A 56,702-nucleotide genomic window follows, 5' to 3' on the forward strand; every position below is an offset into this window, starting at 1 on the left:
CGAAGACGGTGAGACGGGCCTCTCCCTCGACGAGCAGCTGCAGCATGCGCTGGCCGTCGGCGTCCACGGCGTGGTGCAGGCCGGCGGCGACGTCGACTCGTCGCGGTGGTCGGCCTGGGCGGCGCGCACGCACCCTCGGGTGCTCGCCGCGGTGGCGATCCACCCGAACGAGGCGCCCGCCTACGAACAGGCAGGCGAGCTCGATGCCGCGATCGCGGTGATCGACGAGCTCGCGGCCGAGCCGCGGGTGCGGGCGATCGGCGAGACGGGCCTGGACTTCTTCCGCACCGAGGCCGATGGCATCCCGGCTCAGCTGCGTTCTTTCGAGGCGCACATCGCCCTGGCGAAGAAGCACGGGATCGCGATGCAGATTCACGACCGCGATGCCCACCACGCCGTGCTCGATACCCTCGTGCGTGTCGGCGCGCCGGAGAAGACCGTGTTCCACTGCTTCTCGGGCGACGCCGACATGGCCCGCATCGCGGCGGACCGCGGGTACTACCTGTCGTTCGCCGGCAACGTCACGTTCAAGAACGCGCAGAACCTGCGCGACGCTCTCGCGGTGACGCCCCTCGATCGCATCCTCGTCGAGACCGACGCGCCCTTCCTCACCCCGGTGCCCTACCGCGGTCGGCCGAACGCGCCGTACCTCATTCCGTTGACGTTGCGCTTTCTGGCGGCCGAGCTGGCGATGGATGCCGACGCCCTCGGCGCGCAGGTCGCGGCGAACACGCTCGAGGTGTACGGGGAGTTCTGACCTCGGGGTTCCGCCCGGGTTGCGGGGGCACCGGTGCTGCACTCGCTCAGTGATGTGCGTACGGTCAGCAGGATTCCGGCGACGTCGACGGACTTTGTGTACATCGCCGAGCGGGCGCCGTTCCGTGAGCGTGCGCGAATCGCTGTGCACATTCGCCGCGCGAGGCTCGGCGACGGCGAAGGCCGGCATCCCGCGGGATGCCGGCCTTCGAGGCGTGAGGGGTGCGCTCAGCGCTTTTCGTCGTCGAGACGCGCCTGCTCGGCGCGCTCGAGGCGGTCCTTCTCTTTCTGTGCTGCTTCGCGCTCTTCGCGGATCTCTTCGTGGGACTTCGAGTTGTTGGTCATGACGGCATCCTCTCAGCTTTTCGTCTTCGCTTTGCGGACGAACAGGGTTTCCGTCTGCTCGAGCTCCATGCCCTTGGTCTCGGGGATCTTCCACAGCACGAACACGAACGACAGGGCCGCGAAGAACGCGTACGCGCCATAGGTGATGGTGAGCGACCACTCGGCCAGCTGCGGGAAGGTCCACGACACGAGGAAGTTGGCCAGCCACTGCGCGCCGGCGGCGACGCCGAGGGCCTTGCCGCGGATGCGGCTCGGGAAGATCTCACCGAGCAGCACCCACACCAGCGGGCCCCACGACGCGCCGAAGCCGACGACGAAGAGGTTGGCCGCGACCAGGGCGACCGGACCCCACGCCCCGGGAAGCGAGACATTCTGCCCCGACCCGGTGGCGAACGAGAACGCCAGGGCCATCGCCCCCAGCGACACCGCCATGAGGGCCGAGCCCACCAGCAGCAGGGGCTTTGCGGCCGACGCGGTCGACCAGCCAGATGGCGATGAGGGTCACGAGCACGTTGGTCACCGAGGTGATCACGCCGATGAGCAACGAGTTGCCCTCGTCGAAGCCGACGGCGCGCCACAGGCTCGTGGAGTAGTAGAAGATCACGTTGATGCCGACGAACTGCTGGAACACCGACAGGATGATGCCGATCCAGACGATGGGCTGAAGTCCCAGGGCCTTGCCGGAGAGCGAGGCGCCCTTGTTCTTGCGGTCGGTCTCGATCGCGTTGGTGAGTTCGTTGAGGGTCTTCTCGAGGTCGGCCGGGGGCACGAGACGGGCGAAGATGGCGCGGGCCTCGTCGGCGCGCCCGCGGGCGAGCAGGAATCGCGGCGACTCGGGCATGGTGAAGGCCAGCAGACCGTAGACCGCGGCGGGGACCACACCGATCAGGAACATCCACCGCCAGGCTTCCAAGCCCCACCACAGCTGGTTCTCGGCGGTGCCCCCGGCCACGGCCACGAGCAGGGCGTTGCTGAGGAGTGCGGCGAAGATGCCCAGCGTGATCGCGAGCTGCTGCAGGGAGGCGAGGCTACCGCGGATCTGTCGCGGAGCGACCTCGGCGATGTAGGCCGGAGCGACCACCGAGGCGATGCCGATACCGAGACCACCCACGACGCGCCAGATCGTCAGGTCGAGCACGCTGAAGGTCAGCGCCGACCCGATCGACGACGCCAGGAACAGCACGGCGCCGACCATCATGACCTTGAGTCGGCCGAAGCGGTCGGAGAGCGTGCCGGCGGCGATCGCGCCGAGGGCGCAGCCGATGAGCGCGATGGCGACCACGAACCCGGTCAGGGTGGGGACCTTCGTGTACTCGGACTCGATCGACTGCACGGCACCGTTGATGACCGAGGAATCGAATCCGAAGAGGAACCCGCCGACGGCCGCAGCGATCGAGAGCACCACTGCTCGACGACCGAAGGGACTTCTCAGGGTAAAGGCGTTGACGGGGATGGACTGCGTCTGGCTCACCCGCCTACGATACTCCCCGCTCCGGCCCCCTTACGCCCGGAAGCTGTGGGCGGGCTGACTACAGTGGAGCAATGCCCGTCTCCCTGCTCGGTCCCGCCGAGATCCGCCGGCTCGCCGCCGACCTCGATGTGACCCCGACCAAGAAGCTCGGGCAGAACTTCGTCGTCGATGCCAACACGGTGCGCAAGATCGTGCAGGTCGCCGGTGTATCGGCATCCGACCGAGTGGTCGAGATCGGTCCGGGGCTGGGTTCGTTGACGCTCGCGATCCTCGAAACGGGTGCCTCGGTGGTCGCGGTCGAGATCGACCACCGCCTCGCCGAGCGCCTGCCCGTCACGGCGCGGGCCCATGACGTTCCCGCCGACCGCCTGACGGTGATCGATGCCGATGCCCTGCGCGTCCACACGTTGCCGGGTGAGCCGAGCGTGCTGGTGGCCAACCTCCCGTACAACGTGTCGGTGCCGGTGCTGCTGCACTTCCTCGAGACGTTCCCGTACCTGTGCAGCGGCGTGGTAATGGTGCAGGCCGAGGTGGGGGAGCGCCTCGCGGCCCCGCCCGGATCGAAGGTGTACGGCGCGCCGAGCGTGAAGGCCGCCTGGTACGGGCGGTGGCGCCTGGCCGGGACGGTGTCGCGTCAGGTGTTCTGGCCGGTGCCGAACGTCGACAGTGTGCTGGTGGCCTTCGAACGCGATGCCGAGGCCCGGGGTTCCGAGCAACAGCGACGCCGCACGTTCCAGATCGTGGATGCCGCCTTCCAGCAGCGCCGGAAGATGCTGCGCCAGGCGCTCGCCGGCGTGCTGGGGGGATCGGCCGCGGAGGCCTCGGTGCGCCTCGAACGCGCCGGTGTCGACCCGACGCTGCGCGGAGAGCAGCTGAGTGTCGACGACTACGCCCGTATCGCCGCTTCCTGACCCGCGTCGCGGACTCGCCTCGCCGCCCCGGACCCGCGGGCTGCGCGCCGGAGGGGTGAATTCGGTGAATTCTTGACATGTTCATCGCGCGTTCGCGAAACATGCCTGTAACATTTTGCGCAAGCCGGGAGCATCACGCCGGTCACGAGGTCGTACCCGACGGCCCGAGAGGAACGAGATGCGTTACGCCGAGTACCCGCGCGCCGAGCATGTGCTGCTGCACCTGAGCGACACCCACCTTCGGGCGGGAGGTGCTCCGCTCTACGACAGCGTCGACTCCGAGGCGTACTTGGCCCGAGCGGTCGAGGCCATCGACGCGTCCGGCGTGCGTCCCGACGCCCTGGTCTTCACCGGCGACCTCGCCGACTTCGGCGAAGCCGACGCCTACGACCGCGTGCGCGCGCTCGTCGAGCCGCTTGCCGAGCGCCTCGACGCACGCATCGTCTGGGTCATGGGCAACCACGACGACCGCGCCACCTTCCGCTCGCACCTGCTCCCCGGCGACGCCGCCGCACCGGCGGCACCCGTCGATCGCGTCGACGAGTTCGACGGCCTGCGCATCGTCACCCTCGACACCTCGGGTCCCCGGCGCCCACCACGGCGAGGTGACGCCCGAGCAGCTCGCCTGGCTCGCCGACGTGCTGGCGACGCCCGCGCCCCTGGGTACCGTCCTGGCGATGCACCACCCGCCGGTGCCGAGCGTGCTCGATCTCGCGGCGTCCGTCGAACTGCGCGACCAGCGGAGCCTTGCGGACGTGCTCCGGGGAACCGACGTGCGCACGATCCTCGCCGGACACCTGCACTACTCCACGTTCGCCACCTTCGCCGGTATCCCCGTGTCGGTGGCCTCCGCCACCTGCTACACCCAGGACCTCATGGTCCCCGCGGGCGGGACGCGCCCGCAGGACGCCGCGCAGGGCTTCAACCTGGTGCACGTGTACGACGAGACCATCGTCCACTCCGTGGTGCCGCTCGCCGCGGCCGAGGCGTTGCAGTACGTCGACGCCGCCGAGTCGCAGCGTCGTCTGCGCGAAGCCGGCATCCAGGTGCCGACCTCGCGCGACCTCAGTGGGCGGGTGTCGCCACCGACGACACCGCTGACGATCCTGCGCTGACGGCCTGCTTCTCCCACGGCGCCATGACCGGGAAGTAGCGCTCGAGACATGCCCGCAGAGCGGGAACCCGAACCTCCTCGGGGATCTCGGGCACGCTGCCGTCGTTGAGACAGAACATGTCGGTGTCGCGACGCGAGACGAGACGTTCCATCGTACGGAGCGAGTCGAGCTGCGTCGTCTGCACGTACCGCGTGCGGGGCTGCGTGGTGATGACCGCCCGGCCGGTGGCCAGCGCGTAGTGGTGGTACAGGCTGTTCGTGACCGAGATGTCGGTCGCCGAGCGGAACCGGCTCGCGGCGGTGCGGGCGTAGTCCTCGGCGAACTCGCGCTCGAGCTCGTACGCGACCGACCGTCGCAGCGGCGTCGCGCAGTGCTCGAGGTCGAGGGTGATGACGCGGCCGAAGCGCTCCTTCAACAGCGCGCGGTTGACGCGCAGGCCGTTGTCGTGACCCGAACGCGCGGTGTGCGCGGGTCCCGTTCCGATGCGGATGCCGCTCTCGACGAAACGGCTCACCCCGCCGCTGCTGAAGAACAGCTCGGGGGTGACGGGCCGGCCGAAGAACATGTCGTCGTTGCTGTAGAGGAAGTGCTCGGCCAGGCCCGGGATGCGATGCAGCTGCGCCTCGACGGCGTGCGAGTTGTGCGTGGGCAGCACCGACGGGTCGGCGAAGAACTCCTCGCTGCGAACGATCGTGACCTTGGGGTGGTCGGCGAGCCATCCGGGCGTGGGGGAGTCGGTGGCGATGAAGATGCGGCGCACCCACGGCGCGTACATGTGGACGCTGCGCAGCGCATAGCGCAGCTCGTCGACCTGTCGGTAGCGGGCGGCGTTGTCGTCGCCGTCTCCGACGACGTAGCCCTTCATGCGCGCGGCGCGCTGCCGCTGGAACTCGCTCGACGAGCCGTCGACCCACGAGAAGACCATGTCGACGTCGCCGACGAACTCGTTCGGGTGCGGATCGAACATGCCCGACACCGTCGTCCACCGCCGGCCGTAGCGCTCGACCTCGACGAGGTCGAGATCGGCCGCCGCGAAACGGCGTCGCGTGAGGGCGCTCGGGCGCGGAGCCTCGATCGTCTTGGCACCGAAGCGCCACAGCTCGAGCCGGGGCGCGAGCGATGCGCCGTACCGGTAGGAGCCCTCGGTGGAGGTGCGCGGGCGGAACACGCCGTAGGCCTGGACGGAGTCGGCGGCCGGTGAAACGCTGTGCGCGGGCACCGGGTCTTCGCCGCGGGCCTTCAGGTATACGGGACCGAGTTCGGGGTCGCGCAAGGCCCCGATCGCCGCGGTCGCGTCGGCCGTGTCGACGACGAGCTTCGGACGGCGGTTCGCGTCGCGGACGAGGAGCACCCGCACGCCGGCCGCCTCGATGGCCGAGGCGGCGGTGAGCAGGTCGTCGCGCTCGGCGAGGGCGGGTGTGGCGGTGTCGTCGATGAGGTGCAGGATGCCGTCGTGCATCCGGATATCGGAGCGGGACAGCAGAGCGCGCCACGGATCGGCGTCGATCGAAAGCGGGATCATCGGGCGCATGCTGCCTCCTCGGGGGTCGGGGACGGGTTCCCGACACCGTAGGGTTTCGGGATTACGAAGACGTTTCGGCTGCGGCGCCGAGAGTCCGGGAGCGGAGCGCTACTGTCGAAGAGTGACTCAGATCGCTCGCTGTGGCCCGGACCTCCCCGTATCGCCGTACGAGCGTCGGTGGGAAGCGGGCCGTCCTCACAGTGTCGCACACGGGAGAGGCGTCGGTCGCATGGGTCTGCGAGCCGGTCGATGAGCCCCCTGCCGCCCGCATCGGTCCGCGTGCGCGCACCCGGGAAGATCAATGTCTTCCTCGAGGTCGGAGACGTGCAGGACGACGGATATCACGAGCTCGCCACGGCGTTCCAGGCGGTGTCGCTCTACGAGGAGATCGTGGCGACACCGGCCGACGACATCACGATGGAGGTGAGCGCGCGCGGGCCCGTCGACATCGAGGGCGTACCCACCGACGACCGCAACCTCGCCGTGCGGGCCGCCCGGCTGCTCGCGCAGACGGCCGGCGTCGACAGGGGCGCGCACCTGTCTGTGCGCAAGGCGGTTCCGGTCGCCGGCGGCATGGGGGGCGGTTCCGCCGACGCGGCTGCCGCACTCGTGGCCTGCGACGCCCTCTGGGGCCTGGGGATGCCGACGGGCGAGCTCGCCCACCTGGCCGCCCGTCTCGGCGCCGACGTCCCCTTCGCCCTGCTCGGTGGGACCGCGGTGGGCACCGGCCGCGGCGACGAGCTGAGCCCCGCGCTCGCGCGCGGTCGCTTCGACTGGGTGCTGGTGCCGAACGAGCTGGGCATGTCGACCCCGGTCGTCTATGGCGAGCTCGACGCGCACCGCGAGCGTCACGCCGTCGACATCGGTCCCGCCCCGCGGGTTCCCGCGGTCGACCCCGACGTGCTCCATGCCCTGCGCCAGGGCGACGCGCGCATGCTCGCGGCCACGTTGCGCAACGATCTCCAGGCGCCGGCCCTGCACTTGCGCCCCGAGCTGGCGCGCGTGCTGGAACGCGGTGAGAGCTCCGGCGCGCTCGCCGGGATCGTGTCGGGATCAGGGCCCACCCTGGCATTCCTCGCCGCCGACGAGTCCGCCGCGCTCGATCTGCAGATCACCCTGAGTGCCGCCGGGCTGGTGGCGCTGCACGTCCACGGCCCTGTCGCCGGTGCCCGCGTGATCTGACCGTCGGGCACCATACCCGAGCTCGTCACACGGGGCAATCTTCCGATTGCGCGATCGGTGCCTCGCTAGCCTCGTGCGAGGTGGTCGGACACCGTCGGGTGCCGTGCCCGCGGGCCGCCACGGAGGGGGGTCCCATGAAGGCAACGCTGGATGGCGTCGTGATCGCCGAAGCCGACCGTGACGACCTGGCATCCATCGAGGGCAACTGGTACTTCCCGCCGTCCGCGATCCGTGAGGGTGCGCTGAGTCAGAGCCCCACGCCGTACACGTGTCCCTGGAAGGGGGCGGCGCAGTACTGGAACATCTCCGTCGACGGCGCGGAACTCTCCGACGGCGCGTGGTCGTATCCCGACCTGCGGCCCGGTGCGGTCGACCGCGTGGGCAAGGACTTCGCCGGTTTCGTCGCCTTCGACCGCAAGGTCGTGGTCTCCGACTGAGGTCGGGTCAGCGCATGATCGAGTTCTCGGCCGTTTCCAAGGTCTTCCCCGACGGTACGCGCGCCGTCGACGACTTCCACCTCGTCATCCCCTCACGCAAGACGACCGTGTTCGTCGGGTCGTCGGGCTGCGGCAAGACGACTCTGCTGCGCATGATCAATCGCATGGTCGAACCCTCGTCGGGCACGATCTCGATCGACGGCGACGACATCGGCCGCAAGCCCTCGGTGCAGCTGCGCCGCAGCATCGGCTATGTCATGCAGAACTCCGGCCTGCTGCCGCACTTCACGGTCGCCGACAACATCGCCACCGTGCCCGTCCTGCAGGGACAGAGTCGCAAGACCGCACGCACGCGCGCGCTCGAGCTGATGGAGACCGTCGGTCTGGACACCGCGATGGCCGACCGGTACCCCAGTCAGCTGTCCGGCGGCCAGCAGCAGCGCGTGGGCGTGGCCCGCGGACTCGCGGCCGACCCCAACATCCTGCTCATGGACGAGCCGTTCGGCGCCGTCGACCCGATCGTCCGCGACGAGCTCCAGCAGGAGCTCATCCGCCTGCAGGACGAGATCGGCAAGACGATCGTGTTCGTCACGCACGACATCGACGAGGCGTTCCTCCTCGGCGACCAGGTCGTCATCCTCGAGAAGGGCGCGAAGATCGCGCAGGTCGGCACCCCGAGCGAGATCGTCGAGAACCCGGCATCCGACTTCGTCGCGAGCTTCATCGGTGCCGTGAAGGGAAAGCGCGCGCTGCATCTCAAGCAGACCGCGACGGGAACGGTCGTCGTCGATGCCGAGGGACGCACGCAGGGCGCGCTCGTGGAGGACTCCCGCCCGTGAACTGGGTGGGAAACAACCTCGAGCTGATCGGGGAGCTGACGCTGGTGCACCTGCGCCAGAGCATCATCGCCTTGCTCGTGGGCTTCGTCATCAGCATCCCGCTCGGCTGGTTCGCCTGGCGGTATCGCCTCGTGCGCAGCAGCGTCATCACCATCACCGGCCTGCTCTACACGATCCCCTCGCTCGCGCTCCTGATCCTCTTCCCCGTCGTCACCGGGTGGTACAGCATCGTCAGTGAGACGAACCTCATCGTCGCCCTGGCGATCTACGCGGTGGCGATCCTGGTGCGTGCCGTCGCGGACGGTCTCGATTCGGTGGATGCCGGTGTGCGCCAGGCGTCCACGGCGATCGGCTACGGCTCGTTCCGCCGGTTCTGGGCGGTGGAGTTCCCGCTCGCGGGTCCGGTCGTGCTCGCGGGGCTGCGCGTCACCTCTGCCAGCACCATCGCACTGGCGACGGTCGGCATCCTCGTCGGTATCCAGAATCTCGGCTACCTGTTCACCAACGGTCTGCAGCGCCGCATCATCCCTGAGGTGTTCGCGGGCGTCATCGCCGTGGTCGTGCTCGCCCTCGTCATCGACCTGCTGCTCGTCTTCGCCGGGCGTCTGCTCATGCCGTGGACCCGCGGGACGAAGACGGTCTCGCGTATCTCCAACCGGACGCTGGTGAAGGCATGAACCTCATCGGTGAGGCGTTCGCCTGGATCTTCTCGGGCGATCAGAGTCCCTACGACTCGATCCCGGCGGCTCTCGGGGTGCAGCTCCTCTACACGCTCATCGCCGTCGTCGTCGCGGGCGCGATCGCCATCCCCCTGGGGTGGTTCATCGGGCACACGGGGAAGGGGCGCGAGACCGCCGTCGCCATCTCCGGCGCCGCCCGCGCCATCCCGTCCTTCGGCCTGCTCATCCTGCTCACCCTGCTGCTCGGCGTGCTGCACAAACCCGAGGCGGCCGTCATCTCGTTCGTCATCCTCGCCATCCCCTCGTTGCTCGCCGGCGCGTACACGGGCCTCGAGGCCATCGACCGCCGCGTGATCGACGCGGGCCGATCGATGGGCATGACCGAGATGCAGATCTTCTGGCGCATCGAGGTCCCGCTGGGGTTGCCGCTGCTGGTCGGCGGCATCCGGGCGGCCACCCTTCAGGTGCTGGCGACCGTGACGATCGCGGCGTACATCGGTCTCGGCGGGCTCGGGCAGTACATCATCGCCGCGATCCCGCTGCGGCGCTTGGACATGCTCATCGGCGGCGCCATCCTCGTCGCCGTGCTCGCGCTCGTCGTCGACGGGCTGTTCGCCCTGCTCCAACACCTCGTCGTGCCCCGCGGCATCCGCGTCGCCGCGTCCGCGCAGCCGCAGCGCCGGTCCTCGCGGCAGCGTCGCGCCGAGGCCATCGCCGTCGGCGCGCCCACCGCACCGGCCGCGACCCCCTGACCCATCCGAATCCTGAATCACCAGAAAAGAGAGCACCCATGTTCACAGCACGAACTCGCAAGGGCCTCGGCCTCCTCGCCGGCCTCGCCGTCACCTCCCTCGCCCTCGCCGGTTGCGGCGGCGCATCCAGCGACCCGCTCAGCAACGGCGGCGGTGACGCCTCGGCATCCTCCGACACGATCGTCGTCGGCTCGCAGGCCTATTACTCGAACGAGATCATTGCCGAGATCTACGCTCAGGCACTCGAGAACGCGGGCAAGACGGTGACGCGCCAGTTCCAGATCGGTCAGCGCGACGCCTACATCCCGCTGCTGGAAGACGGGACCGTCTCGGTCTTCCCCGAGTACACCGGCAACCTCCTGCAGTTCTTCGAGAAGGACACGACCGCGCGCACCTCGGAAGAGGTCTACGCGGCGCTGCCGGCCGCTCTCCCTCAGGGCCTGCAGGTGCTCGACCAGTCGCCGGCCACCGACCAGGACTCGTACACCGTCACCAAGGCGTTCGCCGACGCGAACGGTCTGACCTCGATCGCCGACCTGTCCAAGGTCACCTCGGGCCTGACCCTCGGCGGCAACGCCGAGCTCGCCGAGCGTCCCTATGGCCCCTCGGGGCTGAAGTCGACGTACGGCGTCGACGTGCAGTTCTCGGCCACCGGTGAGACCACGGTCGACGACCTCGTCGCCGGCACCATCCAGGTCGCCAACGTCTACACCGCCGACCCGCGCATCCAGACCGACAACCTCGTCACGCTGAGTGACCCGAAGGGACTGTTCCTCGCGTCGAACGTCGTCCCGGTCGTCAACGCGAACGTGGCCTCCGAGGTGTCGGACGTGCTGAACAAGGTCAGCGCCGCGCTGACGCCCGCGGGACTCGTCGAGCTGAACGTGAAGTCGACGGTCGACCAGGAGGCGTCCGCCGAGATCGCGAAGGAATGGCTCGCGGCCAACGGCTTCTGAGTCCCGACTCCTCTGGCGGGGTCGTCCGGTTCGCGGGCGGCCCCGCCGTGGTCTGTGATCGGGTCGTCGTCCGGTTCGCCGGGCGGCGGATCCGGGATGCCGGGAACCCCGCGCTCGCGCCGAGCGTGGCACCGCGTAGCCTGGGACGGATATGGCACATCTGCTCGGGGGCGAAGCCCTGCACCTGGAATACCCGACCAAGGTCGTCTTCGACTCCGTCTCGCTCGGCGTCAACGAGGGTGACCGGATCGGCATCGTCGGCCGCAACGGCGACGGCAAGTCGAGCCTGCTCGGCATGCTCGCCGGCATCCGCGAGCCCGACGGTGGGCGCGTCACCGTGCGCGGCGGCGTCACGGTCGGCGTGCTGGATCAGCAGGACACCCTCGATGACGACGACACCATCGGTCACGCGGTCGTGGGCGACCGCCCCGAGCACGAGTGGGCCGGCGACGCGCGCACGCGCGACGTGATCGCGGGGTTGCTCGGCGACCTGCCCTGGGACGCGCGCCTCGGCGACCTGTCGGGCGGTCAGCGGCGCCGCGTCGCGCTGGCGAAGCTGCTGTCGGGGGACTGGGACGTGCTCTTCCTCGACGAGCCCACCAACCACCTCGACGTCGAGGCGATCACCTGGCTCGCCGGACACCTCAAGAAGCGCTGGGCGCCCAGTGCCGGCGGACTGCTGGTGGTCACGCACGACCGGTGGTTCCTCGACGAGATCTGCACCGTCACGTGGGAGGTGCACGACCGCATCGTCGAGCCCTTCGAGGGCGGGTACGCGGCGTACATCCTGCAGCGGGTCGAGCGCGACCGCCAGGCGGCATCCATCGAACAGCGCCGCCAGAACCTCGCCCGCAAGGAGCTGGCATGGCTGCGCCGCGGGGCGCCCGCCCGCACCTCCAAGCCGAAGTTCCGCATCGACGCGGCCAACGAGCTGATCGCCGACGTGCCCGAGATCCGCGACAAGGTCGCGCTGCAGTCGCTCGCGGTGGCGCGTCTCGGCAAAGACGTGGTCGACCTGCTCGACGCGGGCGTGGCGTTCGGCGAGAAGACCGTGCTGAAAGACGTCGAGTGGCGCATCGCTCCGGGGGAGCGCACCGGCATCCTGGGAGTGAACGGCGCCGGCAAGTCGACGCTGCTGAGCCTGGTCACCGGCTCGCTCGAACCGACGACCGGCCGGGTCAAGCGCGGCAAGACCGTCAAGGTCGCCACCCTCACCCAGCGCCTCGACGAACTCGAGCAGCACCTGAACGATCCCGTTCGCGTCGTGATCTCGGGGCTGCGCACGACGTACTCGTTCGGCGCGGGCTCCAAGGCCCAGGAGCTCACTCCGGGCCAGCTTCTCGAGCGCCTCGGCTTCTCCAGTGCCCAGCTCTCCACGCCCGTGAAAGACCTGTCCGGTGGGCAGAAGCGGCGCCTGCAGCTGCTGCTGATCCTGCTCGACCAGCCGAACGTCCTCATCCTCGACGAGCCGACCAACGACCTCGACACCGACATGCTCGCCGCGATGGAAGACCTGCTCGACTCGTGGTCGGGCACCCTGATCGTCGTCTCGCACGACCGGTACTTCCTCGAGCGGGTTACCGATCAGCAGTACGCCATCCTCGACACGAAGCTCCGCCACCTCCCCGGAGGAGTCGACGAGTATCTGCGTCTTCGGGCGCTTCAGGATGCCGCTCCCTCGAGCCCCGCGGCATCCGGAACCGCCCCCGCGGCCCCGGGTCTCCAAGGTGCCGACCTCCGCGCCGCGCAGAAGGAGGCCTCGGCCACCGAGCGGCGCATCGAGAAGCTTCAGCAGCAGATCGACACCGCCAAAGCGGCGCTGGCCGATCACGACCAGGGCGATTACGTCGGACTCGGCAAGGAGATGGAGCGCATCTCGGGTCTCGAGGCGGAGCGCGACGACCTCGAGATGCGGTGGTTCGAGTTGACCGAGGCGATCGGCTGAGCCCCCTACTCGCGGGTCAGTGCACGAGAACCTCGAGGCCGATGATGAGCACGCCCAGGATGGCGGTGGCGAGCGCGCCGACGAGGCGCACGACGAGGCTCGAGCCGCGACTGCGGTATGCGTTGTAACCGAGCAATGCCAAGACGACGATCGACACGTAAGCGGTCCAGTCCGACGCATCTTCGGCCGTGGCGTCGGTGATCCCGCCGTACACCAGGCAGAGGGCGGCGGGCAGCGACGCATAGAGCATGCCGGCGCCGTGCCGCATGGCATCCCTCGTCGAACGTCGCAGACCGTGCGTGCCGTGGTCGGTGAGGGTGTGCGCGAAGACGTGCGCGATGAAGAACACGATGAGGGGGAAGACGGACTCGCCGAGCAGATCCCAGGACGACTCCGCGTGGTCTTCCGCGATGCTCACGAACGACGCGTAGACGATGAGGCCGTAGATCGCTGCGGGCGAACGGAAGCGGACGTCGAACCACGCGCGCACGCGCGACCACGGCGAGGGGGTCCGTGTGACCTCGCTCATGCGTCGAATCCCAGGCTGAGCTTGCGCAGCAGGCCGGCGAGGCGGTCGCGATCGCTCCGCGACAGCCCGTCGAGCAGCAGTGCCTCGGCGTCGACGAGTCGGGTGATGGCGGCATCCACGCGTACGCGGCCGTCGTCGGTCAGGGTCACGAGGATGCTCCGTCCATCGCCCGGGTCGGCTTCGCGTCGAACGAACCGGCGGGCGACGAGCCGGTCGATGCGATTGGTCATGGTGCCGCTGGACACGAGGGTCTGCTGCAGCAACTGCTTCGGGCTGAGCTGGTAGGGCTCCCCCGCGCGTCGGAGCGCCGAGAGCACGTCCCATTCCCACGACTCGATGTCGCTGCGGCGGAACGCCTCTTTGCGGGCGATGTCGAGGTGACGCGAGAGGCGGGCGACACGCGAGAGCACCTCGAGGGGCGAGAAATCGAGGTCGGGGCGCTGACGCATCCACGCATCGACGATGCGGTCCACCTCGTCACTCTCCCGGCTCACGGTCTCATTATGGCGTTCATCGTCCGGCCCGCCGTCGCGAGGGGGCCGCGTCTGGCAGACTTGTCCGGTGCCCGCGGGCACGGTCCGCCGTGGTGTAACGGCAGCACGACAGCCTTTGGAGCTGTTAGGTCTAGGTTCGAATCCTGGCGGCGGAGCATGACCTCTACGACCGAGCTCGCTGTCGTCGTCCTCGCCGCGGGCCAGGGCACCCGCATGCGCTCGCGCATCCCGAAGGTTCTGCATCCGGTCGGGGGCCGACCCCTCGTCGGGCACGTGCTCGACACCGCCGCCTCCCTCGACCCGGCGCGCATCGTCGTGGTCGTGCGCCACGAACGTGAGCTCGTCGCCGAGACCGTCGCCGAACTGGCCCCGGGCGTCGTCGTCGTCGACCAAGACGAGGTGCCGGGCACGGGACGCGCCGTCGAGGCCGCTCTGGGAGTCCTCGACGGCTTCGACGGCGACGTGCTGGTGCTCAGCGCCGACGTGCCCCTGCTCGAGACCGGGACCCTCACCGAACTGCTCGCGACGCACCGCGCCGGCGGCTCGGCCGTGACCCTGCTGAGCGCCCGCGTCGACCAGCCGTTCGGCTACGGCCGGATCATCCGCGACGACGAGCAGGGAGTGCGCCGCATCGTCGAGCAGAAAGATGCCACGGCCGACGAGGCCGCGGTCACCGAGATCAATGTGGGCGTGTACGTCTTCCGGGCCGAGCCGTTGCGCACGCAGCTCGCGCTCGTGGGCACCGCGAACGCGCAGGGCGAGAAGTACCTCACCGACGTGATCGGCCTGCTTCGCGACGCGGACCTCGGGGTCGCGGCATCCATCACCCCCGATGCGGCGGCCGCCCTCGGCGTCAACGACCGCGTACAGCTGTCCGAGGCGGGGCGAACGCTCAACGCGCGTACCGTGCGGCGGTGGCAGCTCGAGGGCGTCACGGTCGTCGACCCGGCGACCACCTGGATCGACGTCACCGCCACTCTGGCTCCCGACGTCACGATCCTGCCGAACACCCACGTGCGCGGCGCGACCGTCATCGCAAGCGGCGCCACCATCGGCCCCGACACCACGCTCACCGACTGCGAGGTGGGGGAGGACGCCACGATCACCCGCACCGACGGCACTCTCGCCGTCGTCGAGGCGGGCGCCACCGTCGGGCCCTTCGCCTACCTGCGCGCGAACGCCCGCGTGGGCGTGAACGCCAAGGTCGGGACATTCGTCGAGGTGAAGAACTCCTCGATCGGCGAGGGCAGCAAGGTTCCGCACCTGTCGTACATCGGCGACACCGACATCGGACGCGGGGTGAACCTCGGCGCCGGCGCCATCACGGCCAACTACGACGATCTCACCAAGCACCGCACCGTGATCGGTGACGAGGTGCACAGCGGCTCGCACAACGTCTTCGTCGCGCCGGTTACGATTGGAGACGGCGCCAAGACGGGTGCCGGCGCGGTGATCCGCAAGGACGTCCCGGCCGGTGCGCTGGCGCTCAGCGTGTCCCCCCAGCGCAACATCGAGGGGTGGGTCGAGAAGAACCGACCGGGCACCGCGGCGGCCGACGTGGCCGCGCGAGCTCGGGCTGAACAGGAAGCGGCCGATGGCTCGTAAGAAGAATCGTGTAGACCTCGACCGCGACAACGGCATCGCCCCCGGGCTCGTCGCCAAGACCAAGAAGCGGCTCGTCGTCGCCTCGGGTCGCTCGCACCCCGAACTGGCGAAGCAGGTGGCCGAGCACCTCGGCACCGAGCTGGCCCCCACCGAGCACCGCACCTTCGCCTCGGGTGAGATCTACACGCGCTTCGAGGTGTCGATCCGCGGCTGCGACGTGTTCGTCGTGCAGTCGTTCGGCCCGCCGGTCAACGAGTGGCTCATGGAGCTGCTCATCATGCTCGACGCCCTCAAGCGCGCCTCCGCCAAGCGCATCACCGTCGTCGCGCCGTACTACCCGTACTCGCGGCAAGACAAGAAGGGTCGCGGCCGCGAGCCGATCAGCGCCCGCCTCGTCGCCGACCTGCTCAAGACGGCCGGCGCCGACCGCATCATGAGCGTCGACCTGCACGCCGCCCAGATCCAGGGCTTCTTCGACGGCCCCGTCGACCACCTCTTCGCCAAGCCCGTGCTGCTGGAGCACTTCGAGCAGGGCCTCACCGGTGAGGACCGCGAGACCCTCACGGTCGTCTCGCCCGACATGGGCCGCGTGCGCGTGGCCGACACGTGGTCGGACAGCCTCGGCGCGCCCCTGGCCATCATCCACAAGCGTCGCGACCCGAAGGTCGCCAACCAGGTCTCGGTGCACGAGATCGTCGGTGACGTGAAGGGCCGTACCTGCCTGCTCGTCGACGACATGATCGACACCGGGGGCACGATCCAGAAGGCGGCGCAGGCGCTCAAGGCCAACGGCGCGCGCAAGGTCATCGTCGCCGCGACCCACGCGATCTTCAGCGACCCGGCCAGCGAGCGACTCCAAGATGCCGCGATCGACGAGGTCGTCGTCACCGACACGGTGCCGCTTCCGCCCGAGCGCCGATTCCCGGGGCTCACGGTGCTGCCGATCGCGCCGCTGCTGGCCCGCGCGATCCACGAGGTCTTCGAGGACGGTTCGGTGACCAGCATGTTCGGCGGCGACGCGTAGGCGTCTCTTCTCCCAGTCGGCCACCTCCCGCGGGAGGTGGCCGAGTTCGTTCCGGGGCTTTGTGTGCTCCGCGGGGTGGGCGGGGCGTGTCGGGCGGGGCGGTGGGCTGTCGTGCGGCGGTGGCGGCGGCGGCGGGCCGTCGTGCGGAGTCTTTGGGGGACACGCCGGTTGGGGGTGTCGTGGCGTGGCGTGTCGGCGGTGAACTCCGCGGGACGGCTCGGGCGGCGGTGGACCGTCGTGCGGAGTCGGTGGGAGACACACCGGTTGGGGGTGCCGTGGTGCGGCGTGTCGGCGGACAACTCCGCAGGACGGCTCAAACGGCTCAAACGGCTGGGACGACTCGGACGGCTGGGGCGGCGCGGGCGAGACTCCGACGCCGGGCGCCTCGACCGAGGGCGGCGGCGGGGAGTCCGGGCGGCCGGGGCGGCGCCGGGGAGCCGTCCTGCGGAGGGCGGAGGCGACACGCCGACGGGGATGCCGTGGACACGGCGTGTCGGCGTAAAACTCCGCCCGACGGCACGGGCATGGAGCAGACCGAAACGCCGCCCCTCATAGCCGGCACAAAGGAATGAACCGGGCCGCTGTGAAGGTCGTGTCCTTACCGTGGGCACGAACGCGCCACGAGGCACGACCGAAGGAGGACCCTCATGATCCGCACCACCGCCGTACCCCGTCCCGTCCGCGTCGGCACCGCCCTGCTGGGCGTCGCCGGCATCGTCACGCTGGCCGGGTGCTCGGGCGGCACCGCCACGGACGCCCCCGCCGAGAGCGCCGCCGCCCCGGCCGCCTCGTCGGCCCCCACCACGAGCGCGCCGACCTCGAGCACGGCCGGCGGGTCGACGGCGACGGGCGTCTACAAGGACGGCACGTACGAGGCCACCGGCCAGTACGCCACGCCCGAGAGCGTCGAGACGGTCGACGTGACCCTGACGATCGCCGGCGACACCGTCACCGCCGTCACAGTGACGGGCGACCCGCAGGCGGCCGAGTCGCGGCGCTACCAGAGCGAGTTCATCGGCGGTATCGCCGACGAGGTTGTGGGCAAGAAGCTCGACGAGATCTCGGTCAGCAAGGTCGCCGGCTCGTCGCTGACCAGCGGCGGCTTCAACAAGGCCGTCGACACGATCAAGACCGAGGCGCAGGCCTGAGCATCATGACCGCTCCGACCGCGACGGGTTCGACCTGGACCTTCGACGCGATCGGCACGACGTGGGCGATCGACACGGCCATGCCGCTGTCGTCGGTCGCCCGCGACGCCGTGGCATCCGTCATCGACCGCTTCGACGGGGAGTGGTCGCGTTTCCGCGATGACTCCCTGGTCTCGGCGCTCGCGGTGGGCCGCTCGGCATCCGTTCCCGCCCCCGCCGACACGGATGCCATGCTCTCGCTGTACGACGAGCTCGACGCCGCGACGGCCGGGGCCGTGAACCCCCTGGTGGGCGACGCGCTGGCACGCGCGGGCTACGACGCACGGCTCACGCTCGTGCCGTCGGGCGCCCCCGAGCCCGCGCCCCGGTGGCGCGAGCTCGTCACGTGGGAGAACGGGCGGCTGACCGTGACGCGCCCGTCGACGATCGACGTCGGCGCCCTGGGCAAGGGGCGCCTGGTCGATCTCGTGCTCGACGCGGTTCGCCGGCACCTCGACGGCGACGTCGTCGTCGACGCCTCGGGAGACCTCGCCGTTCGGGGCGCCCCGGTCCGCGTCGCCCTCGAGCACCCTCACGATGCCACGCGCGCGATCGGCGTGGTCACGGTGACCGACGGCGCGCTGTGCGCGTCGGCGATCAACCGGCGCGCGTGGGGCGGTGGCTTGCACCACGTGCTCGACGCCCGCACCGGCGTCCCCGTGCGGGCGTACGCCGGGACCTGGGCGCTGGCCGACACCGCGATGCGGGCCGACGCCCTCGCCACGGCCCTGTTCTTCGACGGCGGGCCCGAGCTCGCGGCATCCTGGAACGCGGAGTGGGTACGCATGCACACCGACGGCCGCGTCGAGTGGTCGCGCGGATTCGCCGGCGAGATCTTCTCGTGACCCCCTCACGCCCTCGAAAGGGAACCTCATGAGCACCACGCTCACCGCGGGCTCGACCCGCATGCTCGGCCTGATCGGCCGCGTCTCGATGTACCGACTGGTGATGTCGTCGCTGGGGCTGCTCGCCCTCATCGCCCTCGTGCTGTCGTTCGCGGGGCAGATCGGTGCGCAGCCCCTCGAGATCGTCGTCAGCGCCGTGGTGCTGGCCGCCGCCTGCGCCGCGACCGATCTCGCCGTGCAGAGCGTGCTCCGGATGCCGCGCCGTCTGGAGTCCTCGCTGATCACCGCCGCGATCCTGCTGTTCGTGCTACGCCCGACGCTGGAGCCGCTCGGCCTGCTCGGTCTCGCCCTCGCCGGGGTCGTGGCATCCGGCTCGAAGTACCTGCTCGCCTGGCGCGGGCGCCATGTCTTCAATCCGGCGGCCACGGGGGCTGCGGTGCTGACGATCGCGAGCATCTGGGCGCCCGACCTGGGGTCGTCGGCCTGGTGGGTCGGCTCGCCCTGGATGGCTGCCCCGGTGCTCGTGCTGGGTGCGGTGCTGCTGCTGCGCACCGACAAACTCCCCATCGTCGCGACCTTCTGGCTCGTCGCAATGGTGGTCGCTTTCGTGCGCACGAGCGTGCAGTTCCAGGCGGCCGGCTTCCCCGTCGACGCACCGGCTCTCCTGGCGCAGGTGGCGTTCTCTTCGCCGTTTCTCTTCCTCGGCGCTTTCATGCTGTCGGAGCCGCTGACCCTGCCCCCGCGGCGCACACAGCAGTACGTCGTCGCGGTGGTCGTGGGTGCGCTGGCGGGCTGGCCCATCCCCGTCGGAGAGATCACCCTCGGCCAGGAGCGTGCCCTGCTCGTCGGAAACCTCCTGGCGTTCCTGTTCTGCCTGCGGGCGGCCGTGCGCCTGCGCGTGGAGGGGCGTCGTGATCTGACGCCCACCGTGCGTGAGCTGACCTTCCACGCCGCCCGGCCCTTCTCGTTCTCGCCCGGACAGTATCTCGAGCTCGACGTGCCCCACCGTCGGCCCGACGGTCGCGGCACGCGCCGGGAGTTCTCGATCGCGTCGGCTCCGGAAGATCTGCCGCAGGTGCGCATCGCCTTCAAGGACGGCTCGCAGTCGTCGTACAAGAAGGCGCTGGCCGCGGTCGAGCCGGGCTCCACGCTGGCGGTGACGGGGGTGTGGGGCGATTTCGTGCTCCCGTCGCGCCCCACCGCGCCGGTGCTGCTGGTCGCGGCGGGCATCGGCGTGACGCCGTTCGTGTCGCAGCTGCGGCACCTCGTCGCCACCGGGCAGCGCCGTGACGTCGTTCTGGTCTACGTGGCATCGGAGTCGACCGAGCTCGCCTTCCGCGACGACATCGCCGCCAGCGGCATCCCCGTCGTCGTCTTCTGCCCCGACGAACCGGCCGACCTGCCGAGCGGGTGGACGTGGGCGGGGCCCGACCGCGTGGATGCCGAGGGGCTGCTGCGCGCGGTTCCCGACATCGCGCGGCGCGCGGCATACGTCTCGGGACCGCCGCGACTGATCGCCGCCCTGGCACCGGCGTTGAAGGCAGCGAGATCGCTCACGACCGACGCTTTCGCGGGGTATTGAGCGTCGGAGGTGGCGCCGACCCGTCGCTGGCGCGAGAGTAGACCCGTGCACACCGTCTTCTTTCCCACGGCCCCCTGGCTCCGGCCGCTCCCGCCCGAGGGGCCACTCGAACTCGTCGTGCAACGGCCCGCCTTCGGGATCGGCGAGTCGCGGATGATCCTCGACGGTCGGCGCCTGCGTGCGCTCGCCGCGTCGGCCCGTACGTTGTGGGGGTGACCGCGCATGCCCACCCCCGATTTCGTCCTCGAACTGCGCCGCCACGTCGGAACGCGTCCCCTGCCGCTCGTCGGCGTCACCGCCGTCATCGTGCGCGGCGACGAGATTCTGCTGGGGCGCCGCAGCGACTCCGGCCGTCTGACCCCCATCACCCGCATCGTCGACCCGGGGGAGGAACCGGCGGATGCTGCGGCCCGCGAGGCCGAGGAGGAGGCGGGCGTGCGCATCGACGTCGACCGTTTGACGTGGGTGCATCAGATCCCGCGGGTCACGTACGAAAACGGAGACCAGAGCGACTATCTCGACCTCGTCTTCGCCTGCACGTGGGTGTCGGGGGAGCCCGAGCCCGTCGACGGTGAGATGACCGAGGTCGGGTGGTTCCCGGTCGACGAGGTCGCCGCCCTGCTCGATGCCGAGATGGCGGAGCGCGTGCGCGCGGGGCTCACCGTCGGGCCGGCGCGGTTCGAGCGCGCCCGCTGACCCCGCGGGTCATACGGGGTCAGCCGGCTTCGCGGGCAGCCGCACCTCGAACGTGGTGTCGCCCGGGATGCTGTGCACCGCGATCGTGCCGTTGTGCGCGTCGACGATCGCCCGCGCAATGGAGAGCCCGAGCCCCGTTCCCCCGGTCTTTCGATCGCGGGAGCGGTCGGCGCGCGCGAAGCGCTCGAACAGCTGCGAGGCGACGGAGGGGTCGATGCCCGGCCCGTCGTCGTGCACGCGCAGCACCGCTTCCTGACCCTCCCGCGTCACCGAGACGGCGACGACGCTTCCGGCCGGCGTATGCGTGCGGGCGTTGGCGAGGAGGTTCGCGATCACTTGGTGCAGGCGTGACGCGTCGCCGGCCAGCTCGACGGGTTCGTCGGGCACGTCGATGGTCCACGAGTGGTCGGGGCCGGCCGGGCGGGCGTCGCCGACGGCCTCGACGGCCAGACGGGCCAGATCGACCGAGCCGTAGACGAGCTCCTGCCCCTCGTCGAGCCGCGCGAGCAGCAGCAGGTCTTCGACGAGAGTGGTCATGCGCACCGACTGAGCCTGGATGCGCTCGAGCGACTGCTCGGTGGTCTCGACCGCCATGGCGGTGCGCTGGCGGCTCTCATCGTCTTGCGCCTGGCGCATGGCGCGCAGGGACAGCTCCGAGAACCCGCGGATGGATGCCAGGGGCGTGCGCAGTTCGTGACTGGCATCGGCCACGAACCGGCGCATGAGCTCCTCGTTGCGCTGACGAGCGGTGAGCGAGGCGTCGACGCGGTCGAGGAGGGTGTTCAGGGCGGCGCCGACCTGACCGATCTCGGTGTGTTCGTCGACCTGCTCGGCGGGGACGCGCTCGGTGATCGACACGTCACCCTGGTCCATGCGCAGCGACGCGACGCGGGTGGCGGTCTCGGCGACCGCGCGGAGGGGTTTCAGCCCCAGGCGGATGACGATCGCGATGACCACGGCGAGCAGTAGCAGGCCACCCGCGGTGACGAGTGCGACCGTGGTGAGGATCGCGCCGATGTAGCCCGTCACGTTCGACAGCGGCAGCCCCACCAGGAAGGCGCCGCTGCCGCCGGGTGCGCTGTAGGGCTTGACGAAGTACTCGCCGAGATTGGGCAGGTCGACGGTCAGCGTCTGGCCGCTCGAGCTCAGGGCGTCGGCGATCTGGGAGAGGTCGTCGGTCGTGAGGGCGCGCACGCTGTCGCCGGCGACGACGGCGCCCGAGGGGCCGCCGGAACGTGTGTTCACCACCAGCAGCGTGCCGTCCGGATTGCGGCCCGACTCGAGCACGTCGGCCGCACTGGCCTGGAAGGAGACGCGGGGTTGGATCTCCGACGCCGTCTCTGTGACCGACGCATCGAGATTCACCAGCAACACTTGGCTGAGGATGGCGCTCGTCGAGATACCGATCATCACCAGGATGAACGCCACCATGCCGATCACGGCGGTCATGAGACGCGCCTGCAGCGTCCACGGGTGCCGCAGTCGTGAGACGAGGCTCTTGTGTCGTGTCGTCGGAGGAACCGGGGGAGCGGGTCGGGGCGGGGCGCTCACTGCGGGGCTTTGATCATGTAGCCGACGCCGCGCACGGTGTGGATGAGCGGTTCGTGTCCGGCGTCGATCTTCTTGCGCAGGTACGAGATGTACAGCTCCACCACGCTCGAACGACCGCCGAAGTCGTAGTTCCACACGCGGTCGAGGATCTGCGCCTTCGACACCACGCGCCGCTGGTTGCGCATGAGGAAGCGCAGCAGCTCGAACTCCGTCGCGGTCAGCTCGATCTCGTGGCCGCCGCGCACGACCTCGTGGCTGTCTTCGTTGAGCGACAGGTCGCCGACACGCAGGATGGGCTCGGAGTCGCGGGTCAGCGCCGTGCCGGCCCGGCGCATGAGACCCCGAAGTCGCGCGACGACCTCTTCGAGGCTGAAGGGCTTGGTGACGTAGTCGTCGCCGCCGGCGGTGAGCCCGGCGACGCGATCGGCGACGGCGTCCTTCGCGGTGAGGAACAGCACCGGCACGTCATTGCCCGAGTGACGCAGCCGCTGCAGCACCGCCATGCCGTCGAGGTCGGGCATCATGATGTCGAGCACCATGGCATCCGGTTCGAAGTCGCGGGCGGCGGTGAGGGCGTCGAAGCCGGAGCCGGCGGTCTTCACTTCCCAGCCCTCCATGCGCAGCGCCATCGACAGCAGGTCGGTGAGCATCTGCTCGTCGTCGACGACGAGCACCCGCAGGGCGCTCCCGTCGGGGCGGGTGAAGGCGGGGGCGGCGGCGGTCGCGGTCATGAAACTCATTGTGCTCATATATCTATGAGCTTTCTATGGCGAGGGTTATGGGAATCCTGGGAGTGGGCGAGCAGCCGCCTGAGCGGGCGCACGCCGCCGATTCCCGCCGACCCGGGCGACACGGCCGAAGACGCCGAAGCGGCGACGAGCAGTGCTCGCCGCCGCTTCGAGAGAGGTCGCCTCAGTGGGTGTCTTCGGCCTCGATCTCGGTGCGATCGCCCGACCAGAGGGTGTGGAACGTGCCCTCCTTGTCGATACGGCGGTAGGTGTGCGCCCCGAAGAAGTCGCGCTGGCCCTGGATGAGGGCCGCCGGCAGACGCTCGGCGCGCAGGCCGTCGTAGTACGCCAGCGACGAGCTGAAGGCGGGGGCGGGGATGCCGCTGGCCGCCGACAGCGACACGATGTGACGCCACGCGTCCTGGGCGCGCCCGAGCGCCTCGACGAAGTACGGCGCGGTCAACAGCACGGGCAGGGTGGCCTCGGCGTCGTAGGCCTCGGCGATGCGGTTGAGGAACTGTGCGCGAATGATGCAGCCGCCGCGCCAGATCTTCGACACCGCGCCGAGGTCGATCGCCCAGTCGTACTGCGCGGCTCCCGCGCGGATCTCATCGAACCCCTGCGAGTACGCGACGATCTTCGAGGCGTACAGCGCCAGGCGCACCTGCTCGATGAAGGCGTCGGCGTCCTCGCCCGAGAGCAGGTCGGTGCCGGAGGGTCCGGGGAGCTCGCGCGAGACCTCGCGCTGCTCGGGGTGGCTCGACAGCGAGCGCGCGAATGTGGCCTCGGCGATGCCCGAGACGGGAACACCCAGATCGAGCGCGGTCTGCACGGTCCATGCGCCGGTGCCCTTGGCGCCGGCCTGGTCGAGGATGATGTCGACGAGGGGCTTACCGGTCTCGGCGTCGGTCTGACGCAGCACCTCGGCGGTGATCTCGATGAGGTAGGACTCCAGCTCGCCGCGGTTCCACTCGGCGAACACGTCGGCGATCTCGGCCGGGGTCTTGCCGGTCGCGCGGCGAATGAGGTCGTACGCCTCGGCGATGAGCTGCATGTCGGCGTACTCGATGCCGTTGTGCACCATCTTCACGAAGTGACCGGCGCCGTCGTGGCCGACGTGCGTCACGCACGCCTCGCCCTCGGCGACCGCGGCGATGCCCTTCAGGATGGGTCCGAGCGTGATCCACGACTCGTCGGACCCGCCGGGCATGAGCGAGGGGCCCAGCAGCGCGCCCTCCTCGCCGCCCGAGACGCCCATGCCCACGTAGTTGATGCCCGTGTCGCGCACGGCCTTCTCGCGGCGGATGGTGTCGGTGAACAGGGCGTTGCCGCCGTCGACGATGATGTCGCCCGGCTCGAACACCTTGACGAGCTCGTCGATGACGAAGTCGGTGGGGCGGCCCGCCTTGACCATGATGATCGCCGTGCGCGGCACCGAGAGCGACGCCGCGAAGTCCTCGTACGAGAACGACGGCACGAACTCCGCCTCGGGGTGCGCCGCGAGCAGCTCGTCGGTCTTGGACCGCGACCGGTTGAACACCGCGACCGTGTTGCCCTCGCGGCTGGCGAGGTTGCGGGCCAGGTTGGAGCCCATGACGGCCAGGCCGACGACACCGATGTTGGCGCGGGCCTCGCCCTGGCCCTCGGGGGCCGAGTCGGCCTCGGCGGTGGGGCGATCGACCTCTTCGATCCCGGGTGCACCCTCGTGCACCTGCGCGGCCTGGTGGGGCGCCTGGTCCTGGTCGGTCGAAGGTCCGGTCGGGGAGGGGGTGGACGTCATTCGTTGCTCCGTAATCGGGTACGAGGAAGGGGTGGGCGTGCACGCGCGGGCCGCCTCCGCCACTGTATCGGCTCGGCCCGCGCGTGTTTCAGGGAGCGTCCCTCAGGACGCTCGAGCGAGGTGCAGCAAGGCGATGACCTCGTCGACCTGCTCCTGCGGCGGGAGGTCGAGGTCGATGCGGATCGCCTGCTCATCGGCATCCGGCATCTCGAGGGTCTCGAACTGCGACGTCAGCAGCGCGGGCGGCATGAAGTGCCCCTGGCGGCGCATGAGGCGCTGCAGCACCAGCGCCGGGTCTCCCATGAGCAGGACGAACGACACCGGGTCACGGCGGAGCACGTCGCGATAGCTGCGCTTGAGCGCGGAGCACGTGATCACTCCCGGACGCCCGATGGCGATCTGCCCGTCGATCCACGCGGCGACGCGGTCGAGCCACGGCCAACGGTCGTCGTCGTTGAGCGCGTGACCGGCCGCCATCTTGGCGACGTTCTCGGCGGGGTGCAGGTCATCGCCCTCTTGGAAGTCCCAGCCGAGGCGCCCGGCGAGCATGCCTGCGACGGTGGATTTGCCGGTGCCGGCGGGGCCCATGAACACGAGGACGGGGGCGGTGGATGCCATGTCGATACCTTCCGTGCGCTCAGACGAACGCGCTGATGACGAGGACGCCGGCCAGACCCGTGACCGAGATCACGCACTCGAGCACGGTCCATGTTTTCAGGGTCATCGGGATGTCGAGACCGAAGTATTCCTTGATGAGCCAGAAGCCGGCGTCGTTGACGTGGCTGAGGAACACCGAGCCGGCGCCGATCGCGAGCACGAGCAGCGCGGTCATGGGAGCGTCGAGGGTTTCGGTGAGCGGCTGCAGGATGCCGGCCGCGGTGATCGTCGCGACGGTCGCCGATCCCGTCGCGACGCGGATGACGACGGCGACGAGCCACGCGAGGAACAGTACCGAGAAGCTGGAGCCGGCGACGAGATCGGCGATGACCTTGCCGATGCCGGTGTCGACGAGCACCTGCTTGAAGCCTCCGCCGGCGCCCACGATGAGCAGGATGCCGGCGATCGGGCCGAGCGAGGAGCCGACGACACCCGTCAGCCGCGCACGGTCGAAGCCGGCGCCGCGGCCGAGCACGACGAAGCCGACGAGCACCGCGAGCAGCAGGGCGATGATCGGCAGGCCGAGGAAGTCGACGACGACCTTCCAGATGTCGTTCGAGCCGGGCGCGACGATGTCGGCGACGGCCTTGAGCAGCATGAGGAAGACCGGCAGGAGGATGCTGCCGAGCGTCGCGGCGAACGAGGGGCGGCGCGCGGGCTCCTCACCCTTCTCTTCCGCCGAGACGAAGAGGTCGGGCACGGGGACCGGTGCCCAGCGGGCGGCGATGGGCGCGAACAGCGGGCCGGCGATGATGACGGCGGGGATCGCGACGAGCACGCCGAAGGCGAGGGTCAGTCCGAGGTTGGCATCCAGAGCGGCGATGGCGGCGAGCGGCCCCGGGTGCGGGGGCACGAGACCGTGCATCGCGGAGAGGCCGGCGAGGGTGGGGATGGCGATCTTCATCAGCGAGACGCCCGAGCGGCGGGCGACGAGGATGATGACCGGCACGAGCAGTACGAGACCGACCTCGAAGAACATCGGCAGGCCGATGATCGCGCCGATCAGACCCATGACCCAGGGGAGCGAGCGCGGGGTCGCCCGGGCGACGAGGGTGTCGACGATGCGGTCGGCGCCGCCGGAGTCGGCGAGGAGCTTGCCGTAGATCGCACCGAGGGCGATCAGGATGCCGACCCCGCCCATCGTCGAGCCGAAGCCGCCGGTGAAGCTGGTCACCGCGGTGGCGATGGGCATGCCGGCGATGACGCCCGTGGTGAATCCGCCGATGGTCAAGGCGAGGAAGGGGTGGAGCTTGCCCCACGTGATCAGCACCACGATGAGGGCGATGCCGATGAGGGCGGCGGTGATCAACTGCCCGGCGGGGGCGGTGGATACGGGCTCCGCAGCGGCGAACACCGTCGTAGCGGGGAGGGGGGAGAGGGCCATGAGCGTCCTTGTTCCGGCGAGCGGCAGCGATGCCGTGAGGTATTTGTCGTACATAAAACCACAGGATGCGCGAACCTGCACGACGAATTTCGGAAACGGGCCGCGTGGTGTCTGTCATCATCGAGGAATGACGATGGACCGTCCGACCGTGGCGTCGCTGCACGACGCTCTCGTCGACCGTCTCGGATCCGCCATCGTCGACGGGCAGCTCGCCGCCGGGTCGCGCCTCGTGACGGCGGAGCTGTCGCCCGGATCCTCGCGGGGTGCGGGGCGGGAGGCGGTGCGGGTGCTGCAGTCCCTCGGCCTCGTGCGCGTGCGCCGGAAGACCGGCGTCGAGGTGCTCCCGGTGACGCAGTGGAACGTCTACGCGCCCGAGATCATCGCCTGGCGCCTGGCCGGGCCGGGCCGCACGGCGCAACTGCGCGAGCTCAGCGAGCTGCGCGGGGCGATCGAGCCGCTCGCGGCCCGATCGGCGGCCGTGCACGCCACCGACGCACAGCGTCAGGAGCTGGTGGCCGCGGTGATGGAGATGGCGCGTACCGAACGCGATGCCGACGGCGCCGAGTACCTCGCGGCCGACGTCCGGTTCCACCGCACCCTGCTCGCGGCATCCGGCAACACCATGTTCGGAGCCCTCGGCTCCGTCGTGGAGTCGGTGCTCGTGGGCAGGACGCTGCACGAGCTCATGCCGCACGACGCCAACCCGCATGCGGTGCGCTGGCACCAGGACGTCGCCTTCGCCGTCGCCGCCGGCCGGGCTGAGGAGGCGGCGCAGGCGATGAGCCTCATCGTGCGTGAGGCCGGCCAGGCCATGGCCTCGGCGATCTCGGCGCAGTGACGGTCAGGCGGAGTCTCGCGTCGCGCTGCGCTGCGCGGTGAAGCGGCGGGTGACGGCGATGTCGCGACCGCCGAGCCCGCGCTCGACGATCTCGTCGAAGGCTTTCCGCAGCGCCGGCAGCAGCGCGGGACGGGTGTCGGTGGCCGCGGCGATGTCGGCGGCGAAGCGCAGGTCTTTGACCATGTACTCCGCGACGCCGCTGGGGGAGTCGTCACCCGAGACGAGTTTCTCGCGCCGGCTCTCGAGCAGACGCGACCCGGCGTAGCCGCCGCCGAGCAGCTCCCACAGGGCGGCGGGGTCGACGCCCGAGCGCGCGGCGAGCTCGGTCGCCTCGCCGAGCGCGAGGATCGTCGAGGCGACGACGAGCTGATTGCAGGCCTTGGCGACCTCGCCGGCGCCGAGCGGTCCGAGACGCACGGGTGTTCCGCACGGGGCGAGCAGGCGGGCTGCGAGGTCGGTGTCGGCGGGGGAGCCGCCGAGCATGATCGACAGGCTCCCGGCCTTCGCGCCGTCCTCGCCGCCCGAGACCGGGCAGTCCACGACGCGGATGTTCTCGGGGAGGCGGTCGGCCAGCTCGCGCACACCGACGGGCGACGAGGTCGAGCCGATCATCAGCAGGAAGGGGCGCTCGGCGATCCCGGCGAGCAGGCCGTCGGGCCCGTCGAGGTGCTCCTCGAGCTGCGGCAGGTCGGGCAGCATCGCCAGCACCGCATCGGCTTGTGCGCCGAGTTCGCGCGCCGTCGCCGCCCAGCGAGCGCCGGCCTCGATGAGGGCGGGGCGTTCGCGTCGGGCGTGGACCACGAGGTCATCGCGGTCGGCGAGCAGGTGCTGAGCCATCGGTTCGCCCATGGCGCCCAAGCCCCAGACGCCGAGACGGACGGTCGAGGCGGTGGTCTCGTCATCGAGAGGAGTCATGAGTCTCAGCGTACCGGCTGGACAACAGGTTGAACAGGGTTCACTATTGTGAACACACGCACGCTGATCGAGCGCGTCCGATGCGCCCGCTCGCGACGAAGGGATGGACGAAGATGTCGACGCACAAGAGCCTACGCGCGGTGGTCGCGGTTCCCCTCCGCGAGGAGCACTGTCTTCTGATCGAGCGTCTCGAGCCGCGCCTCGAGCTCGTGCGCGACGTCTCTCTCACCCGCCCCATGCGCGGGCCGGCCGACTGGTCGGGGGATCCGGACCACGAACGTTCCGCGGCGCAGCAGCGGGCCTTCGACGAGATGGTCGACTCCGCCGACGCGCTGTTCGGCATCCCGGACGTCGATCCCGCGGCGCTCGCCCGCACGGTCGCGGCGAACCCCGGGCTGCGCTGGGTCATGACCACCGCGGCCGGCGGCGGCGGACAGGTCAAGGCCGCGGGCCTGGATGACGCGGCCCTCGAGCGCATCGTCTTCACCACGAGCGCCGGCGTGCACGGCGGACCGCTCGCGGAGTTCGCGGTCTTCGGCGTCCTCGCCGGGGCCAAGGGCCTGCCGCGGCTGCGACAGGACCAGGACGCGGGAGTGTGGCCGGAGCGCTGGGAGATGCGGCAGATCGACGAGATGACCGTCCTCGTCGTGGGGCTCGGGGGTATCGGCGCGGAATGCGCGCGCCGGTTCCACGCGCTCGGCGCGGAGGTCTGGGGCACGACACGTTCGGGTGCGCCCGTCGACGGGGTCGACCGACTGATCCCTCTCGACGAGCTGGTGTCGGCGGTGGCGGACGTGGATGCCATCGTCGTCACGCTCCCGGGCACGGAACAGACGCACCATCTGATCGGGGCCGACATCTTCGCCGCGGTGAAGCCGGGCGTGATCGTCGCGAACGTCGGACGCGGCACCGTGATCGACGAGGAAGCGCTGCTCGCCGCGCTCGACGACGGGCGGGTCGGCTTCGCCGCTCTCGACGTCTTCGAGGTCGAGCCGCTGCCGAGTGCGTCGCCGCTGTGGAGGCATCCGCACGTGCTCGTGAGCCCGCACACCGCGGCGCTCAGCAGCAAAGAGGAGGAGCGGATCGCGCGGCGTTTCGCCGAGAATGCCACGCGCCTGCTCGATGGCGAACCGTTGCGCGCGGTTGTCGATACGGTCGAGTTCTACTGATCGCATCCACCGAGGGAGGGTCCGCATGGCCGAGGACGACGACGGTCGGCAGACGCGCGACCCCGCTCCCGCGGTCGGGCGCAGTATCCGTCTGCTCGGACTGCTGGCCGAGGCGGAGCGCAGTCTGACGCTGACGGAGCTGGCATCCGGTCTCGGGCTGGCGAAGTCGTCGACGGCGAACCTCTGCCTGTCGCTGGAGGCGGAGCGGATGATCGAGCGCGTGCCATCGGGATATCGCCTCGGGATCCGCACCGCGGAGCTGGGTGGGGCGTTCGCGGCGCAGTTCAATCAGGTGCGGGAGTTCTACGCCGTCTGCGAGGCGTCGCGCGTGCTCGCGCGCGAGCTCGTGCAGGTCGCCGTGCTCGACGACGCCGATTCGCTCTACCTCGCCCGGTACGAGGGCTCGCGCTCGGTGCGGCTGGGAACGCCGCTGGGCTCGCGGCTGCCGGCCGCCCTGTCGGCGACCGGGCGCGCTCTGCTGATGACGCGGGATGACGACGCCGTGCGTGAGCTGCTTCACCGTGGCGGTCCGCTGCCGGAGCTCACCTCGCACAGCACGGTCGACGTCGACGGCATCCTCGCCAAACTCGCCGCCGCCCGCGAGCGGGGTTGGGCCGTCGACGAGGAGGAGTCGTTCCGCGGCATCGTCGGGGTCGCCGTGCCCCTCGAGGGGTGGGCGCCGGGGGATCCGCAGCTCGCCCTGGGTGTCGGCATCCCGGTCGCGGATGCCACGCCCGAACGCATCTCCCGCGTCGGCGCCGCGCTGCGCGAGGCCGCCGCCGCGCTGACCAACCCGTTCAGCGCCGCCCCCCGCGCCTGAGCCGCGTTCGTCGCGTCGGCCCGCGTCGGCGGGTGACACGTCGTTTGGGGCGCCCCCTTCCGTTTGGGGCGCGGTTTTGCGCGCCCCAAACGCAAGGGCGCGCCCCAAAACGCCCCGGGAGCGGCTGTCGCGCGGACCGAAGAAAGAATCCGTTCAGCATATTGAACACCGTCCACTCCGTTGGTACAGTCGGCTTTGTCGGGAGACCCCAGCCGATCAAAGGAGATGGCCGTGACCACTGCACCCACCGCGACGCCCGCGCCGCAGGACGACCCCGAGTACGCCGCCAATCTGCGGAGGGCGACACTCGCCTCCAGCATCGGCAGCGCCCTGGAGTACTTCGACTTCGCCCTGTACGGGCTGTCGACGGCGCTGATCTTCAACGTCCTGTTCTTCCCGCAGGAAGACCCGGCCCTCGCCACCGTGGCCGCCTTCGCGACCTACGGCGTGGGCTTCCTCGCCCGTCCGTTCGGCGGGCTGTTCTTCGGCGTGCTGGGCGACAAGCTCGGCCGCAAGTGGGTGCTCGTCATCACGATCCTGCTGATGGGTGGTGCGTCCACCGCGATCGGCCTGCTGCCCACCTACTCCGCGATCGGCGTCGCGGCCCCGATCCTCCTCGTCATCATGCGGCTGCTGCAGGGCTTCGGGGCCGGAGCCGAGCAGGCCGGGGCAACGGTCCTCATGGCCGAGTACGCCCCCGTCAAGCGGCGCGGCTTCTTCGCGGCCCTGCCGTTCATCGGCATCCAGGCCGGCACGCTGCTGGCCGCGGTCGTGTTCAGCCTCATCTCGCTCCTGCCCGAGGACCAGCTGCTGAGCTGGGGCTGGCGGGTGCCGTTCCTGGCGTCGTTCCTGCTGATCCTCATCGCCCTGTTCATCCGCATGCGCCTGCGCGAGACGCCGACCTTCATCGAGCTCGAGAAGCACGAGCAGATCGCCGAGCGTCCCATCCGCGACATCTTCACGCGCGGCCTCCCGGGCATCATCGTCGGCGTCGGCCTGCGCATGGCCGAGAACGGCGGGTCGTACATGTTCAACACCCTCGCCCTGACGTTCTTCGTCGCCTCCGTCGGGGGACAGGCCGACCGGAGCCTGCTGACGTGGGGCGTGACGCTCGGATCGCTCATCGGCATCTTCTCGGTCCCGCTGACCGGAGCGCTCTCCGACCGCATGGGCCGACGCACCGTCTACCGGTTCGGAGCGCTGTTCATGCTCGTCTTCACGTTCCCCGCCTGGTGGCTGATCTCGCTGGGCAGCTACCCGATCACCATCGCGGTCATCGCGATCGGCATCGGCGTCGCGGTCAACTCGATGCTCGGACCCCAGTGCGCCATGCTCCCCGAGCTCTTCGGCAACCGCCACCGCTACCTCGGTGTCGCCATGGCGCGCGAGATCTCGGCGGTCCTGGCCGGCGGGCTCGCCGGTGTGCTGGGCGCGTACATCATCGCCGTTTCGGGGGCCAACTGGCTCCTGCTGGCGATCTACATGGCCACGCTCGCCCTCATCACCACCGCCTCCACCTTCCTCGTGCCCGAGACGCTCCGCCGTGACCTCACCCGCATCGACGACGCCATCAAGGTGTCGCGCGAGGAGGCCGGCGAGGGTGTGGATGCCACCACCGTGACCGTTCGGACGATCCGGTGAGCGCGTTCGATCTCACCGGCCGGCTCGCCCTGGTGACCGGCTCGAGCCGCGGCATCGGCCGGACCCTCGCGCAGGGCCTCGCCGAGGCCGGTGCGACGGTCATCGTGCATGGTCGGGATGCCGCGACGGCCGGCCGCGCGGCCGAGGAGATCTCGGCCTCCACCGGGGTGGACGCGCACGTCGCGACCTTCGATGTGGGTGGTTCCGCCGCTGTCGATGCGGGCCTCGATGCGATCGAGGAGCGCCACGGCGTACCCGACATCGTCGTCAACAACGCCGGCATCCAGCGTCGCGCCCCGCTCGCGGAGTTCCCGGATGCCGACTGGGACGACCTCGTGCGGACGAACCTCTCCAGCGCGTTCTACGTGTCGCGGCGGGTCTCTCGCGGGATGATCGCGCGCGGCTCGGGCAAGCTCATCCAGATCGGCAGCGTCCAGTCGCTGCTGGCCCGCCCCTCGATCGCGGCGTACGGCGCGACGAAGGGCGCCATCGCGATGCTGACGAAGGGCCTGTGCGCCGACCTCGCGCCGCACGGCATCCAGGCCAACGCCATCGCGCCGGGGTACTTCGCCACCGAGCTGACGCAGGCCCTCGTCGACGACGAGCAGTTCTCCGCGTGGGTGCGTTCGCGCACACCGGCGGGGCGGTGGGGGGACACCAGCGACCTGGTGGGGGCGCTGGTGTTCCTCTCGAGCGCGGCGAGCGATTTCGTCAACGGCCAGACGATCTACGTCGACGGCGGAATGACGGCGGTGGTGTGATGCGTATCGCTCGCCTGGCGACGGCCGACGGCACCCGCACCGTTCGTGCCTGCGCCGACGGGACCTGGATCCCGATCGACGACCCCTTCGCCGCCTTCGCCGCCGGACAGCCGGTGACGGATGCCGGTGAGCCGGTGCAGGGGACCCTGGTCGCGCCGTGCGTGCCCACGGTCATCGTCGGCATCGCCCAGAACGGTCCCGATCACGCCGCGCCCGTGCAGGCGTGGCTGAAGAGCCCGCGCACCGTGACCGGCCCGGACGCGACGGTGACGCTTCGGCGGGATGCCGGAACGACCGTCGCCGAGGCGGAGGTCGCCGTGGTCATCGGCCGCGACACGACCGGGCTGACCGCCGAGACGGCCCACGAGTACGTGCTCGGGATCACCGCGGTCAACGATCTCTCGAGCCCCGACCGCTCGGTGGTGGACCCGCGCAACTTCGAGTCGAAGTCGGGGGAGGGGTACACCCCGCTCGGGCCGTGGATCGACACCGCGATCGGACTCGACGACGACGTGGCGCTGCGCCTGCTCGTCGACGGCGACCCCGTCGCCGAGACCTCGGCGGGCCGCTACCCCATGTCGCCCCGCGCGTGCCTGGCGTACGTGGCCGGCTGGACGACCCTGGGCCCCGGGGACGTCATCATGATGGGCGCCCCGTTCTCGGCCGCCCCGATCCGACCCGGTGTCGTGGTCGAGGTCGTCGTCGACGAGATGCGCCTGCGCACGGAGGTGATCTGACCCATGACCAATTCCGCCGTGGTGGCCCACGCCGCCGGTGACCTGCGGATCGACGACATCGGCGAGCCGACCCCGGATGCCGACGAGGCCGTCGTCGCGGTCGCGTTCGGGGGCGTCTGCGGCTCCGACCTGCACTACTGGCGTCACGGTGCCGCGGGGGCCTCCATCCTGCGTGAGCCCCTGGTGCTCGGGCACGAGCTGTCCGGCATCGTCGTCCGCGCCGCCGCCGACGGCTCGGGGCCCGCCGCAGGCACGCCCGTCGCGGTGCATCCCCTGACCCCGCACGGCGACGGCGTGACGCCCTGGCCCGCGGATCGCCCGAACCTCGCTCCCGCGTCGACCTATCTCGGGTCGGCGATGCACCTGCCGCACACACAGGGCGGTTTCGCCGAGCGCGTCGCGCTACCCAGCCGCATGCTGTTCCCGCTTCCGGCGGGCCTCGATCTGCGCACGGCGGTGCTCGCCGAGCCCGCGGCGGTCGCATGGCACGCCGTGGAGCGCGCGGGGTCGGTCGCCGGGCGGCGCGTCGCGGTGATCGGCTCGGGCCCGATCGGGCTGCTCGCCGTGGCCGTCGCCCGCCATCACGGCGCGGCGGAGGTCATCGCCACCGATCTGCACGAACTGCCGCGTTCGTTGGCCTCCGCGCGCGGCGCCCGTGTGCTCGACGCGCGGGACGAGGAGGCCATCGCGGGGCTGCACGCCGACGTGGTGATCGAGTCCAGCGGCACGGTTCCGGGCCTGGGCGCCGCGGTGTCGGCGGCGGCTCGCGGCGGCACGGTCGTGATGCTCGGCCTGCAGGCGGCGGGTACGGTCGCAGCACCGTTGGCGACGGCGATCACGCGCGAGCTCACCCTGACGGGATCCTTCCGCTTCGCCGCGGAGTTCGCCGCGGTGCTCGCGGCGCTCGCCGACGGATCGCTCGAGGTCGACGGCATCCTCACGCACGTCGTCTCCGCAGTCCAAGCGGCGGAGGCGTTCGCCACGGCGGCGGACGCATCGGTGTCGTCGAAGGTCGCGCTCGCGTTCGGCGCGGGGGACTGACGCTTCGTCGACTCAGGCTCCCGGGACGGGGCCCTGCCGGGTCAGTGCTTCTTGTACCCGGCGTTGCGGCCCATGGAGAACAGCGCGCCGACGGTGCCGATGAGGCCGATGGTGGCGATGCCGCCGATGACCCAGAGCACGACGTGGGAGAAGAAGCCGCTGTCCATGATGATCCTTCGGGTGAGTGGTTCCTCGATCCTACCGGTGCGTCCGGCGCGCCCGTGCCGGTCGGCAGAGAGCGGGTTCGTGCGTCGGTTCTCGCGCTGGTAGACTTCCGGGGAACTTCGGCGAGGGATTGTCGCGCACCGGCCGGTGCAGGTGGCATCCGTGATCGACGCGGTGATGCAGGCTCCCGGCTTTCCTCACGCGCTCGCGTTCGAGTCGAATCCAGACCACACCGTGCGGACACCGTCCGCTCACAAGCTGCGGGACACGAGCCCGCGAGGAGAACATCATGTCGGAAGACAACAAGGTCGTCGCGGAGCTCCGCGAGAACTTCGGCAAGGGCTTCGCCCGTCGCCTCCGCGCCGCGGGCAAGATCCCGGCCGTCATCTACGGCCACGGCACCGAGCCCCAGCACGTCGCGCTGCCCGGCCACCAGGTCGCGCTGCTCATCCGTCGCGCCAACGCGCTGCTCGACCTCGACATCGCGGGCAAGAGCCAGCTGGTGCTCGTGAAGGACGTGCAGAAGGACCCCGTGCGTCAGATCATCGAGCACATCGACCTCATCGTCGTGAAGAAGGGCGAGAAGGTCCAGGTCGACGTTCCCGTGATCGTCGTGGGCGAGCCCTTCTCCGGCACCATCGCCAACCTCGACAACGCCACCGTGTCGCTCGAGGTCGAGGCCACCCACATCCCGCAGAACATCGAGGTCGACGTCGAGGGCGCCGAGGACGGCACGCAGATCACCGCTGCCGACCTGAAGCTCCCCGCCGGCGCCAGCCTGGTGACCGAGCCCGAGACTCTCATCGTGGGTGTGTCGGTTCCGCTGGACACCCTCGCCGCTGAGGAGGAGATCGCCGAGGCCGACGCCGAGGTCGCCGAGGAGCAGTCCGAAGAGGCGTGATTGCGCGCGGGGTTCGTCCCGCCGCTCACGAGGGGGTGCGTTCGCGCGCCCCCTCGTTTCTTTTCCGGCGCGCCCGCCCCCGTCGACAGGTCGGGGCCGCCGCCCCGATCCGGAAGGATGGATGCCATGGCAGACACGTGGGTGATCGTCGGGCTCGGCAACCCGGGGCCGCGGTATGAGACGACCCGGCACAACATCGGCCAGATGGTCATGGACGAGCTCGCCGCGCGTCGCCGTGAGTCCTTCCGCGCGCACAAGGCGAACGCGCGCGTGGTCGAGACCTGGCTGAGGCCGGGCGCCGCCAAGCTCGTGCTGGCCAAGCCGAACAGCTTCATGAACGTCTCGGGCGGCCCGGTCGCCGGTCTCGCCCGCTTCTACGGCACGGATCCCGCGCACGTCGTCGTGGTGCACGACGAGCTCGACATTCCCTACGACACGATCAAGCTCAAGACCGGCGGTGGTCACGGCGGCCACAACGGCGTGCGCGATGTCGCCAAGGCGCTGGGCACCCCCGAGTTCCCGCGCGTGCGCGTCGGCATCGGGCGTCCGGCGGGCCGGCAGGATCCGGCCGACTGGGTGCTGGATCCGTTCGGGGCGACCGAGCGTCAGACGCTGCCCATCCTCGTGTCCGATGCCGCCGACGCGGTCGAGATGCTCGTCGACGAGGGTCTCGTCGCTGCGCAGCAGAGGTTCCACGCTCCCCGGGCCTGATGCCGCGGGTCGCGCGATGTCACGTGATGGACGCTCCGCCGGTCGACATCGCCGCCGCGGCGCCGGCGATCGCCACGATGACGAATGCGCCGAAGACCAGCGGCCCCAGCGCCGAGACGACGATCGCCGCGATGCCGGCACCGCGCGCGGCGTTGCGCGCCGTCGCGACGATGCCGAGTACGAAGGCGGCGAGGCCGATGACGGTCGCGGCCCAGAAGGTGATCTCGCCCGCGAGTACCAGGTCGCGCACGGGCGAGAACATCCGCGCCTCGATCGTTGCCGCCGTCTGCAGATCGGGTGCGACCCGGCTGACGATGCGGAAGGCGAGAAGACCGCCCACCGCGGATGCCAGCACGGTGGCGATGAGCGACAGGATGAGCGCCCACGTGCCCAGTCGACGACCGCGTGGAACGGCGGGCGGGGGCGTGAGGAGCGTGCCGGCCGGCGGCGCGACGTGCGGAGCCGCGAAGGTCGGGCCGTTCGGGGCGCTGGCAGAGGACATGCCGCCACTCTAAGAGACGGCACGGCTGCCGTGATACCGACCGCGCGCCCGGCGTCCCGGCCCGATGTCGGTGCCCCCGCGTAGACTCTTTCGAGTGACAGTTCCCGGGATCGTGCGCGCCCTCGAGCAGGCTGAGTCGTACCGTGAGGCCGCGTCCGCGGCATCCGCCGACCTGTCTCTCTCCCTCGTCGACGGGCTCGATGCCCCCGTCATCGCGGGCCTCATCGAGCGTCGTCGTGCCGCCGGCGGTCCGGGGGCCGTGCTCGTCATCGCCCCGACCGGGCGTCGCGCCGAATCCCTGGGACCGGCTCTGGATGCCGTGCTCCCGGGCGCCCAGGTGCTGCACTTCCCCGCGTGGGAGACGCTGCCGCACGAGCGCCTGAGCCCGAGCCCCGAGACGGTGGGCCGCCGCCTCGACGTGCTGCGCCGGATCGCCGCATGGGACGGCGAGACACCGCTCGTCGTCACCGCGTCGGTGCGCAGCGCGCTGCAGCCGCTCGCCCCCGGGCTCGGCGACGTCCGGCCCGTCGAGCTCGTGGTGGGCGGACGCGGACACGAGCTGGAGGCGGTCACGACCCGCCTCGTCGAGCTCGCCTACCACCGGGTCGACATGGTCTCGCGTCGCGGGGAGTTCGCCGTGCGCGGCGGCATCCTCGACGTGTTCCCGCCCGTGGCCGATCACCCCTACCGCGTCGAGTTCTTCGGCGACGAGGTCGATCAGATCCGCGCCTTCTCGGTCGCCGATCAGCGCTCGCTCCCGGGCGAGGTCACGACCGTCACTCTCGTGCCCAGCCGCGAGCTGCTGCTCACCGCCGAGGTGCGGGCACGTGCCGCCGAGCTGCGCGACGGCTACCCGGGCCTGCGGCAACTGCTCGAGAAGATGGCCGAGGGCATCCCCGCCGAGGGCATGGAATCCCTCATCCCGGTGCTCGTCGACGACCTCGTCACCCTCGTCGACTACCTCCCCGGCGGCAGCGCCGTGGCCCTCGTCGATCCCGAGCGCTCGCTCGCGCGCGCGACCACGCTCGGCGACACGAACCGCGAGTTCCTCGAGGCCGCGTGGTCGGCGGCCACCGCCGGGGCCGACACTCCGGTCGACCTCGACTCGGGTGATTTCGTCACGCTCGACGACCTGCACGAGAGGGCCAGCGGCCGCGGCGGTGTGTGGTGGCAGCTCAGCGCCTTCGATTCGGGTGCGGCGGACGCCGAAGACGAGGGTCTCGTCGTCGGTGACGACTCCGCCCACCGCATCAAGGCCGACGCCGTGCCGTCGTTCCAGGGCAATGTCGACGGCGCGACGGCCCATGTCGGCCAGCTGCTCGCCGACGGCTGGTCTGTCGTGGTCACGGCATCCGGACCCGGTATGGTCGACCGCGCGCGTGACGTGCTCGCCGAGCGGGGGATCGCCGCGCGCCGTGTCGACGACGTGCGCACCGTCCCCGAGCCGGGGGTGGCCCACGTCGTCTGCGCACCGCTGGAGCGCGGTTTCGAGCTGATCGAGGCGCGGTTCGCCGTCATCACCGAGACCGAGTTCTACGGGCGGTCGGTCGGCGGCGACAATCGGGGCGTCAAGAAGCTCGCCTCGCGTCGACGCAACGTCGTCGACCCGCTGCAGCTGAAGCCCGGCGACGTCGTGGTGCACGCCACGCACGGCATCGGCAAGTTCATCGAGCTGACGCAGCGCGAGGTCTCCAGCGGCGGGCGCAACGCGGTCAAGACGACGAAGGAGTACCTCGTCCTCGAGTACGCGCCGTCCAAGCGCGGCTACCCGGGCGACAAGCTCTTCGTGCCCACCGACCAGCTCGACCTGCTGTCGAAGTACGTCGGCGGCGAGGCGCCCACCCTGTCGAAGATGGGCGGCAGCGACTGGGCCGCGGCGAAGGGGCGTGCGCGCAAGGCCGTCCGCGACATCGCGGTCGAGCTGGTGAAGCTGTACTCGGCGCGCATGGCATCCAAGGGCTACGCCTTCGGACCCGACACCCCCTGGCAACGCGAGCTCGAAGAGGCGTTCCCGTTCGCCGAGACGCAGGATCAGCTGCAGACGATCGATGAGATCAAGGCCGACATGGAGAAGCCGATCCCGATGGACCGCCTGCTCTCGGGCGACGTGGGCTTCGGTAAGACCGAGGTCGCCGTCCGCGCCGCGTTCAAGGCCATTCAGGACGGCAAGCAGGTCGCGATGCTCGTGCCGACGACCCTGCTGGTCAAGCAGCACCTCGAGACCTTCGCCGAGCGTTTCGCGGGGTTCCCGGTGACCGTGCGCCCGCTCTCGCGCTTCCAGAGCGACAAAGAGGCGAAGGCGACGCTCGCGGGCCTCACCGACGGCACCGTCGACATGGTCATCGGCACGCACCGCATCCTCACCGAGAAGGTCATCTTCAAAGACCTCGGGCTGATGATCATCGACGAGGAGCAGCGGTTCGGCGTCGAGCACAAAGACGCGCTGAAGAAGCTCAAGACCAACGTCGACATCCTCGCCATGAGCGCGACGCCCATCCCGCGCACGCTCGAGATGGCGGTCACCGGCATCCGCGAGATGTCGACGCTCGCGACCCCGCCCGAGGACCGGCATCCGATCCTGTCGTACGTCGGTCCCCGCAACGACAAGCAGATCGCCGCCGCCATCCGCCGCGAACTGCTGCGCGAGGGACAGGTGTTCTACGTGCACAACCGCGTGTCGTCGATCCAGCGGGTCGCCGCGCACCTCGCCGAGCTCGTGCCCGAGGCGCGAATCGTCGTCGCCCACGGTCAGATGGGCGAGCACGCGCTCGAGCAGGTCGTCGACGACTTCTGGGAGCGCCGCGCCGACGTGCTCGTGTCGACGACGATCATCGAGACCGGTCTCGACATCTCCAACGCCAACACGATCATCATCGACCGCGCCGACAAGTACGGTCTGTCGCAGCTGCACCAGCTCCGCGGGCGCGTCGGACGCGGGCGCGACCGCGCGTACGCGTACTTCCTGTACGACGAGATGAAGCCGCTGTCCGAGACCGCGGCCGACCGCCTCGAGACCATCGCCGTCAACAACGACCTCGGCTCCGGCATGCAGGTCGCGCTGAAAGACCTCGAGCTGCGCGGGGCGGGAAACCTTCTCGGCGCCGAGCAGGCCGGTCACATCGCGGGCGTCGGGTTCGATCTGTACCTGCGCATGATCGGCGAGGCCGTGTCGACGTTCCGCGGAGAGGACGTCGACGGTCCCACCGAGCTGCGCCTCGAGCTGCCGGTCGACGCGCGGCTGCCGGAGTTCTACATCGACAGCGAGCGGCTGCGCCTCGAGGCGTACCAGAAGCTGTCGGCCGCGGCATCCGCCACCGCGAAGGACGACGCGATCGACCTCGTCGTCGAAGAACTCCGCGACCGCTACGGCGAGCCGCCCGCCGAGGTCGAGGGACTCATCGCCGTCGCGCGCCTGCGGCGCCGCGCGGCGCAGGCGGGGCTCGCCGACGTCGTCGCGATGGGCTCGAACTTGCGCATCGCCCCCGCGAACCTCGCGGAGTCGATGCGGGTGCGCCTGCAGCGGCTGTACCCGAAGGCGAAGCTCGTCGCCGGAGGGGATGCCATGGTGGTGCCGCTCCCGCAAGACGCCGACGACGCGAACCTCATCGCGTGGGTGCGCCAGCTGCTCGACGCGCTCTGGCCGCTGCCGGTCGAGACGGCGTCGGTCTGAACGGGCCGGTCGAGGCGGAGGTCCCGCCGCGGCGGGCGGGGCCGGTGGGTGTGGTGGGTCCGGTGGGTTCGGGGTGCCCGGCCGATGATGGTCCGTCCCGCGGAGTTCGGACTCGACGCGCGCTCCTGCGGCGACTCCGGGCGGCGTGTCGCGGGCGAACTCCGCGGGATGGAGCACCGACACTGCGCGCGTGCACGGAGCATCGCCGGCCGCTGCCAGAATGACCGTATGACCGACGTCGTCCCCGAGCAGCGGGCCCCGTCTCGCCCCTCCCTGGGCGCGCGTGCGTTCGACGCCCTCGACATCGCGGCCACGGCCCTGTTCGGCCTCGAAGGGGCGGCGATCGCGGCCCATGCGGGGCTCGACCTTCTCGGTGTCGTCGTAGTCGGCTTCATCGTCGCCCTCGCCGGTGGTGTGCTGCGCGACGTACTGCTCGGCGACCTGCCGCCCGCCGCGCTGCGCTCACCCAGCCGCATCGTGGCCGCGCTCGGTGCGGCGGTCGTGGCGTTCGTGTGCATCGAGGTCGTCGACGCGTTCCCGGTGCTTCCCCTCCAGGTCATGGATGCCATCGGCCTCGCCCTCTTCGCCGTCACGGGCGCGCAGAAGGCTTGGAGCACGGGCGCCAACCTGTGGGTGGTGACGATCCTCGGCACCGTCGCCGCCACCGGTGGTGGTGTGATCCGCGATGTCCTGCTGCAGCGCACCCCCTTCGTGCTCTCGCAAAGCGTGTACGGCAGTGCCGCGGCCGCGGGCGCCGTGGTCACCGGCATCCTTCTCGCCACGACCCGCCGGCCACGTCTGGCGCTCGCCGCCGGCTTCGTCGTGGCGCTCGCCCTGCGCCTGGGCGCCGTGCTGTGGGGCTGGTCTCTTCCGAGGATCACGTGAGCGCTCTGCTCGTGGGGCGCGTCGTGACCGCGACCCGTCCCGTGCCGGGACGTCCGTCTCTCGGCGCCCGTGCATTCGCCGCGCTCGACATCACGGCCACCGCCGTGCGCGGCCTCGAAGGGGCGGCCTTGGCTGCCCACGCCGGGTTCGATCTGCTCGGCGTGATCGTGGTCGGCTTCGTCGCCGCCGTCGCGGGGGGCATGTTGCGCGACGTGCTCCTGGGCGATCTGCCGCCGGCGGCGCTGCGTTCCGCGAGTCGCATCGTCGTGGCCCTGATGGCGGCGGTCGCGACGTTCGTGTTGCTGAACCTCGTGGATGCCGTACCCGAACCCCTCCTGCTGAGCCTCGACGGCATGGGGTTGGCGCTGTTCGCCGTGATCGGCGCCCAGAAGGCGTACGCGCACGGCGCGAGCCTGTGGGTCGTGGTGATCATCGGCGTCGTCGCGGCCACGGGAGGCGGCGTGCTGCGCGACGTCCTGCTCGGGCACACGCCGGTATTGCTGACGCAGAGCGTGTACGGCCTGGCCGCTGCGGCTGGGGCCCTGGTCACCGGCATCCTCCTGCTGACGACCCGTCGCCCCCACCTCGCCGTCGTGGTCGGCTTCGTCATCGCCTTCGGGCTGCGCGAGGCGGCAATCCTCTGGGGCTGGTCGCTGCCGCGTATCGGCTGACGGGGGTGTCGGCCTCACGCCGACGGCACCGACGGGAAGGCAGACGTTTCTCCCACCTCGGCCGTCGTGTTGTCGGGCTGTTGGGCTGTTGGGCTGTCGTGCCGTCGGCCAGTCGGCCAGTCGGCCAGTCGGCCAGTCGGACCGTCGGCCAGTCGGACCGTCGGCCAGTCGGACCGTCGGCCCGTCGGGTTGTCGTGCCGTCGGGCGGAGTTCTGGGCCGACGCGCCGGGTGGGGTGGCCTGGTGGCGGCGTGTCGAGGCTCGACTCCGCTGGACGGTGCGGGCCTGCCTGCCGGGGCGCGGGGCGGGAGCCCTCGTACCGTCGTGCGGAGTTTTCCGACGACACGCCGTACGCGACCCGGCGGGGGTGGCGCGTCGGGGTCGGCGTCCGCAGGGAGGTACGGGAGATAGCCGGTGAGCGGGCGCCCCGGGAGCGGCGGGCGGCGTGGCGGCGGGCACCGGGCGGAGGTGCAGGACGGGCCGAGCCCTCTCGACCGCCGAGCCGTCTGGCCGCCGAGCCGTCTGGCCGCCGATCCGCCGATCGGAACTCCTCGGCGACACGCCGTGTACGGCAGTGCTGAGCCGGCGTGTCGGGGCTGAACTCCGCAGGACGGCACAGGCCAGGACGCCCCCGAACGACGGCGCGCCGGCCCCGCGAGGGAAGCCGGCGCGCCGAACGGAACGGATGCCGCTCAGCCGGTGTTCTGCAGACCCGCCGCCACACCGCTCACCGACAGCAGCAGCAGGCGCTGGTGCTCGGCATCCGGGGTGGGGCTCTCGGCGTGGGTGTCGCGCAGGGCGCGCAGAGCCCGCAGCTGCAGGAGCGACAGGGCGTCGACGTAGGGGCTGCGCATCTTGACGGCGCGCTGGAGCACGGGCTTGTTGCCCAGCAGCTCACCGCCGGTGATGCGCTCGACCCACGAGCGGGTGAGGAGCATCTCGTCCATGACGAGCTGCGCGAGGTCGTCGCGGTCGCCGAGCGCGAGGTAGCGACGCGCGATGCGCTCGTCGGCCTTGGCCAAGCTCATCGCGACGTTGTCGATCATCGTGCGAAACAGCGGCCACTGCTCGTACGCGTCACGCAGGCGCTGCTCGTCACCGACGGCATCGAGGGCGGTGCCGAGTCCGAACCAGCCGGCGAGGTTGATGCGGGCCTGCGTCCACGAGAACACCCAGGGGATGGCGCGCAGGTCTTCCAGCGACTCGACAGACAGGCCCCGGCGGGCCGGGCGCGAGCCGAGCGCGAGGTGACCGAGCTCCTCCATCGGGGTGACCGTGGCGAACCACGGCGCGAAGCCGGGCGCCTTCACGAGCGCGAAGAAACGCTCGCGTGAGGCGAGGTCCATCGTGCTCGCGACGTCGGCGAACGCTTCGGCCGCCCCGCGGTTGCGGCGCTCGATCGAGGGCGAGGATGCCGTGAGCACGGCCGCCGCGACCTGATCGATGTGGCGCATCGCGATGTCGGCATCGCCGTAGCGGGCGAAGATGACCTCGCCCTGCTCGGTGAGCTTGAACCGGCCGTCGACCGAGTGCGGGGGCTGCGCGAGGATCGCCGAGTTCGCGGGTCCGCCACCGCGGCCGAGGGCGCCGCCGCGACCGTGGAAGAGCGTCAGCTCGATGCCCTCGTCCTCGGCCCAGGTCGAGATCTTCGCCTGCGCCTCGTAGAGCGCGAGGTTGGCGGCGACGGGGCCGACGTCTTTCGACGAGTCGGAGTAGCCGAGCATGACCTCGAGGCGTCGGCCGGTGGCATCCAGTCTGCTGACGAACGAGGGGTGCGTGACGATCTCGGCGAGGATGCCGGGGGCCGCCTGCAGGTCGGCGAACGTCTCGAACAGCGGGATGACGTCGAGCACCGGGGGTGTCTCACCCGGGCCCATCGCGTACGACGCGAGCTCGTGCACGTTGGCGAGGTCTTCGGCCGACTGCGTGAACGACACGATGTAGCGACCGGCCGCGCGGGCGCCGAAGCGCTCCTGCACGTACGCGATCGAGCGGAAGACCTCGAGCACCTCGTCGGTGAGTTCGCTGCGCTCGCCGCCCGCGCGCAGCTCGTCGAGCACCTTGCGGTGCACCGCGGAGTGCTGACGCACCTCGAGCTCGGTGAGGTGGAAGCCGTACGTCTCGACCTGCCATACGAGGCGCTGCAGCGCGCCGTACGCCTGCCGCGCAGCGCCCGCGGCGACGAGCGACTCCTGCACGACGCGCAGGTCGGCGAGCAGGTGCTCGGGGTCGCGGTAAGCGAGGTCGGCGTTGCGTGTGCGGGTCGCGGCGATCTTGCGCGCCAGCAGCAGCATGATGCGACGGTGCGGCTCCTCGGGGGAGCGGGCGGCGATCTCGGCCGCGGCGTCTTCGTCGGCGGCGCGCAGACGGTGCCACAGGGCGACGAGGGCGTCGCTGGGCGGCGTGGTCTCGGCATCCAGGGTCAGTCCGCGTCCGACGCGCTGCGTCGTTCGTTCGAGTCCCAGCAGCACGTGCTCGCTCGCGATCGCCGCGGCCTTGCGGGTGACGGATGCCGTGACGAACGGGTTGCCGTCACGGTCGCCGCCGACCCAGGAGCCGACGCGCACGAACGGCTTCACGATCGGGGCGCGGGAGCCGGCGTTCTCGCCCTGGAGGATGTCGTCGATGCGGCGGTAGACGCGCGGGACGGCGGTGTACAGCGTCTCGTCGAACACGGCCATGACCGAGCGCACCTCGTCGACCGGCGACGGCTTCTCGCGCCGCAGGGGAGCTGTGCGCCACAGGGTGTCGATCTCTTCGAGCATGCGGCGCTCGGTGCGGCGGCTCTCGGTGGCGTTCTCACCGGCCGCGTCGAGTTCGCCGAGCAGTTCCGACAGGCGGCGGATGCTCGTCGAGATCGCGCGACGGCGGGCCTCGGTGGGGTGCGCGGTGAAGACGGGGTGGAAGCGCAGGGCCTGCAGACGCGAGAGCGCGGTCTCCTCGCCGACCTCCTCGGACAGGCGGGCGAACGCCGTCGCGATGGTGTCGGGGGTGCCGCCGCTGCGCGAGGGCCGGTCGCCGCGCTCGCGCAGGACGCGGACGCGCTGGTGCTCCTCGACGAGGTTGACGAGGTGGAAGTACGCCGTGAAGGCGCGGGCCACCTCATCGGCGCGCTCGATCGAGAAGCTGTCGGCGATCGCCGCGGCTTTCTCGAACGCCTCGGGCGTCTCGTCGGTGTAAGCCTGGATCGTCGCCGTGCGCAGTCGCTCGACGTCGTCGTAGAGTCCGGGGGAGCCGCTCTCTCGCAGCACACGGCCCAGAAGGGACCCGAGCAGTCGTACGTCGGCACGCATCTGTTCGGGGAGCTCTTGGCCGGCTTCGAAGCGGCCCACGAGGTCTATGGCCTCGGTCGGGGTCAGTTCACGCACACGGCAAGGTTATCTGCGTCGTACGACACCCGAATGACACGGGCGCTCGACGGGGGGCAGTGCGCGCTTTCCCGGGCCTGTGCAGGAGCCGTGACGCACGCTCTCGCGTCGGATTTTCTTCGGAACGGATGCCAGAGCGCCGGACGTCTCACGGTTCCCGCCGCTTCGCGCGCCGATGTGTCCGGCCACCGGCGCGCTCGGGATCGGCCCGACCTTCGGCGGGGAATCGTGCCGGGCTCCGGAAGATTCCCCGCGAGCGCGCGATCCGCCGCGCTCCGAGGCCGTGGCATTCGGCAGGATCCGGAGTCCGGCACCCGCGCCCCACCCACCAGCGCGCCGCGCGGGCCGCCGTCCGCCGGGGCCGAACTCCTGAAGTTCCACGCGGCCCGGCCCCGCCCGCCCCGGAAACACGGCACCTCGGCCCCGGGCGGCTCCGAATCTCAGGAGTTCGGCCCGGCCCCGCCCGCCACGTGCGGTCACGGGGGATACTCGGGGCGAGGCGCCGACGGCGCCGCGGGAGGAGACGCCGTGAGCGACGACGCACTGCGAGAGGCCGCCGAGACCATGCGCGCCGTGCGCGAGCGCTGCGTCTGGACACAGTCGATCGACCACCGCGACCTCGTGCCCTACCTCGTCGAGGAGAGCGCCGAGGTCATCGACGCCGTCGAAGCGGGCACACGCGCCGACCTCCGCGAGGAGCTCGGCGACCTGCTCTGGCAGGTGCTCTTCCACGCCGAGATCGCTTCGGCTGACCCCGTCGACCCGTTCGATATCGACGATGTCGCGCGTGGGCTCACCGAGAAGATGGTGCGGCGGCATCCGCACGTGTTCGCCGGCGCCGCGGCATCCACGCCCGAAGAGGTGCTCGTGCACTGGAACGCCGCGAAGGCGGCGGAGAAGAGCACACGCACGAGCGTGCTGGACGGAGTGAGCGAGCACATGCCCGCGCTCGCCCTCGCGCAGAAGGTGGGGGGAAAGGCCGCGCAAGTCGGTGTCGCCGCCCCGGCCCATCGCCTCGCCGATCCGACGACCGAGGCCGAGCTCGGCGACGCCCTGCTGGCGCTCGTGCAGCTCGGGCGCGAGCGCGGGTGGGATGCCGAGCGGGCGCTGCGCGAGCGGCTCCGCGCCCTGAGCGCCGAGGTGCGGGAGGCAGAGACGAGCGCTCAGACGGGCCGCGGCTGATGTCGGGGCCGGCCCCGACCGCGCACGGTGTCCCGCCCGAGGCTGGAACAATGGACACGTGGCATCCGTGAACCCGCCGCGCGGCATGCGCGACTTCCTCCCCGCCGACAAGGCCCGCCGCGAGCGTGTGCTCGCCGTCATCCGGGCGCGTTACCGCGCGCACGGCTTCGACGAGATCGAGACCCCGGTCATGGAGGACTACGACCGCCTCCACGCGGGTCTGGGCGGCGACAACGAGAAGCTGTCGTTCAGCATCCTCAAGCGGGGGATGGATGCCGAGGCCATCCGCGCCGCGGCCGACGACACGGCCGCCCTGGCCGACCTCGGGCTCCGCTACGACCTGACCGTCCCGCTCGCGCGCTTCTACGCGACCAACCGCGCACAGCTTCCAACGGTGTTCCGCTCGATCCAGATCGCCCCCGTGTGGCGGGCCGAGCGCCCGCAGAAGGGGCGCTACCGCCAGTTCGTGCAGTGCGATATCGACATCATCGGCGACGCCTCCGCCCGTGCCGAGGCCGAGCTGATGACCGCGAGCCTCGATGTCCTCGACGCTCTCGGTCTCGACGGCGGCTCGATCCGTGTGAACGACCGCCGCGTGCTCGACGCGATGCTCGACGTGTTCGGTTTCGCCGCCGAGGAGCGCCCCGGCGTGCTCATCACGATCGACAAGCTCGACAAGGTCGGTCCGTCCGGCGTCGTGGCCGAACTGCGCGACCGGGGTGCGGATGCCGCCGCCGTCGACGCCCTCGCGGCCTACCTCGATCGCCCCGCGGCGCCGCCCGCCTTCGATGACGCCGGCATCCGCGCGGCCCTGCCCGCCGGCATCCCGGACGAGGTCGTCGCGCACCTCGTCGCCCTCGGCGAGACCGTCGCCGCCGCGCGCGGAGCCGACGCGCCGCTGGTGTTCGACCCGTTCCTCGTGCGCGGCATGGGGTACTACACCGGCACGATCTTCGAGCTGGCCCACCCGAGCGTCGACTACTCCCTCGGCGGGGGCGGCCGTTACGACGGCATGATCGGCCGTTTCCTCGGGCAGGAGGTCCCGGCGGTCGGATTCTCCATCGGCTTCGAGCGCATCGTCGACCTGCTGCAGGATGCCGAGGGCACCGCCGAGCGCTCCATCGTGCTGGTCCACGATCGTGACGTTCCCCTGGCGCAGCTCCTTCGGCTGAAGGCGGCCCTCGTATCCGACGGCGCACGGGTGCGCGTGGAGCAGCGGGTGAAGAACATGAAAGCGCTGCTCGAACGCTCCGCGGCCGACGGGTACACGTCGTTCGCGACGGTCGGCGCCGACACCACGGCGGAGTCGTTGGAGTTCAAGCCCCTCGGCTGAGAGGCGCGCGCGAAGCCCGGGTTCTGCGGACGCCGACGGCGGTGTGGTCGCCGCGCGGCGCGGCGCGACCCCTCGCCTCCCGGAGCCCGGAGCCGTAAGCGGCTCATGCGCCGGGACCGCGGCCCGGTCGCGGCCTTTCGGCGCGGTGTACCTCTCGCCGCGGGAAGCCCGTGCTCGTAGCGGTGAGTGGCCCATGCGCCGTACCGTCGGCCCGGCCTCACGCCACCGCGCTGATCAACGCCTCGCTCGGGCTCTCGGCGGCGAGGCGTTCCAGACGCGCCGCGGTCGCGGCATCCCGCGGCGAGAACCACACCACGCGCGAGCCGAGGCCCTCGTCGATCCACAGGCTCGACATCTCGAGATTCAGCTCGCCGACGCGCGCGTGCACGAGGTGCTTGCTCGCGTTGCGCTCGCCGCCGACATCACCCAGCCGCCAGAGCTCGGAGAAGCGCGGCGACATCGCTTCGAGCTCGCCGATGAAGCGCTGCCACGACGGTTCCTCGTGGTGCCGGCCGTAGGCGGAGCGCAGGCGCGCGGCGATCCGGCGCTGCGCGTGGTCGAGGTCGACGTGCGCGCGTTGCCACGCCGTGTCGGTGAACAGCAGCACCGCGCAGTTGCGGCGTTCGGCGGGCAGGTCGTCGAGGTCGTCGAACAGGTAGCGGTACGCCCGGTTGTACGCGCGGATGTCGAAGCGCGACGTCTGCACCGCGGCGGGGTACGGCAGCAGTTTCTCGAGCAGGTCGAGGTGGTTCTGACCGACGCACATGCGCGCCTCGCGGTCGGGGAGCGGCAGGTCGGCGAGGGCGAACAGGTGGTCGCGCTCGTCGTCGCTCAGGCGCAGCGCGCGGGCGATCGCGGCGATCACCTGGGCCGAGGCGGCGATCGGTCGTCCCTGTTCGAGCCACGTGTACCAGGTGAGACCGACGCCGGCGAGCTGCGCGACCTCTTCGCGTCGCAGGCCCGCCACCCGCCGACGGGCACCGTCCGGCAGGCCGACGTCGGCCGGGCGCAGGCGCGCGCGGCGGCTGCGCAGGAAGCCCGCGAACTCGGCGCGGGCATCGTCGGATCGACCCATGGCATCCCTCCTCCCGGCGATCCTAGAACGCCCCTCCGACATCGATCCGGCGGCAGGGGAGTGCTCCCAGTACCAGGATCAATGCACTCCTGGTACCAGGATGCCGCGCTCTCCATGCTGGCACCATGACCACTTCCGCACAGCCCGCGACCGGCAGCGCCCCCGTGCCGATCCGCCCCGATGCCATCGCCGACGTCCCCACCTGGCGCTACCTCGGGTTCCTCCTCGGGCCGGGCGTCGGCACCTTCGCCTTCAACGCCGTGACGGTCATCCTGCCCACCCTGCACCAGCGTTTCGGCGCCGGCGATGTCGCCCTCGAACTCGTCATCGCCGGATACGGCATCCCGTTCGCCGTGCTGCTGATCCTGGGCGGGCGCCTCGGCGACCGGTTCGGGCGCCATCGCCTGTACACGCTCGGCATGGGGCTGTTCCTCGTGTCCGCGATCGCGTGCGCCCTTGCGCCCTCGATCGAGACGCTCATCGCCGCACGCATCGTGCAGGGCGTGGGAGCAGCGCTGTGCACGCCGCAGGTGCTCGGGACGATTCAAGCGACGTCTCGAGGAGCGGCCCGCACCCGCGCGATCTCGGCCTTCGGCGCCAGCGGGGGAATCGGCGCGGCGGTCGGACAGGTCGTCGGCGGTGCGCTCGCGTCGGTGTCGTTCGGACCCGTCGACGGGTGGCGCTCGGTGTTCGTGGTGGTGGCACTCACGGCCGTCGCCGCGATCGCCCTCGCCCCGTTGGCCCCGCGCTCCCGGGCACACGAGGCGGTGGCGATCGACCTGGTCGGTACCTCGGCGCTGGGGGTCGGCATCCTCGCCGCGTCCGTCGCCCTCACCTTCGGACCGGCGTGGAACTGGTCGTGGCCGGTCGCCGTGATCCTCGTCGTCGCGGTGGTGTCCCTCGTGGCGATGTGGCGGCACCAGGATGCCGTCGAGCGCGCCGGTCGCGTCCCGCTGCTTCCCCCGAGCGTGCTGCGTCTGCGCCCGCTGCAGCTCGGCCTGCTCGCGGCGGCCCTGTTCTTCGCCGGGTACTCCGCGCTGTTGTACGTCTTTCCCCGCGCGGTCGAGACCGCCGGCCTGACATCGCTGCAGGCCGGTCTCGCGCTGCTGCCGTTCGCGGTGGTGTTCGCGGGCGTGTCCCTGGCCGTCGCGCGCATCCAGAGCCGGCTCGGCGACTCCACCTTGGTCGTCGGCGTGGCGACCCAGCTCGTCGCCCTCGTCGCCATGCTCACTACCCTGGGCTTCGCGTGGGGGAGTGACATCGGTCTCTGGCTGCAGCCCGCCCTCATCCTGCTCGGCGCGGGACAGGCGCTCATCTTCTCGCCGCTGACCCAGTTGGTCGTGCGCGAGGTGCCGGTCGAGGCGGCAGGTCTGTCGGGCGGCATGTTCAGCACCTCGCAGCAGCTCGCGCTGTCGTTCGGTGTGATCGTGGTCGGCGGTCTTCTGGGGGTGACCGATGTGACGGGGCGGGGCGAACTGCTCGCGGGCCTCGTGCTCGACATCGCCCTCGCCGTCGCGGTGCTCGCGCTGGCGCTCGTGCTGCGGGCGCGGGCACGTCGCTCGATCGCGTAGGGCGCGAGCGGATCCCCGCCCCCGTGGAGCATCCGCGGGCACAGCCGTACGGAGTGCCGTCGACACCCGTCCGCGGGTTTCACGGGATGCCGGGAGCCCCCCGCCCGCTCACCGTCACCGTGCGTCCACTCGGCGTTCACCGGGGGCCGGTGTCATCGGGGGATGCGTACGCGTCGTCCGGTGACCCTGGCCACCGCGTCGGCCGTCGCCCTGCTCGGAGCCGGCGCCGTGGGGATGCGCGCCCTCATCGTCCGCCAGGCCGCCATCGCGCGCCGGCGCATCGGCAAGCCGCTCGGAGAACAGGCACTGGACGCCGACCGCGTGTGGCGGCGGAAGAAGCATCCGGGCGATCCGGTCGAGCTGCTCCTCCTCGGCGACTCGATCGCCGCGGGGCTGGGGGCGGGGCACCGGCGCGACACCCTGGGCGCGCGCTTGGCGAAGGGAGTCGCGCGCGGCGCGGGGCGCCCGGTGCGGCTGCGCACCGCGGCGGTCGTCGGGTCCGAAACCGCGGCTCTCGCCGCCCAGCTCGATGCCCTCCCGGCCGACTATCGCGCCGATGTCGCGGTGATCGTCGTCGGCGGCAACGATGTGACGCACCGGGTTCCGGCATCCCGGTCGGCGGAGCACCTCGAGAAGGTGGTGCTCACCCTGCGCGACAGGGGAGTACCGGTCGTGGTCGGCACCTGTCCCGACCTCGGGACCCTGCGCGCGATCCCACAGCCGCTGCGGGCGCTCGCCGCTCGATCGTCTCGCCAACTCGCCGCGGCGCAAGCGGCGGCCGTGCACCGGGCCAGGGGGCGCGTGGTCGCGCTCGCTCGCGCGGTGGGACCGGTCTTCGCCGAGCGCCCCGACGAGATGTTCAGCGTCGACCGGTTCCACCCGAGCGCCCTGGGCTACCGCCGTACCGCCGAGGCCCTGCTGCCCGCGGTGCTCGCCGCGCTGGAGGGCTCCCGGGTAGCCGTGGGGACGTGCGTCGAAGAACCGGCGGGCGGTCCACCCTCCTGAGTTTTCTCGTGCCACGGCCGTGGCGGGCGGTTTTCGGGAGTCGGCGCGACGCGCGCTGCGAGAACGTCAGGAGTTCGGCACAGGCCGCCCCTCCCACGCCGGGCCCGCGTCGGGGAGGACAGCCCCGAGGTCGTCTGCAGCTGTGGTTCCGATCAGGGGACGGGCCCCGTCTCGGCCCTCACATAACTCCCGGCCGTACTGTGCTGCCACGCCTGCTCTCGATGTCTTCCTCACCACCTGGCGCGCCGATCCGCTCACGCTCGGCGCGCTGTTCGTGGCATCCGTCGCTTACCTGGGGGCCGTCGCGCGGGTACGGCGTCGCGGAGAGCCGTGGCCCCTCCGCCGCACGCTCGGCTTCTTCGCCCTCGGACTCCTGCCCTACGCCGTGATCGAGCTCGGCTTCCTCGGCGTGTACTCGTCGGAGTTGCGGTGGGCGTTCTCGACCCGCATCGCGCTGCTGATCTTCGCCGTTCCCGCGGGCATCGCCGCGGGACGCCCGCTCGATCTCATCCCGGCGGCCGTGCGACAGCGCGTCCTGGCTGCGCGTGTCACCCGCATCTTCGGCAACGCGATGGTGGCGACCGTGGTGATCGCGGCGGTGTTCTGCCTGTTTCTCACGCCGGTGGCCGGCATCCTGCGGGTGGACCCCGTGATCGAGGCGTCCCTCGGGCTGATCGTGCCGCTGGTGGGGCTCGCGATGGTGCTGCCGATGATGGCGCTCGGCATGGTGCACACGGGCACGTTCATCGCGATCGAATTTCTGCTGGCCTTCGTGGAGTTGCTGATCGACTCGGTTCCCGGCCTGCTGATGCGCCTGAACGACTCCGTGCTGGATCTCATCCCTGATGCCACCCGGGCGCTGTCCTGGTGGCCCTCGCCGCTGCACGACCAGCACCTCGCGGGCGACATGATCTGGTTCATCGCCGAATTCGCCGACGTGCCGATCCTCGTCATCCTGATGGTCCGGTGGATGCGCAGCGACCGCGTCGAGGCGAGAGGGTACGACGAGCTCACCGACGAGGAGTACGAGCAGATGACGCGCGCGCACCTGCGCGGGGAGCGCTGATCCGGGCGTCGCAAGGGCATTGACCCGAGCTCTCGGCCCCCACAGGCTGACCTCGTGCCCACTCACGAAGCCGTCGACGCCTTCCTGACCGCCACCCTCGTCGGCGAGGACCCGATCCTGGATGCCGCCCTCGCGGCGCAGCACGACGCCGGCCTCCCGCCGATCGAGGTCGCCCCCGTCAACGCCAAGTTCCTGCATCTGCTGACGCGTATCGCGGGGGCCCGCCGTGTGCTCGAGATCGGCACGCTCGGCGGCTACTCGACGATCTGGTTTGCGCGCGCCGTGGGTGCGCGGGGCCGTGTGGTGACGATCGAGGCGGAGGAGGCGAACGCCGCCATCGCCCGGGACAACCTCGCGCGCGCCGGCGTCGCCGACCGCGTCGAGGTGCGCGTGGGCCGCGGCGCCGACGTGCTGCCGACGCTCGCGGGCACCGAGCCGTTCGACCTCGTCTTCATCGACGCCGACAAGGAGTCGAACACGATCTACCTCGACTGGGCCGCGCGCCTGGGCCGCCCGGGGACCGTCGTCGTGCTCGACAACGTCGTGCGCGGGGGAGAGGTGGCGGATGCCGCGACCGCCGATTCCAAAGTGCGCGGCGCCCGCGCCGGCCTGGTCATGCTGGGGGAGGACCCCCGCTTCGACGCCACGGCCCTGCAGACCCTCGACCGCAAGGGATGGGACGGAATCGCCGTGGCGATCGTCGTGGATGCCACGGCCTCGGGGCGCGTGCCCTGACGCTGCCGCGTCAGACCCGGAACGACACACCGTCCCACGAGTGTCGGAGCCGGTCACTAGACTCGTCCACGGACCGACGACGCTCCGCCCTTCTTCACTCAGAACCAACGAGGAGTCCTTCGTGGCACTTATCGAGGCTGTCAACGCGCGCGAGATCCTGGATTCGCGCGGTAACCCGACCGTCGAGGTGGAGGTGCTCCTCGACGACGGCATCGTCCAGCGGGCGGCCGTCCCCTCCGGCGCGTCCACCGGCGCGTTCGAGGCCTACGAGCTGCGCGACGGCGACAAGAGCCGTTACAGCGGCAAGGGCGTGCTCAAGGCCGTCGCCGCGGTCGTCGACGAGCTCGGCCCCGCCATCGAGGGCGTCGAGGCCAGCGAGCAGCGCATCATCGACGAGATCCTCATCGAGACCGACGGCACCGAGAACAAGTCGCGCACGGGCGCCAACGCCATCCTCGGCGTCTCGCTCGCCGTCGCCAAGGCCGCCGCCGACAGCGCCGACCTGCCGCTGTTCCGCTACCTCGGCGGCCCCAACGCGCACCTGCTGCCCGTTCCCCTCTTCAACGTCATCAACGGTGGCGAGCACGCCGACAACGGCATCGACTTCCAGGAGTTCTTCCTCGCGCCCATCGGCGCCGAGACCTACGGCGAGTCGCTGCGCTGGGGCACCGAGGTCTACCACGTCCTCAAGGGCGAGCTGAAGTCCGCGGGCTACAACACCGGCCTCGGCGACGAGGGCGGCTTCGCCCCCGACCTGCCCAGCAACCGCGAGGGCCTCGACTTCCTCATCCGCGCGATCGAGAAGGCCGGCTTCACCCCCGGCAAGGAGATCGCGGTCGGCCTCGACGTCGCCGCCACCGAGTTCTACAAGGACGGCGTGTACACGGTCGAGGGCAAGGAGTGGAGCGTCGACACGCTCGTCGACTACTTCGCCGACCTCGTCGCCAACTTCCCGATCGTCACGATCGAGGACGCGCTCGCCGAGGACGACTGGGACGGCTGGAAGAAGCTGACCGACGCCATCGGCTCCAAGGTGCAGCTCGTCGGCGACGACCTGTTCGTCACCAACCCCAAGCGCCTCCAGCAGGGCATCGACCTCGGCGTCGCCAACTCGCTGCTGGTGAAGGTCAACCAGATCGGCACGCTGTCCGAGACACTGGATGCCATCGCTCTGGCCACCCGTTCGGGCTACACCTCGATGCTGTCGCACCGCTCGGGTGAGACCGAAGACACCACGATCGCCGACCTCGCCGTGGCGGTCAACGCCGGCCAGATCAAGACCGGTGCCCCCGCGCGCAGCGAGCGCGTCGCCAAGTACAACCAGCTGCTCCGCATCGAAGAAGACCTCGGCGACGCCGCGGTGTTCGCGGGCCGCTCGGCGTTCCCCCGCTTCAAGGGCTGAGCGTCTGACACGAGGGAGGGAGAGCCGCGAGGCTCCCCCTCCCTCTGCATGTCCGGGCGATTCGCAGCTCGGCGCGTCCCCGGGTTCGCGCAGGTCGGCGACGTAGACTCGGCTCCGCCCGTGGCCTCTTGCGCGCGGGCGGACCGAGAGGGGCTGCCGTGGATCGACCGACGTTGCCTCCCCGTCGTCCCGATGCCGAGCCCCCGAAGGGGCGAAAGGGCGCCACCCCGGCGAAGGCCGCGTCGTCGAAGGCCGCCTCGTCGAAGCGCGCGTCATCGAAGGTCGCACCCACGACGGCGACGCGACCGAGAGGGACCACGCCCGAGGCCGCCTCACGTGCAACCCGTCATACGCGTTCTCAGCGTCGAGTCGATGTGCGCGAGTGGCTGGGCAAGGTGCGCGTCTCGGGCTTCGTGGTGATCATGCTGGGACTCGTCGTGCTCGGGACGTTCGTCCTGGTTCCGACCGTGTCCACCTACATGGATCAGCGGCAGCAGATCCAGGCGCTGCAGAACGCCGTCGCGGTCAGCCAGAACGATGTCGCTGAGTTGCAGTCGCAGCGGGAGCGATGGTCCGACCCCGCGTACATCACGACGCAGGCGCGCGAGCGGCTCTACTACACGTTCCCGGGCGAGGTCGTATACCTCATCGACAACGACCTGCCGGCCTCGGCGACCCCGCAGGAGCAGCAGGACGTGAGCGAAGACGTCGGGCAGACCCGTACCGACTGGATGGCGCAGCTCGTGCGATCGGTCGCTGCCTCGGGCGCCGCGCAGGTGGCCGTGCCGCCGACGATCGGCGTGCCCGACCCGACTCCTTCGGCGACCCCGGCTCCCTGAGTCGCCGCACTTCTCGCGGCACCGCGGTCGCGGCATCCCCCGTCGCGCCCCCCGACGTCAGCGGCCCCGCCAATGCCGCCGTCATTCCACGCCCCGGGCCGACACGCGCCCTGCCGGCCCACGATGCCGGCGGGGCAACCCCTCGACGGACGCCGAGACGGGGCGGGTACCCTGGAAGCGATGACTACCACGCAGCTGCCCCCCGCGTCCGACGCCGACCTCGCCGTCCTGCAGGCGCAGCTCGGGCGTGTGCCGCGCGGAGTCGTCGGCATCGCCGCGCGGTGCGTCTGCGGCAACCCGACCGTCGTGGCGACGGCGCCGCGGCTCGACGACGGCAGCCCGTTCCCGACGTTCTACTACCTCACGCATCCCGCGGCCACGGCGGCGATGTCGGTGCTCGAGGCCGGTCACGTCATGGTCGAGTTCACCGAGCGGCTCGCCGCCGACGACGACCTCCGCGCCGCGTACCTCGCCGCGCACGAGGCCTACCTGCGCGACCGCGCCGCATACGGCGAGCCCGAGGAGATCGCGGGGATCTCGGCGGGCGGCATGCCCACGCGCGTGAAGTGCCTGCACGCTCTCGCCGGTCATGCCCTCGCGGCCGGGCCGGGCGTGAACCCCATCGGAGACCTCGCGCTCGAGCGGGGTACCTTCTCGCCCGAGCGGTGCGAATGCGAGAGTCCCGGGACGAGCGGATGAAGCGCGTCGTCGCCGGTGTGGCATCCAT

The 56,702-nt window shown here is 71.0% G+C and carries 51 protein-coding genes, 1 tRNA gene and 2 pseudogenes (2 of these 54 only partly in view); 40 read left to right on the top strand and 14 right to left on the bottom strand.

The window, feature by feature from the left end; translation table 11 throughout:
- Window positions 1-757, top strand: partial view of a TatD family hydrolase gene (locus QE412_RS01030; RefSeq protein WP_307479052.1) — the 3' portion only. The gene continues 182 nt to the left of window position 1, outside the view; only the last 757 of its 939 coding nucleotides appear in the window; the start codon falls outside the window, past its left edge; it ends in the stop codon at window positions 755-757.
- 356 nt (window positions 758-1,113) lie between these two features.
- On the opposite strand, the pseudogene QE412_RS01035 reads toward QE412_RS01030, so the two are convergent.
- A pseudogene (locus QE412_RS01035) lies at window positions 1,114-2,572 on the bottom strand (sugar porter family MFS transporter).
- A 71-nt stretch (window positions 2,573-2,643) separates the two neighbouring features.
- Between QE412_RS01035 and rsmA the strand changes: the two are divergent.
- Together rsmA and QE412_RS01045 are read left to right on the top strand one after the other, a co-directional pair.
- Window positions 2,644-3,483: a 16S rRNA (adenine(1518)-N(6)/adenine(1519)-N(6))-dimethyltransferase RsmA gene (rsmA, locus tag QE412_RS01040; protein ID WP_307479055.1), complete on the top strand. Its 840-nt coding sequence runs from the start codon at window positions 2,644-2,646 to the stop codon at window positions 3,481-3,483.
- Between the two features lie 178 nt (window positions 3,484-3,661).
- A pseudogene (locus QE412_RS01045) lies at window positions 3,662-4,598 on the top strand (phosphodiesterase).
- Here QE412_RS01045 and QE412_RS01050 read toward each other — a convergent pair.
- Entirely contained in the window at window positions 4,549-6,129 is a 1,581-nt protein-coding gene (locus QE412_RS01050) for a stealth family protein (protein WP_307479057.1), read from the bottom strand. The pseudogene QE412_RS01045 and the gene QE412_RS01050 sit on opposite strands and share 50 nt — an antisense overlap.
- A 240-nt stretch (window positions 6,130-6,369) precedes the next feature.
- On the opposite strand from QE412_RS01050, the gene QE412_RS01055 reads away from it, so the two are divergent.
- The 7 genes from QE412_RS01055 to QE412_RS01085 all read left to right on the top strand — a co-directional run bounded on the left by QE412_RS01055 (window position 6,370) and on the right by QE412_RS01085 (window position 12,911).
- Complete coding sequence (locus QE412_RS01055; RefSeq protein ID WP_307479060.1) at window positions 6,370-7,302, top strand: 4-(cytidine 5'-diphospho)-2-C-methyl-D-erythritol kinase; 933 nt, start codon at window positions 6,370-6,372, stop codon at window positions 7,300-7,302.
- 134 nt (window positions 7,303-7,436) lie between these two features.
- Window positions 7,437-7,739 (top strand): DUF427 domain-containing protein, encoded by a 303-nt coding sequence (locus QE412_RS01060; protein ID WP_307479062.1) that lies wholly within the window; start codon window positions 7,437-7,439, stop codon window positions 7,737-7,739.
- 14 nt (window positions 7,740-7,753) lie between these two features.
- Complete coding sequence (locus QE412_RS01065; protein ID WP_307479064.1) at window positions 7,754-8,578, top strand: ABC transporter ATP-binding protein; 825 nt, start codon at window positions 7,754-7,756, stop codon at window positions 8,576-8,578.
- Entirely contained in the window at window positions 8,575-9,255 is a 681-nt protein-coding gene (locus tag QE412_RS01070) for an ABC transporter permease (protein WP_307479067.1), read from the top strand. The genes QE412_RS01065 and QE412_RS01070 overlap by 4 nt, the downstream gene beginning before the upstream one ends.
- On the top strand, window positions 9,252-10,010 hold the full coding sequence (locus QE412_RS01075) for an ABC transporter permease (protein WP_307479070.1): 759 nt from the start codon (window positions 9,252-9,254) through the stop codon (window positions 10,008-10,010). Before QE412_RS01070 ends, QE412_RS01075 begins: the two co-directional genes overlap by 4 nt.
- A 38-nt stretch (window positions 10,011-10,048) precedes the next feature.
- Window positions 10,049-10,966, top strand: a complete 918-nt coding sequence (locus QE412_RS01080) for an ABC transporter substrate-binding protein (RefSeq protein ID WP_307479073.1) — start codon at window positions 10,049-10,051, stop codon at window positions 10,964-10,966.
- A gap of 151 nt (window positions 10,967-11,117) precedes the next feature.
- Window positions 11,118-12,911: an ABC-F family ATP-binding cassette domain-containing protein gene (locus QE412_RS01085; protein WP_307479076.1), complete on the top strand. Its 1,794-nt coding sequence runs from the start codon at window positions 11,118-11,120 to the stop codon at window positions 12,909-12,911.
- 16 nt (window positions 12,912-12,927) lie between these two features.
- Here the strand turns inward: QE412_RS01085 and QE412_RS01090 are convergent, their stop codons facing one another.
- Together QE412_RS01090 and QE412_RS01095 are read right to left on the bottom strand one after the other, a co-directional pair.
- Entirely contained in the window at window positions 12,928-13,440 is a 513-nt protein-coding gene (locus QE412_RS01090; protein ID WP_307479078.1) for a hypothetical protein, read from the bottom strand.
- On the bottom strand, window positions 13,437-13,934 hold the full coding sequence (locus tag QE412_RS01095) for a MarR family winged helix-turn-helix transcriptional regulator (RefSeq protein WP_307479080.1): 498 nt from the start codon (window positions 13,932-13,934) through the stop codon (window positions 13,437-13,439). The genes QE412_RS01090 and QE412_RS01095 overlap by 4 nt, the downstream gene beginning before the upstream one ends.
- Window positions 13,935-14,017: 83 nt before the next feature.
- On the opposite strand from QE412_RS01095, the gene QE412_RS01100 reads away from it, so the two are divergent.
- From QE412_RS01100 to QE412_RS01135, 8 genes are all read left to right on the top strand, one after another.
- Window positions 14,018-14,089: transfer RNA gene (locus QE412_RS01100), tRNA-Gln, on the top strand.
- A 1-nt stretch (window position 14,090) separates the two neighbouring features.
- Entirely contained in the window at window positions 14,091-15,539 is a 1,449-nt protein-coding gene (gene glmU, locus QE412_RS01105; RefSeq protein WP_307479083.1) for a bifunctional UDP-N-acetylglucosamine diphosphorylase/glucosamine-1-phosphate N-acetyltransferase GlmU, read from the top strand.
- Window positions 15,529-16,563, top strand: a complete 1,035-nt coding sequence (locus tag QE412_RS01110; RefSeq protein ID WP_307479086.1) for a ribose-phosphate diphosphokinase — start codon at window positions 15,529-15,531, stop codon at window positions 16,561-16,563. The genes glmU and QE412_RS01110 overlap by 11 nt, the downstream gene beginning before the upstream one ends.
- Before the next feature lie 647 nt (window positions 16,564-17,210).
- Complete coding sequence (locus QE412_RS01115) at window positions 17,211-17,711, top strand: FMN-binding protein (RefSeq protein ID WP_307479089.1); 501 nt, start codon at window positions 17,211-17,213, stop codon at window positions 17,709-17,711.
- A gap of 5 nt (window positions 17,712-17,716) precedes the next feature.
- The gene (locus QE412_RS01120) at window positions 17,717-18,595 is read left to right on the top strand and encodes an FAD:protein FMN transferase (RefSeq protein ID WP_307479092.1); all 879 of its coding nucleotides are present in this window, start codon (window positions 17,717-17,719) and stop codon (window positions 18,593-18,595) included.
- A 28-nt stretch (window positions 18,596-18,623) separates the two neighbouring features.
- Window positions 18,624-20,177, top strand: coding sequence for an FAD-dependent oxidoreductase (locus tag QE412_RS01125; protein WP_307479095.1), 1,554 nt, complete (start codon window positions 18,624-18,626; stop codon window positions 20,175-20,177).
- A 45-nt stretch (window positions 20,178-20,222) separates the two neighbouring features.
- Window positions 20,223-20,393 carry a hypothetical protein gene (locus tag QE412_RS01130; protein WP_307479100.1) on the top strand — a complete coding sequence of 57 codons (171 nt, stop codon included), beginning with the start codon at window positions 20,223-20,225 and terminating at the stop codon, window positions 20,391-20,393.
- Between the two features lie 6 nt (window positions 20,394-20,399).
- A complete protein-coding gene (locus QE412_RS01135) occupies window positions 20,400-20,873 on the top strand; it encodes an NUDIX domain-containing protein (RefSeq protein WP_307479103.1) in 474 nt (157 codons plus the stop codon).
- Window positions 20,874-20,882: 9 nt separating this feature from the next.
- Here QE412_RS01135 and QE412_RS01140 read toward each other — a convergent pair whose 3' ends face one another.
- The 5 genes from QE412_RS01140 to QE412_RS01160 form a co-directional block, all read right to left on the bottom strand.
- A complete protein-coding gene (locus QE412_RS01140) occupies window positions 20,883-22,322 on the bottom strand; it encodes a sensor histidine kinase (protein WP_307479105.1) in 1,440 nt (479 codons plus the stop codon).
- Window positions 22,323-22,420: 98 nt separating this feature from the next.
- Window positions 22,421-23,155 (bottom strand): response regulator transcription factor, encoded by a 735-nt coding sequence (locus QE412_RS01145; protein ID WP_307479107.1) that lies wholly within the window; start codon window positions 23,153-23,155, stop codon window positions 22,421-22,423.
- 181 nt (window positions 23,156-23,336) lie between these two features.
- A complete protein-coding gene (gndA, locus tag QE412_RS01150) occupies window positions 23,337-24,932 on the bottom strand; it encodes an NADP-dependent phosphogluconate dehydrogenase (RefSeq protein WP_307479110.1) in 1,596 nt (531 codons plus the stop codon).
- A 102-nt stretch (window positions 24,933-25,034) separates the two neighbouring features.
- On the bottom strand, window positions 25,035-25,550 hold the full coding sequence (locus tag QE412_RS01155; RefSeq protein ID WP_307479113.1) for a gluconokinase: 516 nt from the start codon (window positions 25,548-25,550) through the stop codon (window positions 25,035-25,037).
- Between the two features lie 19 nt (window positions 25,551-25,569).
- A complete protein-coding gene (locus tag QE412_RS01160) occupies window positions 25,570-26,973 on the bottom strand; it encodes a GntP family permease (RefSeq protein WP_307479117.1) in 1,404 nt (467 codons plus the stop codon).
- 133 nt (window positions 26,974-27,106) lie between these two features.
- Between QE412_RS01160 and QE412_RS01165 the strand changes: the two genes are divergently transcribed.
- Entirely contained in the window at window positions 27,107-27,811 is a 705-nt protein-coding gene (locus tag QE412_RS01165; RefSeq protein WP_307479120.1) for a FadR/GntR family transcriptional regulator, read from the top strand.
- A gap of 3 nt (window positions 27,812-27,814) precedes the next feature.
- Here QE412_RS01165 and QE412_RS01170 read toward each other — a convergent pair whose 3' ends face one another.
- Window positions 27,815-28,726, bottom strand: a complete 912-nt coding sequence (locus QE412_RS01170; RefSeq protein WP_307479123.1) for an NAD(P)-dependent oxidoreductase — start codon at window positions 28,724-28,726, stop codon at window positions 27,815-27,817.
- A gap of 113 nt (window positions 28,727-28,839) precedes the next feature.
- Between QE412_RS01170 and QE412_RS01175 the strand changes: the two genes are divergently transcribed.
- From QE412_RS01175 to QE412_RS01200, 6 genes are all read left to right on the top strand, one after another.
- Window positions 28,840-29,895: a D-2-hydroxyacid dehydrogenase gene (locus QE412_RS01175; RefSeq protein WP_307479126.1), complete on the top strand. Its 1,056-nt coding sequence runs from the start codon at window positions 28,840-28,842 to the stop codon at window positions 29,893-29,895.
- A gap of 25 nt (window positions 29,896-29,920) precedes the next feature.
- Window positions 29,921-30,715: an IclR family transcriptional regulator gene (locus tag QE412_RS01180; RefSeq protein ID WP_307479128.1), complete on the top strand. Its 795-nt coding sequence runs from the start codon at window positions 29,921-29,923 to the stop codon at window positions 30,713-30,715.
- Window positions 30,716-30,940: 225 nt separating this feature from the next.
- Window positions 30,941-32,356, top strand: coding sequence for an MFS transporter (locus QE412_RS01185; RefSeq protein ID WP_307479131.1), 1,416 nt, complete (start codon window positions 30,941-30,943; stop codon window positions 32,354-32,356).
- A complete protein-coding gene (locus QE412_RS01190) occupies window positions 32,353-33,117 on the top strand; it encodes an SDR family oxidoreductase (RefSeq protein ID WP_307479133.1) in 765 nt (254 codons plus the stop codon). Before QE412_RS01185 ends, QE412_RS01190 begins: the two co-directional genes overlap by 4 nt.
- On the top strand, window positions 33,117-33,854 hold the full coding sequence (locus QE412_RS01195; RefSeq protein ID WP_307479136.1) for a fumarylacetoacetate hydrolase family protein: 738 nt from the start codon (window positions 33,117-33,119) through the stop codon (window positions 33,852-33,854). Before QE412_RS01190 ends, QE412_RS01195 begins: the two co-directional genes overlap by 1 nt.
- A 3-nt stretch (window positions 33,855-33,857) precedes the next feature.
- On the top strand, window positions 33,858-34,895 hold the full coding sequence (locus tag QE412_RS01200) for a zinc-binding dehydrogenase (RefSeq protein WP_307479139.1): 1,038 nt from the start codon (window positions 33,858-33,860) through the stop codon (window positions 34,893-34,895).
- Between the two features lie 41 nt (window positions 34,896-34,936).
- Here the strand turns inward: QE412_RS01200 and QE412_RS01205 are convergent, their stop codons facing one another.
- Window positions 34,937-35,062, bottom strand: coding sequence for a hypothetical protein (locus QE412_RS01205; protein WP_022879297.1), 126 nt, complete (start codon window positions 35,060-35,062; stop codon window positions 34,937-34,939).
- A 287-nt stretch (window positions 35,063-35,349) separates the two neighbouring features.
- On the opposite strand from QE412_RS01205, the gene QE412_RS01210 reads away from it, so the two are divergent.
- Together QE412_RS01210 and pth are read left to right on the top strand one after the other, a co-directional pair.
- Entirely contained in the window at window positions 35,350-35,961 is a 612-nt protein-coding gene (locus tag QE412_RS01210; protein WP_307479144.1) for a 50S ribosomal protein L25/general stress protein Ctc, read from the top strand.
- 126 nt (window positions 35,962-36,087) lie between these two features.
- The gene (pth, locus tag QE412_RS01215) at window positions 36,088-36,672 is read left to right on the top strand and encodes an aminoacyl-tRNA hydrolase (protein ID WP_307479147.1); all 585 of its coding nucleotides are present in this window, start codon (window positions 36,088-36,090) and stop codon (window positions 36,670-36,672) included.
- Between the two features lie 19 nt (window positions 36,673-36,691).
- Here pth and QE412_RS01220 read toward each other — a convergent pair whose 3' ends face one another.
- Window positions 36,692-37,174 carry a hypothetical protein gene (locus QE412_RS01220; protein ID WP_307479150.1) on the bottom strand — a complete coding sequence of 161 codons (483 nt, stop codon included), beginning with the start codon at window positions 37,172-37,174 and terminating at the stop codon, window positions 36,692-36,694.
- Window positions 37,175-37,268: 94 nt separating this feature from the next.
- Here QE412_RS01220 and mfd point away from each other — a divergent pair, with 94 nt between their 5' ends.
- The 3 genes from mfd to QE412_RS01235 all read left to right on the top strand — a co-directional run bounded on the left by mfd (window position 37,269) and on the right by QE412_RS01235 (window position 42,400).
- Window positions 37,269-40,844: a transcription-repair coupling factor gene (mfd, locus tag QE412_RS01225; RefSeq protein WP_307479153.1), complete on the top strand. Its 3,576-nt coding sequence runs from the start codon at window positions 37,269-37,271 to the stop codon at window positions 40,842-40,844.
- Window positions 40,845-41,072: 228 nt separating this feature from the next.
- Window positions 41,073-41,729: a trimeric intracellular cation channel family protein gene (locus QE412_RS01230; RefSeq protein WP_307479156.1), complete on the top strand. Its 657-nt coding sequence runs from the start codon at window positions 41,073-41,075 to the stop codon at window positions 41,727-41,729.
- A complete protein-coding gene (locus QE412_RS01235; RefSeq protein WP_307479159.1) occupies window positions 41,726-42,400 on the top strand; it encodes a trimeric intracellular cation channel family protein in 675 nt (224 codons plus the stop codon). Before QE412_RS01230 ends, QE412_RS01235 begins: the two co-directional genes overlap by 4 nt.
- Window positions 42,401-43,091: 691 nt before the next feature.
- Here the strand turns inward: QE412_RS01235 and QE412_RS01240 are convergent.
- On the bottom strand, window positions 43,092-45,767 hold the full coding sequence (locus QE412_RS01240; protein WP_307479161.1) for a phosphoenolpyruvate carboxylase: 2,676 nt from the start codon (window positions 45,765-45,767) through the stop codon (window positions 43,092-43,094).
- A gap of 564 nt (window positions 45,768-46,331) precedes the next feature.
- Here QE412_RS01240 and QE412_RS01245 point away from each other — a divergent pair.
- Both QE412_RS01245 and hisS read left to right on the top strand, forming a co-directional pair.
- Window positions 46,332-46,949: a MazG family protein gene (locus QE412_RS01245; protein WP_307486953.1), complete on the top strand. Its 618-nt coding sequence runs from the start codon at window positions 46,332-46,334 to the stop codon at window positions 46,947-46,949.
- An 85-nt stretch (window positions 46,950-47,034) separates the two neighbouring features.
- Window positions 47,035-48,282, top strand: a complete 1,248-nt coding sequence (gene hisS, locus QE412_RS01250) for a histidine--tRNA ligase (protein ID WP_307486956.1) — start codon at window positions 47,035-47,037, stop codon at window positions 48,280-48,282.
- A 217-nt stretch (window positions 48,283-48,499) separates the two neighbouring features.
- Here the strand turns inward: hisS and QE412_RS01255 are convergent, their stop codons facing one another.
- The gene (locus QE412_RS01255) at window positions 48,500-49,357 is read right to left on the bottom strand and encodes a helix-turn-helix transcriptional regulator (protein ID WP_307479164.1); all 858 of its coding nucleotides are present in this window, start codon (window positions 49,355-49,357) and stop codon (window positions 48,500-48,502) included.
- A 125-nt stretch (window positions 49,358-49,482) separates the two neighbouring features.
- On the opposite strand from QE412_RS01255, the gene QE412_RS01260 reads away from it, so the two are divergent.
- The 8 genes from QE412_RS01260 to QE412_RS01295 form a co-directional block, all read left to right on the top strand.
- Window positions 49,483-50,928, top strand: coding sequence for an MFS transporter (locus QE412_RS01260; RefSeq protein ID WP_307479169.1), 1,446 nt, complete (start codon window positions 49,483-49,485; stop codon window positions 50,926-50,928).
- A gap of 162 nt (window positions 50,929-51,090) precedes the next feature.
- Complete coding sequence (locus QE412_RS01265) at window positions 51,091-51,933, top strand: SGNH/GDSL hydrolase family protein (protein WP_307479172.1); 843 nt, start codon at window positions 51,091-51,093, stop codon at window positions 51,931-51,933.
- Window positions 51,934-52,207: 274 nt separating this feature from the next.
- The gene (locus QE412_RS01270; RefSeq protein ID WP_307479175.1) at window positions 52,208-52,999 is read left to right on the top strand and encodes a cytochrome c oxidase assembly protein; all 792 of its coding nucleotides are present in this window, start codon (window positions 52,208-52,210) and stop codon (window positions 52,997-52,999) included.
- Window positions 53,000-53,053: 54 nt separating this feature from the next.
- Window positions 53,054-53,734 carry an O-methyltransferase gene (locus QE412_RS01275; protein ID WP_307479178.1) on the top strand — a complete coding sequence of 227 codons (681 nt, stop codon included), beginning with the start codon at window positions 53,054-53,056 and terminating at the stop codon, window positions 53,732-53,734.
- Between the two features lie 121 nt (window positions 53,735-53,855).
- Window positions 53,856-55,136, top strand: coding sequence for a phosphopyruvate hydratase (gene eno / locus QE412_RS01280; protein ID WP_295840353.1), 1,281 nt, complete (start codon window positions 53,856-53,858; stop codon window positions 55,134-55,136).
- 374 nt (window positions 55,137-55,510) lie between these two features.
- On the top strand, window positions 55,511-55,975 hold the full coding sequence (locus tag QE412_RS01285; protein WP_307479182.1) for an FtsB family cell division protein: 465 nt from the start codon (window positions 55,511-55,513) through the stop codon (window positions 55,973-55,975).
- Between the two features lie 180 nt (window positions 55,976-56,155).
- Complete coding sequence (locus QE412_RS01290; protein ID WP_307479184.1) at window positions 56,156-56,674, top strand: DUF501 domain-containing protein; 519 nt, start codon at window positions 56,156-56,158, stop codon at window positions 56,672-56,674.
- Window positions 56,671-56,702 carry the start of a S8 family peptidase gene (locus tag QE412_RS01295; protein WP_307479188.1) on the top strand. The gene runs 1,327 nt beyond the window's last position, so 32 of the gene's 1,359 nt are visible here — the first part of the coding sequence; it begins with the start codon at window positions 56,671-56,673; its stop codon lies off the right edge, out of view. The genes QE412_RS01290 and QE412_RS01295 overlap by 4 nt, the downstream gene beginning before the upstream one ends.

It is taken from the genome of Microbacterium trichothecenolyticum, assembly GCF_030818955.1.
Taxonomy (GTDB): domain Bacteria; phylum Actinomycetota; class Actinomycetes; order Actinomycetales; family Microbacteriaceae; genus Microbacterium; species Microbacterium trichothecenolyticum_B.

What these genes read in the sequence shown, in the direction of transcription:
- QE412_RS01065 (WP_307479064.1), top strand. Translation starts at nt 7,754, where the DNA reads ATGATCGAGTTCTCGGCCGTTTCCAAGGTCTTCCCCGACGGTACGCGC.
- QE412_RS01050 (WP_307479057.1), bottom strand. Translation starts at nt 6,129, where the DNA reads ATGCGCCCGATGATCCCGCTTTCGATCGACGCCGATCCGTGGCGCGCT.
- QE412_RS01220 (WP_307479150.1), bottom strand. Translation starts at nt 37,174, where the DNA reads ATGTCCTCTGCCAGCGCCCCGAACGGCCCGACCTTCGCGGCTCCGCAC.
- QE412_RS01155 (WP_307479113.1), bottom strand. Translation starts at nt 25,550, where the DNA reads ATGGCATCCACCGCCCCCGTCCTCGTGTTCATGGGCCCCGCCGGCACC.
- QE412_RS01060 (WP_307479062.1), top strand. Translation starts at nt 7,437, where the DNA reads ATGAAGGCAACGCTGGATGGCGTCGTGATCGCCGAAGCCGACCGTGAC.
- QE412_RS01085 (WP_307479076.1), top strand. Translation starts at nt 11,118, where the DNA reads ATGGCACATCTGCTCGGGGGCGAAGCCCTGCACCTGGAATACCCGACC.
- QE412_RS01230 (WP_307479156.1), top strand. Translation starts at nt 41,073, where the DNA reads ATGACCGACGTCGTCCCCGAGCAGCGGGCCCCGTCTCGCCCCTCCCTG.
- QE412_RS01080 (WP_307479073.1), top strand. Translation starts at nt 10,049, where the DNA reads ATGTTCACAGCACGAACTCGCAAGGGCCTCGGCCTCCTCGCCGGCCTC.
- QE412_RS01265 (WP_307479172.1), top strand. Translation starts at nt 51,091, where the DNA reads ATGCGTACGCGTCGTCCGGTGACCCTGGCCACCGCGTCGGCCGTCGCC.
- QE412_RS01210 (WP_307479144.1), top strand. Translation starts at nt 35,350, where the DNA reads ATGTCGGAAGACAACAAGGTCGTCGCGGAGCTCCGCGAGAACTTCGGC.
- QE412_RS01290 (WP_307479184.1), top strand. Translation starts at nt 56,156, where the DNA reads ATGACTACCACGCAGCTGCCCCCCGCGTCCGACGCCGACCTCGCCGTC.
- pth (WP_307479147.1), top strand. Translation starts at nt 36,088, where the DNA reads ATGGCAGACACGTGGGTGATCGTCGGGCTCGGCAACCCGGGGCCGCGG.
- QE412_RS01245 (WP_307486953.1), top strand. Translation starts at nt 46,332, where the DNA reads ATGCGCGCCGTGCGCGAGCGCTGCGTCTGGACACAGTCGATCGACCAC.
- QE412_RS01115 (WP_307479089.1), top strand. Translation starts at nt 17,211, where the DNA reads ATGATCCGCACCACCGCCGTACCCCGTCCCGTCCGCGTCGGCACCGCC.
- QE412_RS01120 (WP_307479092.1), top strand. Translation starts at nt 17,717, where the DNA reads ATGACCGCTCCGACCGCGACGGGTTCGACCTGGACCTTCGACGCGATC.
- QE412_RS01205 (WP_022879297.1), bottom strand. Translation starts at nt 35,062, where the DNA reads ATGGACAGCGGCTTCTTCTCCCACGTCGTGCTCTGGGTCATCGGCGGC.
- QE412_RS01135 (WP_307479103.1), top strand. Translation starts at nt 20,400, where the DNA reads ATGCCCACCCCCGATTTCGTCCTCGAACTGCGCCGCCACGTCGGAACG.
- QE412_RS01165 (WP_307479120.1), top strand. Translation starts at nt 27,107, where the DNA reads ATGGACCGTCCGACCGTGGCGTCGCTGCACGACGCTCTCGTCGACCGT.
- QE412_RS01145 (WP_307479107.1), bottom strand. Translation starts at nt 23,155, where the DNA reads ATGACCGCGACCGCCGCCGCCCCCGCCTTCACCCGCCCCGACGGGAGC.
- gndA (WP_307479110.1), bottom strand. Translation starts at nt 24,932, where the DNA reads ATGACGTCCACCCCCTCCCCGACCGGACCTTCGACCGACCAGGACCAG.
- QE412_RS01175 (WP_307479126.1), top strand. Translation starts at nt 28,840, where the DNA reads ATGTCGACGCACAAGAGCCTACGCGCGGTGGTCGCGGTTCCCCTCCGC.
- QE412_RS01110 (WP_307479086.1), top strand. Translation starts at nt 15,529, where the DNA reads ATGGCTCGTAAGAAGAATCGTGTAGACCTCGACCGCGACAACGGCATC.
- QE412_RS01260 (WP_307479169.1), top strand. Translation starts at nt 49,483, where the DNA reads ATGACCACTTCCGCACAGCCCGCGACCGGCAGCGCCCCCGTGCCGATC.
- QE412_RS01090 (WP_307479078.1), bottom strand. Translation starts at nt 13,440, where the DNA reads ATGAGCGAGGTCACACGGACCCCCTCGCCGTGGTCGCGCGTGCGCGCG.
- QE412_RS01180 (WP_307479128.1), top strand. Translation starts at nt 29,921, where the DNA reads ATGGCCGAGGACGACGACGGTCGGCAGACGCGCGACCCCGCTCCCGCG.
- rsmA (WP_307479055.1), top strand. Translation starts at nt 2,644, where the DNA reads ATGCCCGTCTCCCTGCTCGGTCCCGCCGAGATCCGCCGGCTCGCCGCC.
- QE412_RS01160 (WP_307479117.1), bottom strand. Translation starts at nt 26,973, where the DNA reads ATGGCCCTCTCCCCCCTCCCCGCTACGACGGTGTTCGCCGCTGCGGAG.
- QE412_RS01255 (WP_307479164.1), bottom strand. Translation starts at nt 49,357, where the DNA reads ATGGGTCGATCCGACGATGCCCGCGCCGAGTTCGCGGGCTTCCTGCGC.
- QE412_RS01185 (WP_307479131.1), top strand. Translation starts at nt 30,941, where the DNA reads ATGGCCGTGACCACTGCACCCACCGCGACGCCCGCGCCGCAGGACGAC.
- glmU (WP_307479083.1), top strand. Translation starts at nt 14,091, where the DNA reads ATGACCTCTACGACCGAGCTCGCTGTCGTCGTCCTCGCCGCGGGCCAG.
- QE412_RS01055 (WP_307479060.1), top strand. Translation starts at nt 6,370, where the DNA reads ATGAGCCCCCTGCCGCCCGCATCGGTCCGCGTGCGCGCACCCGGGAAG.
- QE412_RS01140 (WP_307479105.1), bottom strand. Translation starts at nt 22,322, where the DNA reads ATGACCGCCGTGATCGGCATGGTGGCGTTCATCCTGGTGATGATCGGT.
- QE412_RS01200 (WP_307479139.1), top strand. Translation starts at nt 33,858, where the DNA reads ATGACCAATTCCGCCGTGGTGGCCCACGCCGCCGGTGACCTGCGGATC.
- QE412_RS01170 (WP_307479123.1), bottom strand. Translation starts at nt 28,726, where the DNA reads ATGACTCCTCTCGATGACGAGACCACCGCCTCGACCGTCCGTCTCGGC.
- QE412_RS01075 (WP_307479070.1), top strand. Translation starts at nt 9,252, where the DNA reads ATGAACCTCATCGGTGAGGCGTTCGCCTGGATCTTCTCGGGCGATCAG.
- hisS (WP_307486956.1), top strand. Translation starts at nt 47,035, where the DNA reads ATGCGCGACTTCCTCCCCGCCGACAAGGCCCGCCGCGAGCGTGTGCTC.
- QE412_RS01195 (WP_307479136.1), top strand. Translation starts at nt 33,117, where the DNA reads ATGCGTATCGCTCGCCTGGCGACGGCCGACGGCACCCGCACCGTTCGT.
- QE412_RS01125 (WP_307479095.1), top strand. Translation starts at nt 18,624, where the DNA reads ATGAGCACCACGCTCACCGCGGGCTCGACCCGCATGCTCGGCCTGATC.